The following is a 55,288-nucleotide window of genomic DNA, read 5'->3' on the forward strand; positions in this document are numbered from 1 at the left end:
ACCGGGCACGGGAGACCGCGGGGGACCTGCGCGAGCGGGCGTCCGACGCCGTGGACACCGCGCGGGCGAAGGCGGCCGTCGCCGTCGACACGGCGCGCGAGACCGCATCCGACGCGGCGGAGCGTGCCGCGGAGAAGTCCTCCGACGCCGGCGACGCGGCGAAGCGGGCCGTCAGCGCGGCGAAGGACGCCGCGGCGGACGCCTCGCAGGAGGTCCGCGACCGTGCCTCCGGTGCTGCCTCGGCAGCGACCGACGCCGCGGCCGACGCGGGCGCAGCGGCCTCGGACGCCGCCGACTCCGCAGCGACCGCGACGCAGGACGCGGTGACCGCGACGCAGGACGCAGCGGACGGTGCACGTCGCGAGGGCAGCACCGACGCCGACGAGCCGTCGGTGGAGAGCGCACCCGCCGCGGACGAGCAGGTCGCCGACGCGCTGGACGAGGCGGCCGACCGCATCGAGCACGCCGCGGACGTCGTCCGCGACGAGGCCGACGCCCGCCACGACCAGGCCGCCGCCCACCGCAGCGGCAGCGGCGACGGCGAGGCACAGCGATGACCGCGTGGGCGGGACGCCGGGGCACCACCGCCCGGCGTCCTCGCCCGCGCGGCGTCTGGACCACGTCGGGCATCGGCATCGTGCTGGTGCTCGCCGTGGCCCTCGGCGGGTACCTGCCGCTCGTCGGGTTCCTCGGCGGCGTGACCGCCACCACAGCGGGGCTCGTGCCGTTCCCGTTCGTCCGGATCGCCCTCGTCACCGTGCTCGGCCTGGTGGTGGTCCTCGCCCTGCTGCTCTGGGCGCTGACCCGACGGCACACGGTCACGTCGGTGTTCGCCGTCGTGCTCGCGGTCCTGGTCAGCCTCGCGGTCACGGCCTACCCCGTGGTGACGATCGCCATCGCCTCGGCGGACCGCGCGGGCGACGTGTGGCCGATCGTCACCGAGCTCTGGCAGCGCTTCACCGGCTGACGGTCCGCCCACCCGACCGACGGCCGGTCAGTGTCCGGCGGCGGCCGCCAAGCGGGCCAGGCCCTCGTCGATCGTGATCGTCGGGGACCAGCCGAGGTCGTGGCGCGTCCGTCGCTGGTCGAACCAGTGGGCGGTGGACAGCTGCTCGGCGAGGAACCGCGTCATCGGCGGCTCGTCCGCCCCCGGACGCACACGCCACACCGCCTCGACCACGGACCCGGCTGCACGGGCGACGGCGGCGGGCACGTGCAGCCGCGGTGCAGGGACGCCGGACGCGGTGCAGATGCCCGCCAGGAGCTCCCCCACCGGCCGCGGCTCTCCGTTCGTCACGACGTAGGCGTTGCCGTGCACGGCGTCGTCCGCCGCGTGCTCGAGCGCAGCGACCATCGCCGAGGCCGCGTTGTCGACGTAGAGCGTGTCGATGAGCGCGGCGCCCGAGTCGAGGAGCGGCAGCCGACCGGCACGTGCCCGGTCCACGATGCGTCCGACCAGCTGCGTGTCGCCCGGTCCCCACACCAGGTGCGGGCGGACGGCGACGACCGCGAAGCCCGGCTCGTCGGCCGCCAGCGCGAGGAGCTCCGCGGCGCCCTTCGTCCGCGCGTAGTGCCCGCGGGCGGCCATCGGCTCGGCGGGGTCGGCAGCGGCGCCGGCCAGCGACGACCCGGTGTGCGCCACGGACGGCGACGACACGAAGACGAAGCGCCCCACCCCGGCGGCCCGCGCGGCGTCGAGCAGCGCGCTCGTCCCGGCGATGTTGACCCGCGCGAAGTCGGCCGGGTCCCCGGCGAGCGAAACCTTCGCCGCCAGGTGCACCACGGCGTCGACGCCCTCGACCGCGCGCGCGACCGCAGCGGTGTCCGTCATCGTGCCGAGCGAGTCCTCCACACCGTCGACCTGGGACGGCCGACGCTGGAACGTGCGGACGTCGTACCCGGCGTCCCGGACGGCAGCGGCGGTCGCCCGACCGAGGAAGCCGCTGGCACCGGTGACCAGGACCCTCACGGGCGGGTCATCCGGCCGCCGCCGAGCACCGTCGTCGCCCATCGCGACAGCCGGGCGCGGTCGACCTTCGAGTTGTGCCGGACGTCCGTCGGCAGCACCGGGACGACGAGCACCGCGGCGAGCGGGACCCCGGCGGCGGTGCGGACGGCGGCGGCGAGCTCGGCCGACGCGAGGCCGGGACGCCGGGCCGCGGGGACCGTCTCGACCACGGCGACGACCTGCTGGGTGCCGGACGGTCCGGTGCCCGCGATGCCGGCACGGCCGACGCCGTCGACGCGCTCGACGCGCTGCTCGGGTCCGACGGGTGTCACGACACCGTGCGGGGTCGTCACGACGTGCTGGAGCCGGCCCTCGATCCACAGGCGCCCGTCGGCGTCGAGGTGCCCCACGTCGCCGGTGCGGTGCCCGCGCGGGTCGTCGACCCCGAGCCGCGAGACGCGGTCCGTGCGCCAGAGTCGGTCGTAGTGGTCGCGGACGTGCGGGGCCGCGACGACAACCTCGCCCGTGACGCCGGCCTGCTCCGTGAGGTCTCCGGTCGGTGCGCCGTCGGCGTCGAGCGGCGCGATCCGCACGCGCACACCGACCGCCGGTCGACCGACGCAGATGCCGTCGTCGGGAGCGGAACCCGCCCACCGGACGCCGTCCAGGTCGACGTCCGTCATGAGCAGGCCCTCGGTCATGCCGTAGGGCGTGTGCGCCGCTGCGTTCGGCATGAGGTCGGTGGCCGCCCGGAGGAGCGCGGCGGGCACCGGTGCCCCCGCGGACAGGAACAGACGCACCCGACCGAGGGCATCGCGGTCGCCGGCCGCCAGCGCCGGTGCCGTCGCGACGACGTTCGCCAGCGCTGCGGGTGAGAGGAACACCACGGTCGCGTCCACGGCGGCCACCGCGTCGGCCACCGCCGACGCCGTCAGCGTGCGCGGACGGGTGACGTCCATGTCCGGGGCCACCGACCGGGCACCGAGGGCGGGACCGAGCAGGGCGAACGGCGCGAAGCCGGCGACCAGCCCCGTGCCGACGCCGACGCCGTACTGCGCCGCGAGGACGTCCCGCACCGCGGTGAGCTGCCCGTGCGTGTAGACGACGCCCTTGGCCGGACCGGTCGAGCCCGAGGTGAACAGGACGGCCGCGGGTGCGTCCGTCGACGGTGCAGCGGGCAGGCCTGCTCCGGCTGCGAGTCGTCGGGCGCCACGTCGGGCGACCTCGGTCAGGGTGTGCTCCACGCCGAGGACCGCTCGCGCGGGGGCCGGGAGCGCGACCGTCGCGATGCGTCGACCCGGCCACCCGAGTGCGCGCGCAGCTCCGAGACCGGGCAGCGCCCCGATCACCCAGTCCGGCCGGGCGCCGCGGACGGCACGGGTGAGCCCGCGCAGACCGAGGCCGGCGTCCGCGACGACGACCACGGCACCGATCCGGACGCAGGCGTACAGGACGGCCGTCAGGTCGGCCCCTGGCGTGACGAGCAACGAGACGCGGTCGCCGGGACGCACGCCGAGGTCGGCGAGACCGACGGCGACCTCGCGGACACGGCGGGCGAGCAGCCGCCACGAGACCGTCCGCGGGCCGCCGGGAGCGGCCATCTCGACGAGCGCCGGGCTCGCGTCGTCCGCGAGGTCGTCGAGGGCTGCCCAGAGCGGTCGGTCGGTCGCGGGGCCCTCGGTGGTCGCGCCGGTCGCGTCGCTCGCGTCGGCCGTCCGGGCGTCGGCCGTCCGGGCGTCGGCCTGGAGGCTCGACTCGCCACCGCCGGGCGCGTGCCCGTCCGGCAGGCGGTCGCCGAGCCAGTCGAGCACCGTGCCCGCGACGTCGGCGTCGTCCGGCAGCAGGTGACCGGCACCCTCGAAGCGGTGCACGTCGGCGTGCGGCAACCGGTCGGCCAGGTCGTCGAGGTACCGCTCGAGGAACACCGGGTCACGCGGTCCCCACATGACGAGCGCCGGGACCTCGAGCGCCGCGACACCGGCCGCGATCCGGTCGAGCTCGGTCGCGCTGGGGTGCGCGGCGTCGACGGGGATGTCCGCCACGAACCCGCCGATGCCCCCGCGGCGGGCTGCTCCGCGGTACGGCGCCCGGTAGGCGTCGGCGGTCGGCCGGTCGAGCGTCGGGTGCGCGATGGCGAGCGTCGTCTCGAGGAACGCGGGCGTCAGGACGGTGCCGCGACCGAGCACGCCGGGACGCAGGGCCAGCCGCAGCGGTGCGGGGATCGGGGCGTCGTCGGGCTGGTGCACGGCGGTGTTGCACGTCGCCACGCCCACGACGAGGTCGGGGTGGTCGACCGCCCAGCCGAGCGAGACGACGCCGCCCCAGTCGTGCCCGAGCGTGACGACGGGTCCGGCGAGTCCGAGCTCGTCGGTCAGGGCGCCGAGGTCGCGCACGCGGTCGGCCAGACGGTGCTGGTCGGCGGTGCGCTCCGAGAAGCCCATGTCGAGCTGGTCGACGGCGATCACGCGCCAGGTCGGGCCACCGGCCCGGACGACGCTGAGCGTGCGGGCCGCGACGGACCGCCAGAGGTAGGACCAGGTGGGGTTGCCGTGCACGCAGAGCAGGGTGCCGACCGGGGTGACGCCGAGCGCCTCGAGCTGACCGGCCGTGTCGAGGAGGTGCCAGGTGCGCGCGGGGTGGTGCGTGCCTCCCGGCCGGCCGTCCGGCGACGCGGGGACGGTGACCAGACGGGACCAGGCCGGGTCGAGTCCGGGCAGGGGCGGCGGGAGCGTCGCCGGGGCCGTGCTGGCAGCGACGCGCGGGAGGCCGGACCTCACCAGCGCAGTTCCATCATCGCCGTGTTGATGCCGGAGCCGACGCCGCCCAGGAAGACGCGGTCACCGCGGGTGATGCCGCCGCGGTCGACCTCGTCGGCCAGGGTGATCGGGATCGACGCCGGGCCGACGTTGCCGTAGCGCTGGTAGGTGGTCGGGACCTTCGTGCGCGGGATGCCGATGGCCTCGACGAAGGCGTTCGTGTGCACGTCGGAGACCTGGTGGAGCACGTAGCGGTCCATGTCCTGCCAGTCGAAGTGCGAACGCGCCTCGGTCCAGGCGGCGACGACGAGCTCCATGCCGCCCTTCAGCAGCATCTTCGCGTCGGTGAACATGCCGTCCACGCTGCCGACGCACAGGTCGTACCACTGCGTCGCCGCGCGGGTGACGCCGCCGATGATGCGGTGCCCCTCGGGGTGGACGTCGGACGGGCCGAGCACGGCGGCCGCGGCGCCGGACCCGAGGGTCAGGCTCGCGAACTCGCTCATGAAGTCCTTGCGGTTCCGACCACCCTGGTTCAGGCGGTCGATCGTGTTGAGCTGCACCTGGTCGGCGTCCTCGCCGTCCACGATGAGCGCGTACTTGATCTGCCCGGAGTCGATCATGCCCGCGGCGACGCTCATCGCGTTGACGAAGCCGAGGCACGCGTTCGCGATGTCGAAGTTGATGGCCGACGTCGGCAGCCCGAGCCCGTGGTGCAGGCGGACGGCGACGCTCGGCTCGAGGTGCGGACGGGTCACCGAGGTGTTGATCAGCAGGCCGACGTCCTCCGGGCGGATGCCGGCCTCGGCCATCGCGCGACGGCCGGCGTCGATCGCGGCGTCCTGGAAGGTCTGCCCCTCGCCCCAGTTGCGGCGCTCGGTGACACCGGCGACGCGCTCGAGGAGACCGGTCGGGAGACGGAGCCGACGCAGCGCCCCGCGGAGCTTCGCCTCGATGTCCGCGGAGGTCGTCACACGGTCCGCGACGGTCGTCGCCACCGACAGCAGCGACACGTTCTGGTGCTTCGCCGTGGCGTTGCCGGGGCGCTCCGGTTCGCTGCTCGTCGACTGGTCGACCGGTCGTTCCGTCATGATCGTCACCGACACATACTTCCGCATCCGACCTGGATGTGCGATCCGGGTGCGCTGGGCGGCACCGGTCAGGTGTCCTTCGGCAGCTTGCGGACCTTCGACCGGCGACGCCGACGGTCCGGGATCATCGACCGCATCTCCTCGAGCTTGCCGAAGCAGAGCAGGCGGTCGCTGGCCTGCAGCTCGACGCCGCTGCGGGGGTTCGGGATCACCGAGGCGCCGCGGTGCAGGGTCAGGACCGTGATGTCCCGGTCCCAGAGCCCGGACTCCTTGATGGTCTTGCCGACCAGGTCCGCGTTCGTGTGCACGAGGAGCTCGGCCACGCCGTAGCCGGTCGAGACGCTGAGGCGCTGACGGACGTCGATCTCCGGGAACGCGACCTGGTTGCCGATGAAGTCGATGATCGCGCCGGCGACGTCGAGACCCGTCGCACGCTCGATGCCCTCGAGCCCCGGCGAGGAGTTGACCTCCATGACGAGCGGTCCGTCGTTGCCCTCGAGCATGTCGACGCCCGCGACGCGGAGCCCCATGATCTGCGCCGAGCGCACCGCCGCCTCCTCGTACTCGGGGCTCAGGGTGACCTTCTCGACGGTGCCGCCGCGGTGCACGTTCGAGCGGAACTCGTCGCCGGAGGCACTGCGACGCATCGCAGCGACGACCCGGTCCCCCACGACCAGCGCACGGATGTCCCGGCCCCGGCTCTCGGAGATGAACGCCTGGATGAGCACGTTCTGCTTCGTGGAGTGCAGCGTCTCGACGATCGACTCGGCGACCTTCGCCTCGGGTGCCAGGATCACGCCGATGCCCTGCGTGCCCTCGAGCAGCTTGATGACGACCGGCGCCCCACCGACGCTGTCGATCGCCCCGCGGACGTCGGCACGGCTGTTCACGAACGTGGTCGCGGGCATGCCGATGTGGTGGCGGGACAGGATCTGGTTCGCCCGGAGCTTGTCGCGCGAGTTCGTGATGCCCGTCGCCGTGTTCGGCGTGTAGACGTCCATCTGCTCGAACTGCCGCACCACCGCGGTGCCGTAGTAGGTGATCGAGTTGCCGATCCGCGGGAGCACGGCGTCGTAGTCGCTGAGCAGCTTGCCCCGGTAGAGCAGGTCGGGCTCGTCCCCGGACAGGTCGATGGCGAACCGCAGGGTGTTCAGCACCTTGACCTCGTGGCCGCGATCGACCGCGGCGGCACGCAGACGCTGCGTCGAGTACGCGTGCGGGGCGCGCGACAGGATGGCGAGTTTCATCGGGGTTGCTCCACGGGGTCGAGACGTCGACGGCGACGCTCAATCAAAGCATGCGACAGGATGGGCACATGGCCCGGAACCCGACGATCGCAGGATGGCGTGAGTGGGCTGCCCTGCCCGGGCTGGACCTGCCCTGGATCAAGGTGAAGCTCGACACCGGGGCGCGGAGCTCGGCACTGCACGCGTTCGACCTCGAGGAGCTCCCCGGCGACCGCGTCCGCTTCTCGGTGCACCCGTGGCAGGACACCGACGCCGACGCCGTCACGCACGAGTGCGACGTGCACGACCGACGGATCGTCCGGAGCTCGACGGGGCACACGCAGGAACGCATCGTCGTGCTGACGCCGATCACGCTCGCGGGTCGCACGATCGACGCCGAGGTCACGCTGAGCAACCGCGACCAGATGGGCTTCCGCATGCTCGTCGGCCGCGAGGCGCTGCGCCAGGGCTTCCTGGTCGACCCCGCGCGGTCGTTCATGGCCGGCCGGGCCCCGAAGGAGATCCGGCGGCGCAACCGCGGTCGCGCCTGAGGCGCGGGGCCGCGCGTTCCGCACCACGGCGGACGGGAGGCGCGGGGCGGGTCGGATCCGCGCCTCCCGTCCGCCGCTCGGGTCGCGCTCCGCAGCCCGGATGACGCTCCGTGACGACGCCCGTTCCCCCGCCGAGGTGACGTGCCTACGCTCCACGCACCGGCCCAGTCGCCGGCGTCCCGGACCCGAGGAGACCGACGTGACCGACCAGACCATCGCCCGCCAGGTGGACGACTTCAACCAGGGCTTCACCACCCAGATCGGCCCGGAGCTGTCCGCGGTCTTCGACGGCGAGCAGGCCGACCTGCGCGCCTCGGGGGTGCCCGACGGGGTCGTCGGTGTCGGCGAGACCGCCCCGGACGCGCGACTCGTCACCCCGACCGGCGACGAGACGTCGTTCGCCGCCGTCCGCGGCTCCACGCCGACCGTCGTCGTCTTCTACCGCGGCGCCTGGTGCCCCTACTGCAACATCACGCTGCGCACCTACCAGCAGGAGCTCCTGCCGGCGCTGCGGGAGCGGGGCGTCCAGCTCGTCGCGGTCTCGCCGCAGACGCCGGAGGCCGCCGAGCAGTCGATCGCGAACGGGGAGCTGGAGTTCCCGGTGCTGACCGACCCGGAGAACGTGCTCGCCGGACGCTTCGGCATCGTCACGGAGCCGAGCGCAGCCGCGCGGGCGGCGCACACGCAGCTCGGGTTCGACGTCGCCGACAGCAACGCCGACGACACCGCGGCGATCCCGTTCCCGTCGGTCTTCGTGATCGACGCGGACGGCGTGGTCCGCTCCGCTGACGTGCACGTCGACTACACGACGCGCACCGAGGTCGCGGACGTGCTGACCGCGGTCGACGCCCTGGTGGTCCCCGCGCCCTGACCGGCCGCTCGGCGCGGAGCCGACCGGGGCGGACGGGAGGCGCGGGCCGGGTGACGGACGTCCGTCACCCGGACCGCGCCTCCCGACCGCACCGCGGCGCGGCCGTCAGGGCAGGAGTGCGGACGCGACCGCGCGTGCGGTGGCGGAGTCCGCAGCGGGGTCGCGCAGGCGCATCGCCAGCGCACCCGAGACGACGAGCAGCAGCTGCTCGGCGAGCGCCGGGGCACGGTCGCCGACGAGCGGACGAGCCGTCTCCGTCAGCCGCCGTCGCAGGGTGTCGGTCTCGCGGTCGAGGACGGCGCGCAGGTCCTCCGGGGCATCGACGTACTCGGCAGCGGTGCCGAGGAAGGCGCACCAGCGGGAGCCCGTCGGGGTGGACCGGTACTCGTCGAGCGCGTCGAACACGGCGAGCAGGCGGCCGCGGTCGTCGGTCGCCCGCTCGAGGGCACGGTCCCATGTCGCGACCCAGTCGTCGTGTCGTCGGTCGAGCGCCGCGGCGACCAGGGCCTCCTTGCTCGGGTACCCGCGGTAGAGCGTCGCCGACGACACCCCCGCGCGTTCGAGCACCGCGTCGACGGGGGTCGCCGCGATCCCGCGGGTGAAGAACAGTTCCTCGGCGGCGTCGAGCACCCGTTGCTCGGTCCCTGGACGCATCGCCATGCAGCCAGCCTAGGGTCGCAGAAGTGAAACGATCGTTTTCGTTACCGACCTCCGTCCTGCTCGCGAGCGGGCTGGGGCTCGTCGCTGCGACCTACGGCCTGGTGCGCCTGGCGTTCGGGCTCTTCCTGCCGGACGTCCAGCGCGACCTCGGCTTCGGCGCGGACGTCGGCGGTGCGGTGTCCTCGGGCGCCTCGGTCCTGTACTGCACCGGTGCCGTCGTGGGGTTCCTGCTCGCCGACCGCGCCGCCCGGTGGCTCGTCGTGGTCGCGGCGCTCACCGCAGGCCTCGGCGCGATCACGACGGCGGCGAGCGCGACGACCGTCGTGTTCGGGGTGGCCGCCGTGGTGGCGTCGACCGGGGCCGGGCTGGCGTCGCCAGCGATGGTGCAGCTGGTCGCCGGCCGGCTCGACGGCGCCGCTCGCGACCGGGCCCAGGCGGTGGTGAACTCCGGGACGGGCCCGGGGCTCGTCGCGGCCGGGGTCCTCGCGCTCCTGCTGCTGCCGGACTGGCGCACCGCCTGGGCCGCCGCCGGCGTGGTCACGCTGCTGGTCGGTGCGGTGGTGTTCCTCGCGGCCGGGCGCGGGGCACCGGACGCGCGCTCCGCCCCGGCTCAGAGCTCCGCACTCCGGCACCCCGCGGTCCGGCGCTCCGCGCCCCGGCGCCCCGCGCTCCGCGCGGCGCTCCCGGGACGGTCGTGGTTCGGCGCACAGGTCGTGCCGGTCGTGGTGGCGCTGCTCTTCGGTGCGGGCTCGGCGGCGGTCTGGACCTACGGCCGCTCGGCGCTCGTCGGAGCCGGCGTGCCGAGCGGACTGACGGTCGTCGCCTGGATCGCGCTCGGCGTCGGCGGGGCCTCGGTCGCGGTGACGGCACGGTGGACGAGCGGGCTGCCCGCTGCCCGCCTGTGGCTGCTGACGACGACGCTCGCCGCCGTCGCGGTGCTCACGCTCGGGCTGCTGCCCCACGTCGTCGGGGCCGCACTGGTGGCGTGCGCGCTGTTCGGGTGGGGCTACACCGCGGCGACGGGCGCGCTCATCGCCTGGACGACGGAGATCGACCAGGGCCACGCGGCCGCGGGCACCGCGCTGCTCTTCGTGGTGCTCGTCGCCGGCCAGGCACTCGGGGCAGCGGCGGCCGGCGTGCTGGTCGGGCCCGCGGGCACGGCGACGACCTTCACCGCGGCAGCCGCCGTCGTGGCGGTCGCTGCCACCACACCGCTCGTCGTCGCCCGGCGGGACCTGCGGCCGGCGGCGCCCACCCGGTAGCGTTGCCCGCATGGGGTGGACGAGGGAGGGGTGGGCCCGGTTGCCCGTCGGACCGCGGGAGCACCGGCAGGACGCACTGCTCGCGCTCGTGCTCGGCGTCGGGTTGGCCGTCACGACCACGCTGTACGGCGCCGCGGGCGTCTACGAGGACGACCAGGCGCCGTGGTGGGTGTCGGCGCTCATGGTGGTCGCGAACGCCGCGCCGATCGCGTTCCGCCGCCGCTGGCCGATGACCGTCGCCGTCGTGTCCGCGCTGGCGTTCGCCGCGACACAGCTGCTCCACGTCCCCGAGATCATCCTCGTCAACTTCACCCTCTTCATCGCGCTGTACACGGTCGGGGCGTGGTGCTCGGACCGGATCCGCGCCGAGGTGGTCCGCTGGGTGATCATCGGCGGGATGTTCGCGTGGGTGTTCCTCGCGCTCTCGTTCGGGTGGGCGGTGCCGAACGCGCTGCCGAACGACGACGACGCCCTGATCCCGCCGTACATCGCGTACTCGCTCGTCAACATCCTCATCAACGTGCTGTACTTCGGCGGCGCCTGGTACGCCGGCAACCGCGCGTGGGCAGCCGCGGTGGCCAAGCACGACCTCGCCGAACGCACCGCGGAGCTCGCCGCCGAACGGGAGCGCACGGCTGCCCAGGCGATCACCCTCGAGCGCGTGCGGATCGCCCGCGAGCTGCACGACGTCGTGGCCCACCACGTGTCGCTGATGGGTGTCCAGGCCGGAGCCGCCCGACGCGTGGTCGGCCGCGACCCGGAGCAGGCGACCGCCTCGCTCACGGTGGTCGAGGACAGCGCACGCACCGCGGTCGAGGAACTCCGCCGGATGCTGGGGACCCTGCGCGAGGACGACCCCGGCGCGAGCGCGACCGACACCGCGCCGAGCACGGCCGGGCTCAGTCGGATGCCGGAGCTGGTCGACGCCGTCCGCTCCTCGGGCCGGGACGCCGGGCTCGTCGTGGTCGGTGACGAGCGCTCGGTGCCGCCGACCGTCGGGGCCGTGGCGTTCCGCATCGCGCAGGAGGCCGTGACGAACGTCGTCAAGCACGCCGGCCCCACCGCCCGCGCGGACCTGCGCCTGCGGTACCTCGACGACGGCATCGAGGTCGAGGTCGCCGACGACGGACACGGCGCCGGCGCGGTCCGCGACCCGGGCGGCAGCGGGCTGGGCCACGTCGGCATGCGGGAGCGCGTCGCCGCCGTGGGCGGTCGCATCGAGATCGGGCCCCGCGCCCGGGGAGGGTACCTGGTACGGGCATGGCTGCCGACGACCTGACGATCGTGCTCGCGGACGACCAGGACCTGGTGCGTGCCGGCTTCCGCGTCATCCTGGAGTCCGAGCCGGGCTTCCGCGTGGTCGGCGAGGCCCCGGACGGCGGCGCCGCGGTCGACGCGGTCGTCGCGCTGCGACCCGACGTCGTGTGCCTCGACGTCCAGATGCCCGGCGTCGACGGGCTCGAGGCGGCACGACGCATCGGCGCGCTCCCGGACCCGCCGGCGGTGCTCGTGCTCACCACGTTCGACGACGACGACGCCCTGTTCCAGGCGCTCGAGGCGGGGGCGAGCGGGTTCCTGCTGAAGAACGCCTCCCCCGAACGGCTGATCGACGCCGTCCGCACGGTCGCCGCCGGGGACGCCCTGCTCGCCCCCGACGTCACGCGCCGGGTGATCAGCCGCGCGACCGGCGGGCACGGCCCCACCTGCCCCGCGCACGCCGGCCACACGGCGTCCCCGGTCGACGACGGTGCGGCCGCCATCGCCGCCGCGGGGCTCACCGAACGCGAGGCCGAGGTCCTGCGACTGCTCGCGCGCGGCTGCAGCAACGCCGAGATCGCCCGCGCGCTCTTCGTCGGCGAGGCGACCGTCAAGACGCACGTGTCGAACGTCCTGCAGAAGACCGGCGTGCGCGACCGCATCCAGGCGGTCGTGTGGGCCTTCGAGCACGGCGTCTCCTCCGCGGCCTGACGGACCCCGCTCCCCCGCGCGGTGGAGCCGGGGCGTCGGGAAGTCCCGCCTCCCGCCGGAGGTGGGCAGCGCCTCCCGGACCGTAGCGTCGAGACGTCGGCGAGGACCGCCGGCGGAAGGGGAACGGGCGATGCTCACCATCGAAGGCGTGACGAAGCACTTCGGCGACCGCCGGGTGCTCGACGACGTGGGGTTCTCGGTCGGCAGCGGCCGACTGACCGGGTTCGTCGGCGGCAACGGCGCCGGCAAGACGACCACCATGCGGATCCTGCTCGGCGTGCTGCAGGCCGACACCGGGCGCGTGTCGATCGACGGCGCCGAGGTCGGCCCGACCGACCGCCGCCGCTTCGGCTACATGCCCGAGGAACGCGGGCTCTACCCGAAGATGCCGGTCGCCGAGCAGATCACCTACCTCGCACGCCTGCACGGTGTCGACAAGCGGACCGCGGGGCAGCGGACCACCGCGCTGCTCGAACGACTCGACCTCACGCAGCACGCGAGCGACGCCGTCGAGAAGCTCTCGCTCGGCAACCAGCAGCGCGTGCAGGTCGCCGCGGCACTCGTCCACGACCCCGAGGTCCTGGTGCTCGACGAGCCGTTCTCGGGCCTCGACCCGATGGCCGTCGACACCGTGCTCGGCGTGCTCCGCGAGCAGGCGGCGAAGGGTGTCCCGGTGCTCTTCTCGAGCCACCAGCTCGACGTGGTCGAGCGGCTGTGCGACGACGTCGTCGTGATCGCCGACGGGACGATCCGTGCCGCCGGCTCCCAGGAGGACCTGCGCCGCAGCGCCGGCCCCGCCGCGTGGGAACTGCTCGTCGACGGCGACGTCGCGTGGATCCGCGACGAACCCGGCGTGACCGTGCGCGAGTTCGACGGCGGGTACGCGGTGTTCGAGGCCGACGATCCCACGGCGCAGCGCATCCTGCAGCGCGCCGTCCAGCACGGCACGGTGGGCTCGTTCGCCCCGCGCGTGCCCCGTCTCAGCGAGGTCTTCCGGGAGGTCGTCCGATGACCAGCCACTTCGTCGACGCCGTCCGGCTCGTGACCGTCCGCGAGATCCAGGCCCGCGTCCGCAGCAAGGCCTTCGTGGTCTCCGCCGCGATCCTGGTGCTCGCCGTCGTCGTGTCCGTCGTCATCGCGGGCATCATCGGCAAGGCGACCGCAGACGACACCACGCCCGTCGCGGTGGTCGACGGCGTCTCGCTCCAGTCCACCGACGGCCTCGACGTCACCCCGACCACCACCGTCGCCCAGGCCGAGCGCCTCGTGCGGAGCGGTGACGTGGACGCCGCCGTCGTGCCGTCCGACGACACCCTCGGGTACAGCGTCGTCGGGCTCGAGGACACCCCGACCGACGTCGTCGGTGCCCTCAGCGTCACCCCTGCGGTGGAGCTCCTGCAGCCCGGCACGCTCTCGGCGGGCCTGGTGTCCGCCATCGGCATCCTGTTCGGCGTCGTCTTCTTCACCTCCGCCGTGACCTTCGGGTCGTCGATCGCGCAGAGCGTCGTCGAGGAGAAGTCGACGCGGGTGGTCGAGATCCTGATGGCCGCCATCCCGGCCCGTGCCCTGCTCGCCGGGAAGGTGCTCGGCAGCAGCATCATGGCGTTCGCGCAGATCATCGCCATCGCGATCGCCGGCGCCGTGGCCCTCGCGGTCACCGGGCAGGACAACCTGTTCACGTTGCTCGGCCCCAGCGTGCTGTGGTTCGTCGGCTTCTTCGCCGTCGGCTTCGTGCTCATCGCCGCGCTGTTCGCCGCGTCCGCCGTGCTCGTGTCCCGCCAGGAGGACGTCGGCAGTGTCACGATGCCCGTGATGCTCCTCGTGATGATCCCGTACATCCTCATCGTCTCGGCGGCGGACAACGAGACGATCGTCGGGATCATGTCGTACGTCCCGTTCAGCGCGCCGATCGGGATGCCGATGCGGATCTTCCTCGGGACCGCCGAGTGGTGGGAGCCGATCCTCTCGCTGCTGCTCGTCGCCGCGTCGGTCGTCGTGGTCGTCGCCGTGGGCGCGCGCATCTACGAGAACGCGCTGCTCCGGACCGGCGGACGGGTGAAGCTGACGGAGGCGATCCGCGGCTGACGTCGCCGCACGACGGACGGGAGGCGCGGCGCCGGCTGGCACCGCGCCTCCCGTCCGGAACGCAGCCGCGCCGGGCGCGGGGCGCCCCGCACAACCAGGAGCACGTCGCGCCACGGAACCGCGCGGCGTGACGTGCCTTCCGTTGTGCGGGAGCACGTCACGCCACGCAGGCGTCGCCGACGCGACGGCTGACGCACGGTGCCGGCTGGCACCGTGCCGCCGGGCCCGTCAGAGCTGACCGAAGGCCGCCTGCACGCCCAGGCTCGTCCCCGCGACGAGCACCCACAGCACGATGCCGAGCAGCATCGGCCGGAACCCGGCCCGGCGCAGCGCCGAGAAGTCCGTCGAGACCCCGACGGCCGCCAGCGCCACCGTGATGAGGAACGTCGCCGCCGTCGAGAACCCCGGGGCCGCAGCCGCGGGCAGGACCCCGGTGGTCCGGAGCAGGACCACGACGAGGAAGCCGACCAGGAACCACGGGACCAGCCGCAGCACGCGGACGCCCCCGGCGCGACCCGTACCGTCGACGGCGGCGGGCTGCGTGCGGGCGGTGCGGCGCGCCTCCAGGCCGGCGAGCCCGATCACGATCGGGATGATCATCAGGGTCCGCACGAGCTTGACGACGACGGCGGTGTCCGTCGCCTGACGGCCGTAGACCGTGGCGGTCGCGACGACGGAGGACGTGTCGTTCACGGCGGTCCCGGCGAAGACGCCGAACGCGTGCTGGGACAGGCCGAGCGCGTGGCCGACGAGCGGGAAGACGAAGACCGCGGCGATGTTGCAGAGGAAGATCGTCGACAGGGCGTAGGCGACCTCGGCGCTGGCGGCACCGACCACGGGGGTGACGGCGGCGATGGCCGATGCGCCGCAGATGCCCGTGCCGACCCCGATGAGCGTCCGGAGCGTGCTCGACACCCGGAGCAGCCGACCGATCCCCCACGCCGCGACGAGGCACACCACGAGCGTGGTGAGCATCACGGGGAGGGTCTCGCCGCCGATGCGCAGGACCTCGCCGATCGACAGCTGTGCGCCGAGGAGCACGACCGCTGCCTGCAGGACGCGGCTCGACGCGAACTTCACGCCGGGCTGGAGCCCACCGAGGTCGGCTGCTCCGTCGTCCTGGGCCCGTCGACGCCGGACGAGCCAGCCGACCAGCGCACCGAGCAGGACGGCCGGCACCGGACCGCCGACGACAGGGACCGCGCGGCCGACCAGGGTCGCGGCGACGCCGATCACGACGGCGAGCTCGACACCGGGCAGGGCAGCGACGAGCGCCGGGCGGGACAGGGGCATGCGGACCAGCATCCCACCGTCCGGTGCCCAGGCGGTACGGGCAGGCTGAGGTGGTGGACCATCAGTCGGAGCCGTGGGTGCAGCGACTGCGAGACGGCGTCGTGCCGCCGCTGTGGCCGTTCGTCGCGGGCGCGCTCGGCCTGTTCGCCGTCGCGGTCGGCGTGCTCGTCTTCGAGGCCCGGTTCGTCGACCAGGCGTCGCTCACCGGCCGCGGCTCGGTCGCCGTCCTCCTGCCGCTGCTCGGCGCCGTGGGGTGCGTCGTCGCGCCGATCAGCGCCTGGCGGGACGGACGACGGGACCGACGTGCGCTCCGGCACGCGCACGGCCACGGCCGGGGTCGACCGGCGTTCCACCTCCCGGTCTCCGCCCGCGGGACCATCGCCGGACAGGACCTCCCCGACCCGCGCATCGCGCTCGTCACCGTCGACCGGAGCGGGCTGCTCGGCTGGTCCCCCGTGTCACCCGACCCGGTGGTGACGATCCCCTGGACGCGCGTCGCACGGATCGACCTGGCCACGAAGGACCACCGCGGACGACGGGAGGACTACGGGCTGTGGCTCACGCTGACGGACGGCGGACCGTTCGTCCTCGAACCGCGTTCGGCACTCGGTCGACCGTTCAGCGCGTCCCAGCCCCGGCTCGACGTCCTGCGGGACGTGCTGCGGGCGCTGCGCCCCGGGTCAGGGCCCGGGTCACGGCCCGGGTCACGGCCCGGGTCCGGGTCCGGGTCCGCCGGTCGACGCGGAGCACCGCGCTGAGTGACAGGGCGGCGGGACGTCACCGGGCGGGCGGGACGTCCCCGGACATCTCAACGCGACCGGCAGCGTCGTCCCACGTGTACGTCGCGGTCGCTCGACCGGAGGGGTCGGCGTTGCTGTCCGCACCCTGCGGGTAGCGGTACTCGACGCGGATCGCCCCCGCGGACTCCCGCGTCACCTGCGGGACGAACGGGTACTGCTCCTTCGTCGCCGTCCCCAGGTACGTCCCGTCGTGGAAGAGCAGGATCGCGACCGGCGAGCTCGCGGTGCCGTCGACGACGCTGACGGTCACCGCGGACAGCGCGGCGCAGCCGTCGTAGACCGAGGTGTCGGCGTTCGACGCGTCCCACCGCGCCGACTCGAGGCCGGCGGGCAGCGGGAGGTCGGCGATCGGACCAGCGGCGGCAGCGGCCCCGTCGGACGGTCCGCAGGAGGGTGTCGCGGTCGGCGTCGACGACGGGCCCGGGGTCCCGCTGCCCGTCGTCGACGACGAGGACGACGCCGAGGTCGAGGGCGTGACCGTCCGCGTGACGGTCGCGGTCGGGCCACCGCCGCCCCCGCCGGTGCACCCCGCGAGGGCGAGGGACGCCCCGACGACGATCAGGAGCAGGCCGGCGGGACGGGAGTGACGTGTGGTGCGCATGGGACCACCCTGCCCGCCGCGCTGCCCGGATGTTCATCCCCCGACCGCACCGACGCCTGGAGACCCCACCGCCTGTCGGCGTACCATCCAGGCGGAAGCAAGGGCGGTTCCGAACACCTCCCGAGCACCGACCTCACGGGCCGGTCGAGTCAGACACAGATCAGAGCACGCCGTGACCGAACACCTCATCGAGTACGTCGCCCGCGACCGGACGGGCATCACCACCGTCGTCACCACGACCGGTGTCTTCGACGTCGACACCGTCATCGACCACATCCGCGCCGGGCACGCCGGCTACTACGTCGCCGCCGATTCGTGGAAGCGGACGCCGGTCCGGAGCATGTCGTTCATCGGCGGTTCCTACCTGTTCGCGAACTGGGACGGCTCGAAGCGGAACATGCTCCACGACCTCGCCTTCCGGATGCCGACCCGCGCGGTCGAGGTCGTCCAGCAGCCGCGGCGCTCGTGGCGGCTCACGCGCGCCCTGCGCGGACTGTTCTCACGGGCGGCCTGAACCGCCGGTACCCGGCTGCGGACGGACGGGAGGCTCGGTGCCGGTCGGCACCGAGCCTCCCGTCCCGTCGCGCCCCGCGTCGCGAGCCGCGCGGGTCGTCGTCAGACGTCGCGCTTCTTGACCGCGGCCAGGGCGAGGACGCCGATCGCGACGACCCACGCTGCCAGGACCCCGCCGCCGGCCCAACCGTTCAGCACGACGCCCTCGGGCGCGGGCTGGCCCGCGGACCGCTCGTAGGTGTAGAGCTGGCTGCCGGCCTGGTCGGGCAGGAAGCGGGACACGTCGAGGAGCCACTGCTGGTCCACCAGCCCCGCGAAGAGCTGCAGCACGATCGGCAGGACGAGCAGCACGCCGAGCGCGATCGCGATGCCACCGGCGCTCGACCGGACCAGGAGGCCGATGCCGAAGGCGAGCAGTGCGATCCCCGTGACGTAGACCGACGAACCGAGGATCGGCATGAAGACGGCGGGGTCGGCCAGGTCGGCGTGCACGCCCTTGTCCGCCTGGAACAGCGCGACGAGCACGACCCCGATCCACGTCGCCGCTGCACTGACCACGAAGGTGGCCACGGCGAGGACGACGGCCTTGGCGAGGATCGCGCCGGTGCGCCCGGGGTCGGCCGTGAAGGTCGAGCGCACCTGCCCGGTGCCGTACTCACCCGTGATGATGAGGACACCCAGGACCGCGGCGACCAGCACGGTGAAGCCGACCGACGAGATGCTGAGGTTGACGATCTGGGCGTTCGCGACCGCCTGGGTCACCTCGGCGCCCTCGGGCAGACCGACGATCGGCGCGTAGAGCCCGAGCAGCGCACCGAGCCCGATGGTCAGCGCGACGATGATGGCGTAGCACCACCACGTCGACCGGATGCTGCGGAACTTGATCCACTCGCTGCGGACGAGTCGACCGAACCCGAGTCCGACGCGGTCGGGCATCGCGGTGGCCGTCGCGGCGCTCATCGTGCGACCTCCGCCTGGTACTCGACCTCGTCCTTCGTGAGGGCCATGTACGCCTCCTCGAGGCTCGCACCCATGGGGGTGAGTTCGTGGAGCACCGCGCCGGCACGGGCGGCGATGGTGCCGATCTGCTGTGCGTCGGGACCGACGACCACGAAGGCGCCGTCCTCGCGCGGGGTGATCGACGACGCCGCTGATCCCACGGCATCGAAGAGCTGGTCGGGGTGCGGGGTCCGGACGAGGGTCCGTGCGCCGCCGCCCTGTCCGCTGCCCGCGACGAACTCCGCGATCGGGGCGTCGGCCAGGACCTTGCCGCGGCCGAGCACGACCACGCGGTCGGCCGTCTGCGCCATCTCGCTCATGAGGTGGCTGGAGAGGAAGACCGTGCGTCCCTCGGACGCCAGGTGCCGGGCGAGCTGACGCACCCACACGACGCCGTCCGGGTCGAGGCCGTTGACGGGCTCGTCCAGGATCAGGGTCCTCGGGTCGCCGAGCAGTGCCGCCGCGATGCCGAGCCGCTGCCCCATGCCGAGGGAGAACCCGCCGACGCGCTTCTTCGCGACCGACTCGAGACCGGTGAGTTCGATCACGTGGTGCACGCGGGACTTCGGGATGCCGTGCGTCGCCGCGAGCGAGAGCAGGTGGTTGTACGCGCTGCGCCCGGAGTGGACGGCCTTCGCCTCGAGCAGCGCGCCGACCTGGCGGAGCGGGTCGCGGAAGGACCGGTAGTCCTGGCCGTTCACCCGGACGCGTCCGGACGTGGGCGTGTCGAGGCCCATGATCATCCGCATGGTCGTGGACTTCCCGGCGCCGTTCGGCCCGAGGAAGCCGGTGACGCTGCCGGGACGGACGACGAAGGAGATGTCGTCGACGGCGGTCTTGGCGCCGTAGCGCTTGGACAGATGCTCGATCTCGATCACGTGGTCCACGCTATTTCCGGGACACCGTCGAGCGCGTCCCCCCTGGGGCGGAGACCCGGGGTCATCCCGCAGGAGGACGCCGCGCTGGAAGGACACCCGGACGGCGCACCAATCCGGCTGCGCACCTGCTCCGAAACCCCTGTACGACGACGACGCTGCCCCTGCGCGGTGACCCGGAGACGCCGTCGTGGAACGCATTCGGAAGGACCGCACCATGACCAGCAACGCAGCATCACCCCGTACCGGTTTCGCGTCGACCCTCGTCCAGAAGGGCGCACTGCTCTTCGGCGTCGTCTTCCTCATCGTCGGCATCGCCGGGTTCATCCCGGGCCTGACCATGGACATGGGCACCATGTCCTTCGCCGGCAACAGCTCGATGGCCATGCTCCTCGGCCTGTTCCAGGTGTCGGCCCTGCACAACATCGTCCACCTGCTGTTCGGCATCGTCGGCATCCTCGCCGCCCGCTCCGCCGCGGGGTCGCGCTCGTACCTGCTCATCGGCGGCATCGTCTACGCCGTGCTGTTCGTCTTCGGCCTCTTCGTCGCCGGCATGGCCGGGGCTGCGAACTTCGTCCCGCTGAACAGCGCCGACAACGTCCTGCACGCCTTCCTCGCCGTCGCGATGATCGTCCTCGGCGTGCTCCTGCCCCGCGCCGGACGCACCACCCGCTGACCGACCCCGGTGGACCGCCCGGTGCTGGGCGGTCCACCGGACCAGCGGTGGCCTCCCCGGGGATCAGGGGTCATCGGACGCCCCCGTCGCAGCAGCGGCGGGGGCGTCGTCGTGTCCCCGGGGAACCCGGCGCAGCGCAGACCGCGCGCGCCAGAGGCGCAGCGCCGACCGCGTGCGCGTCAGAGGCGCAGCGCCGACCGCGTGCGCGTCAGAGGCGCAGCGCCGACCGCGGGCGCGTCAGAGGCGCAGCGCGAGGGCGTTCGCGGTCAGGCCGGCAGCCGTCCCGCAGAGCAGCACGGTGTCCCCGCGCCGGAGCCGACCGTCGTCGAGGCACCGCGCGAGCATGAACGGCACCGACGACGAGACCGAGTTCCCGAACGCCGCGACCTCGTCGACGTACTTGTCCGTCGGGATCCCGAGCCGGCGCATCGCGAGCCCGATCGCGCCGCTGGCCTGGTGCGGTACGACCAGGTCGACGTCGTCCAGCCCGAGACCGCTGCGCTCCCAGAACCGCGCGAAGAACCCGGGCAGGACCCGGAGCATCCCGGTCAGGGCGCGCCGGCCGTGCATGTCGAACAGGTAGTCAGCGGGGTCGCCGTCGGCGTACTGCTGCGCCGGGTACCGGGACAGGCCGCCCCGGAGCTCGGTGTCGTGGGCGTGCTCCGGCCAGGTCTGCTGCAGCGCCGACAGCACCCCCTGCGCCCCGTCGCCGCGCGTCAGCACCACCGCGGCCGCAGCGTCGGAGAACAGCTCGGCGGACTCCCGTTGCCCCGGGTCGAGGAAGCGTGACCCGACGTCCCCGGAGACGATGAGCACCCGGTCGTGGTCGCCGTCCTCCAGGTAGCGGGAGGCGATGTCGAGTGCCGTGATGAAGCTCGTGCACGTCGAGTTCACGTCGAACGCGGCCGCTCGGGCGTCGGGCGCGACCCGCTCCGCCACGAGTGCCGCCGTGCAGGGGATCGGCTGCACGCCGGCGGCGCAGGCGGCGATCACGAGGTCGAGGTCGGCGGCGTCGATGCCGGCGTGCGCGACGGCCCGGGACGCTGCCGTGGCGAGCATGTCGAGGTGCGACACGTCGTCGGCGATGCGGTACCGGGTGACGGTGCGGGCACCGCTGCCGTAGGTGACCGTCCGGTCCGGCAGTGCCGTCCCCCACCCGGCGATGGCGCAGTGCTTCATGGTCCCCCTCGGTCCTCGTCGTCGTCGACGAGCAGGTCCACCCCGGTCCGGTGCTCGTCGTGGCTGAACAGCAGTCTGACACCTGCGCGCTCGAGGGCGAGCAGGCGCTCGGCGGTGTCGCGCTGCGATCGGGCGTCGTGGGCGACCGCACGCGGCAGGAGGCGCAGGTCGCGCTCGCGTCCGAGCAGGTCGCGGCTCCAGGCAGCGTCGCCCGCGAGCAGCACACGGTCCTCGACCAGGAGGCCGAGGTGCCCGTCGGCGTGCCCGGGCAGCCGGACGAGCCGCGTGCGACCGTCGCCGAACGGGTCGGCCGTCGACAGACCGACCGCGGCGAGCGGCCCGGTCGGGGCGGGGCCGAAGGCGCTGTCCGGGACGACCTGCAGCCGGTCGACGAGCCCCGCGGGCAGCAGCCCCCGCAGCTGCCCGGCGAGCACCCGCGGGCGGGCGGTGCTCCGGGCCACGCCCTCGGAGACCAGCACCCGCGCGTGCGGCACGGCAGCCAGCCCGCCGACGTGGTCGGGGTGCAGGTGCGACAGGACGACGTGCGTGACGTCGTCCGTGTCGATCGCGTCGGCGAGTGTGCTGCCCGGGGGGACGACGGGCGGGAGCAGGCGTCGGTACAGCCACCCGGCGGCACCCGTGCGCCACGGCAGGGGTGCGTACCCGGTGTCGAACAGCACGGAGCGGTCCGGACCGGACCAGTGGAAGACGTTCGCGGGGAAGACCCGACGGCCACGGGGTGCACCGCGGAGCAGACCGTGCACGTCGTGGGTCGTCCACCCGCAGGCGGCGGCGCGCAGGGTACCGACCGGGCGCTCAGCCACGCGGCTGCCCACCGACGCGCCGGCCGGCGGTCGCGTAGCTCGCGAGTGCCTCGTCGAGCCCGACGACCGGCTGGTAGCCGAGCACCTGCCGGGCCCGGGTCAGGTCGAGGGTCTGCGAGTGCGTGATCGTCGTCACCGTGTACCGGGTGATGGGCGGCTCGGGCTGCCCGGGCAGCACCGTGCACACGGCCTCGAGCACGGTGGCCAGCGCGGACACCGGCCCGGCCGGCAGGTGCAGGTGCCGCGGCTGGACCCCGAGTCCGGTGAGCAGCTGGTCGAGGAGCTCGACGAACGGACGCGGGTCCCCGTTCGTGATGTTGAACGCCAGCCCGGCGGCCCCGGGCACCTCGGCCGCGAGCCGGACGGCGTGCGCGACGTTCTCGACGGCGGTCAGGTCGACGAGTCCGCGTCCGCCGCGCAGGAGGGGCACGCCGACCCGTTCGTGCACACGGAGCAGCCTCGGGACGAGTCCGGTGTCGCCCGCACCGATGATGCCGCGCGGCCGCAGGACGACGATCTCGGGTCCGTCGGGGTCGCCGGTCGCGGCGCGGAGGAGCGCCTCGGCGTGCAGCTTCGAGCGGATGTAGTGGTTCATCGGGCGGCTCGGGTCGACCTGGTCCTCACGGATGTCGAGCCGGTCGCGCGGTGCGGCGTAGATGCCGGGCGACGACACGTGCACGAGCCGCCGCGCCCCGACGCGACGTGCGTACTCGAGCACCCGGGCGGTCCCGGTGACGTTGGCGTGCTCGAAGGCCGACCACGAGCCCCACGGCGAGCTGAGCGCCGCGCAGTGCACGACGACGTCGGCGGGGACGTCCGCGCGGGCGAGGTCGTCGAGGTCGCCGACGTGGACGTCCCCGGCGGGCAGCGCCGATGCCCGCCGACCGGACGCCGTGACGCGGTAGCCGTGCTCGCGCAGGGTCCGCACGACGTGACCGCCGACGAACCCGCTCGCCCCCGTGACCAGCGCGCGCTCCCCGGTGCCTGCTCCCCCCATGCCCCAGATCCTACGAGCCCGGCAGGAGCCGACGGCCCCTAGGCTCGGGGCGTGCGGATCGCGCTGGTCACCGACTACTACCTGCCGACGCTCGGGGGCGTCCAGACGGCGGTGCGCTCCCTGGCCGAGGCCCTCACGGCAGCGGGACACGACGTCACGGTCTTCTGTCCCGACGACCCGGCGGGCCCCGCGCACTCGGCGGGCACGGCGCAGGCACCCGGCACCGCCATCGTGCCGGCCGTCGTCGGTCTGCCCGTCTCCCGCGTGTTCCGCCCCGACGGCTACCCCTTCGCGTGGTCCCCGCGTCGCCTCCGCGCCCTGCTCCGCCGCGAGTTCGCCGCACGCCGGGTCGACGTCGTGCACACCCACTCCGAGATGTTCGCGGCGCTCGGCGGGATCCGGGCCGCGCAGGACCTCGGCATCCCGGTGGTGCACACGATGCACGGCCGCATCGACGTCTACACGCGGAACGTCCTGCCCGTGCCCGCCGTCACGACCGCGCTGCTCGCCTTCCTGCACGCGACGCAGGTCCCCCGCCGGGGCGTCCGTGTCGCGGCCGACACCCCGTACACCCGGACCCGGACGGCGCGGCGGATGTGGCGGGTCATGCTCGCGCAGTCGCGGGCGAGCGACCACGTCGTGGTCCCGTCGCGGCACTTCGCCGACAAGCTCGTCGACCGGGGCGTCCGGACCCCGGTGTCGGTCGTCTCGAACGGCATCGAGCCCGCGGTCCTCGACGCGATCGGACCGGCGACCGTCCGGACCAGGACCGCAGGCGAGCCGCTCCGGGTGCTCTGGGTCGGGCGCCTGTCGCCCGAGAAGCGTCCGGAGGTCCTGGTCGAGGCCGCCCGCTCCTTCCCACCCGGCACCGTGGTCGACGTGCTCGGCGACGGCGTCGCGCGTGCTGCGGTCGCCCGGGCAGCGGCCGGCACCCCGGTCCGGCTGCACGGCTCGACCCCGCACGACGAGGTCCTCGCCGCCATGCGCCGTGCACACGTGCTCGTGTCGAGTTCCTCCGACTTCGACAACCAGCCGATGGTGATGCTCGAGGCCGTCGCCACCGGCCTGCCCGTCGTGCACTGCGACCCGGACCTCGCCGAGGTCGTCCCCGACGGCGGTGGCTTCACGACGCCGACGCCGGACGCCGCGGGGATCGCGTCGGTCGTCCGACGGCTCCACGACGAGCCGGAGCAGCTCGTGCGGGCGAGCGCCGCGCTGGTCGCGGCCCGCGACCGCGTCGAGCAGCGCGTCGACGAGCTGGTGGCGGTCTACGCGAGCGTCCTGCGGCCGTCCCGCACCACGTGACGGACGGGAGGCTCGGTGCCGGCCGACACCGAGCCTCCCGTCCGTCGTGTGGCCGCTCAGACCGTGGCGGACGCACCCTCGAGGGTCGCGGCGAGCGGGTCGAAGTCCTCGGGCAGCGACGCGATCGGCGCCACCGTCGACGCAACCTCGACGAACGCGCGGCGCGCGACGGACTCCTCGACCGCGACCATGGTGTCGAGCACGTGGTAACCGACCTCGCCGGTCGCGACGTGCGCACCGCCCCCGCGGATCGCCCGTGCCATGTCGAGCACGCCGAGGCCGCGGCCGACCGTCGGTTCCTCGTCGGAGAGGGTCTCCCACGCCTGCTCGATCGGGAACGACACGTCCGTGCCGAGCGGTCGTGCGATGCGGATCGGGTGTCCGCCACCGAAGGTGTTCGGGTCCGGGAGCACGATCGTGCCCTCGGTGCCGTTCACCTCGAAGACGCCGTGCCGGAACAGCGGGGTGTCGAACGACAGCAGCGACTGCGCGTTCCCGCCCTGCTCGAAGGACGTGAGCACCGAGAGGTGCGTCGGGACCTCGACCGGGAACTCCTGCCCGGCGTTCGGACCGACCACCAGCTGCCGGGTGCCGCGCGACCGGGACCCCGTCGCCACGACGGACGCGACCGGGCCGAGCAGGTGCACGAGCGCCGTGAAGTAGTACGGGCCCATGTCGAACAGCGGGCCGGCACCCTTCGCGTAGAGGAAGGACGCGTTCGGGTGGAACACGTCCGGTCCCTGCCACTGGAAGCTCGTGACGGCGGTGAGGGGGGTGCCGATCGCGCCGGCCTCGATCGCGCGCTTCGCGGTCTGCCACCCGGTGCCGAGGACGGTGTCCGGTGCGATGCCGAGACGCAGGCCGAGCTCGTCGGCGAGCGCCACGAGTCCGGCGGCGCTCTCGCGGTCGACGCCGATCGGTTTCTCGCTCCAGACGTGCTTGCCGGCGCGGAGTGCCGCCGTGGAGACCTCGACGTGCGTGGCGGGCAGGGTGAGGTTCACGACGATCTCGACGTCGGGGTCGGTGAGGACCTCGTCGCCGGTGCCCGACGCGGGGATGCCCCACTTCGCCGCCGACGCCGCGGCGCGCTCGGTGTCGATGTCGCCGATCCGGACCACCTCGACGTCCGGGAAGGTCGTGAGGTTCGTCAGGTACTGCTCGCTGATCATCCCGGCGCCGATGAAGCCGACGCCGACGCGGCCGGTGCGGGTCATGCGGACACCCCCGTGGTGGCGGTCTCGTCCGACCCGGCGAGCGCGGCCTGCAGCCAGCGGTACGACTGCTCGACCCCGTCGAAGATCTCCCCGTCGAAGCCGTCGAACTCGATCACGGCGTACTCGAGCGCCGGTGCTGCGGCGAGCGCCTCGGCCAGCCGGACGTCGCCCTGGCCGGCCGGGGTCTGGTCGGTCGGCACCTGCGCGGTGGAGATCCCCTCGCGCATCGGGCCGTCCTTGACGTGCACGGCGACGATGCGGTCGCCGAGCTCCTCGACGAAGGGCACGAGGTCGATGCCCGCGGCGGACGCCCAGTACAGGTCGAGCTCGAGCACGACGCGCGGGTCGAGCAGTTCGGCGAGCACCTGGAGCGCGGGCTTCCCGTCGATGCGCGGCCGGAGCTCGTGGTCGTGGTTGTGGTAGCCGACGCGGAGGCCGTGGACGGCGGCTTCCTCGGCGGCGGCGTTCAGCCGGGCGGCGACCCGCTCGACGCCCTCGCGGGTCGTCCAGTGGTCGGGACCGACGAACGGGTCGATGACGATCTCGATGCCGAGCGCCGACGCCTCGGCGAACGTCTCGGCGTGCGACGGGGCGGTCATCACCGTGCCGTCCGGCAGCGGGATCGACTCCTCGACCAGGAAGGCGTGGCCGGTGCGGGCGCTGATGCCGTGCGCGTCGAACGCCGTCCGGAGCTCGGCTGCGCGGCCGACGAAGGCGAACGCCTCGACGGTGTCGAACCCGATGCCGGCCAGGCGGGCGACGCCGCCGTCGAGGTCGGGCGCCAGCGCCTTGTCGACCGTGTAGAGCTGGAGGGAGATGCGGGGTGCCACGGTGGTCACCGGACCTTCTTGATCGGGAGGATGACGAGCGCACCGAGGAGCACGGCGACGCCGGCACCCCAGAGCATGAGCGTGTAGTTCTGGCCGCCGCCGAGGCCCAGCAGGAACAGGCCGACCGCCGGGGCGAGCGACTGCGGCAGGGCGTTGGCGATGTTGATGACACCGAGGTCCTTGCCCGGACGCTCGGGGTCGGGCAGCACGTCGACGACGAGCGCGGTGTCGATCGCTGCGTAGATGCCGAAGGCGAACCCGAGCACGATCTCCGCGAAGTAGAACCCGCCGACGCTGTCGACGTGCGCGAGGATCACCAGGCCGACCGCGGTGAGGGCGGTGGAACCCCAGACGAAGACCTTGCGGCGTCGGACGCGGTCGGACACCCAGCCCGAGACCGCGGCGCTGACGAGCAGGGCGACCGTGTACAGGAGCACACCGAACGCGACGGTGGCGGTGGCCTCGGCCAGGTCCTCGATCCCGATCTGCTCCTGCATGTACAGCACGCGGTACGTCGTGAACATGAACGTGCCGAAGGTGATGAGGAAGCGGCCCCACCAGGCGAGCCCGAAGTCGGGGTGCTTGATCGGGTTCGTCCAGAACGACGCGATCAGGGTGACCCAGCTGAAGGGCTTGGTCGTGGCCGGGAGCTCGTCGCGGGCCACGACCGCGTAGACGAGGATCACGACGATCGCCAGGATGCCCGGCGCGATGAAGAGGACCGGCAGGTTCCCGACCAGGTACACGGCGAGGTAGAGGCCGGCGAGGATCGCGATGTTCTGCGCGAGGGCGATGACGCTCGACGCCTTGCCGCGCTGGAACTCGGGCACGTTGTCCGCGAAGCTCGCGGTCAGGGTGGCGAGGACGGCGTTCGCGGCGACCTGGGCGAGCACCCACGCGATGGTGAGCTGCAGGACGTCCGGCGCGAACGCGAGCCAGGCCAGCGCGACGACGAAGACGACGACGCCACCGACCATCCAGGGCCGACGGCGACCCCAGCGCGTGCGGGTGCGGTCGGAGAGTGCCCCCGCCAGCGGGTTGGCGAGCAGGGCGCCGAGGGCACCGAACGGCAGGACCGACCCGACGATCGTCTCGGGGCTGTCCGGGTTCAGCACCGTCGCCTTGATCGCCATGCCCACGAACACCGGGGTGAGCAGGGCGGCGAAGAGGCCGAACTGGGCCAGGCTGAGTGCCCAGAGGTACTTCGGGCCGACCCGGACGGTGCTGACGTTCTGCGTGAGGCCCTCGACCGAGAACGCACGCGATGCGGCTGCGGGGTCGGTGCTCGTGGCTCCCGCGGCCGCGGTGACCGGCGGGTTCGCGGTACCGGCGAGACCGGACTGCGGTTCTTCCTTCGACGTCGGTGTCGACATGACTCCTCCTCGAGCCATCGGGGGCGGCGTGCCCTCTCGAATACCTAGTGCTGCTAGGTGATCAGGACAGTAACACCGAAAACCTTCCTCCGGAAGCTTTCTTTCCGACATGTGTCGGCGTTGGGCCCGCAACGCGCAACCCCGGCGGTTCCCCGCAACGCCCCACCGCTGCGAGCAGTCGCCGACGTTGCGTTCTGCACTTCTCCGTCGGTCCGCGGAACACCACGGGTCACCCGGACGTTGGCGCACTCGGCACCCGACGGACGGGTGCCGAGAACGAGCACCTGACGAAAGGCACGCACATGACCCAGACGGTCCTCCTCGAGGTCCAGCTGCGAGACGACGTCGCGCAGGACACGATCGACTCCGCGATCCGCGAGACCCTCGCCCAGACGGCGACCTTCGCCGGCAACGAGTCGCTCGAGGTCCTGGTCGACGACTCCGACCCGCTGCACCTCGTCGTGCTCGAGCGGTGGACGACACCCGCCGACCACGACGCCTACGTCGCCTGGCGCGCGACCGACGAGGGTGCCCCGAGGGCCCTCGCGGCGATCGTCGCCGCGCCGCCCGTCACGCGGACGTTCGGCCGGACGCTCGACCTGGGCTGAGCACGCAGGGCCGCGTCCGCGGTCCCGACGGCACCGCACCGCGCGGCGCGGGACCGGGGGGCGACACCGGACGGGAGGCACGGGACGGACCCGCACCGCGCCTCCCGTCCGCCGCTGGTCACGTCGCGGACGCGACCACCCGCTGCTCGGCCGGCTCGCGCCCGACGGTGACCGCCGCCGACGCGCCCCGCACCTCGGCCCGGTACTCCCCCCGGAACCCGCGCACCCGCACCTGTCCGCGCTCGTCCGTGCGGAGCACCGTCGGCCCGGTCCACCACTCGTCCTTCACCAGGCGACGGAGTGCCTCGTACGACGGCTTCGGCGTCCCGTCCTCGCGGACCAGCCCGATCGGCGCGCCGAGCCAGGCGCCCGCGTCGGTGATGCCCCAGGAGGTGACCGCCTCGACCGCGGGATGCCCGACCAGGCTCCGGTGGTGCCGCTCGACCTCGTCCGCCTGTCGGGCCTCACCCTCGGGCGTCGAGGGCCACGAGTCCACCACGTGGTCGTTCAGGTCCACGATGTCCGCGGGCATGAGGTCACCCGACACGAGCGAGGTCTCGGTCAGGTGCAGCGGCAGGCCGTACCGGGCGAAGCGGTCGACCATCGCGAGCATCGTCTCCTCACCCCAGTACCCCTGGTGCATGTGGGTCTGCAGCCCGATGGCGTCGATCTGCACGCCGGCCTCGAGCACGCCCTCGATCAGGCACTCGTACGCGCTCGACAGGTCGAAGTCGTTGAGCAGCAGGGTCGCGTGCGGGTTCGCGGCGCGGGCCTCCTCGAACGCCATCCGGATCGTCGGGATGCGGCCCTTCGCCCGGGCGAGCGGGGTGATGGCGTTGTCGCCGTTGTCGAACACGGGCATGATGACGACCTCGTTGATCGCGTCCCACGTGTCGACCAGCCCGGCGAGGTCGCCGACGTCACGGCGGATGCGCTCCCGCTGCAGCTGCTCGACCTCGTCGAGGGGCAGCCCGAGGAGCCAGTCCGGCTGCACGGTGTGCCAGACGAGCGGGTGCCCCTTGAGCGCGATCCCCCGGTCGCGGAACCACTCCGCGGTGCGCCGGAGTCGAGCGGTGTCCGGGCGCCCGCGCTCCGGCTCGAAGCGACCCCAGTAGAACGGCAGCGTCGCGGTCGTGAAGACGTCGGCGTACAGGTCGGCGAGGCGTTCGAGGCGCTCCCGTCCGGCACCGTCGACCTCGTCGTTCGCCAGCTCCACGAAGTCGAACCCGATGTTGCCGAACCCGAAGGCGTGCCGGGTCTGCTCGACGGCGACCTCGACGTCCGGCAGCGGTGCGCCGTGGTGGTCGACGACCGTCAGGACCGTCTCGCCGGTGCGGTGCGCGACCGACTCGTGCTGGACTCCGTGCTCGACCATGGGCTGCTCCTCCGGCGGCCGCGTCGCCACCGTCGTCCGGTTTTGTTGTGCTGCCGAACATAACTGGTGCTCGGCGGACGCGACAGCCCCGACCCCACCGTCGTCCGGAGACCGCGGTTCCCTGGGGGCCTGGCTGAACGGATCCGTTGCCCCCGGGCGGCTCCGCAAGGCTGCTCCATCGACTGCGGCGGGACAGTCACCGCATGACGACGATCGACGCGGCCGCGGAACGCCCGGCCCGGTGGTGGCACCAGAGCCGGTGGGAGCAGACCACCCTCACCCTGGTGGTGGTGCTCGGCGCGGTGCTCACGAGCTGGAACCTCGGCCGCGGCGGCGACCTGTCCTTCTACGCGAGCGCCGTCCGGTCCATGTCCGAGTCCCTGCCGGCCTTCCTCTCGGGCTCCTTCGACCCGGATGCGACCGTCACGCTCGACAAGCTCGCCGGCTTCGCGGTCCCCCAGGCGATCAGCGTGCACCTCTTCGGCATGTCCGCGGCCGCGATGGGCCTGCCGCAGGTCGTCGAGGGCGCCGTCACCACGCTGGCGGTGTCGGTGGTCGTGCTCCGCTGGCTCGGGGCCCGCGCCGGTCTGGTCGCGGCCGCGCTGACCGCCGCGACCCCGATCTTCGTGTCGATGTTCGGCCACCCGATGGAGGACGGCCTGCTCACCGCTGCGCTCGCCGTCGCCCTCGTGTGGTGGCAACGCGCCGCCCTGACCCGCACCTGGTGGCCGCTGCTGCTCGCGGGACTGTTCGTCGGCATCGGGTTCCAGGCCAAGATGCTGCAGGCGTGGCTGGTCCTGCCGGCGCTGGTGGTCGGCACCCTCGTCGCGACCGCCGGTCCGGGTCCGCGCTGGCGTCGAGCCGCCGGTCACCTCGCCGCCCTGGTGTCGGCGACGCTGGTCGCGAGCCTCGGCTGGTCGGTCGTCGTCGCCCTGCTCCCGACGGCCGACCACCCGTTCGTCGACGGCTCCACCGACGACAGCGTCTTCGCGATGGTCTTCGGCTACAACGGGGTCGACCGGTTCCTGCCGGGCGCCTGGCCGGGCGCCGTCAGTGCGCTGCGGACCGCGGGTGACGCGGCCGCGGACCGGTGGTCGCTCGCGGTCAGCCACGCGGCCGGACACCCGCTCCTGCAGCTGTTCTCACCCCGCTACGCCTCGCAGGTCGGGTGGTCGTGGCCCGCTGCGCTCGCCGGGATCGTGCTCGGCGCGTTCCGCTGGTGGCCGCGACGCACCGTCCGGGAGGCCCGGGTCCCCTCCGCCACGCTGTGCACGCTGGTCGTCTGGCTGGCGACCGCGGTGGTGGTCCTGTCCGTCATGCACCTGCCGCACACCGCCTACGTCGCGGGCATCGGCGTGCAGCTCGCCGCCCTCGCCGCCCTCGGCTGGTGGGGAGCCGCCCGGCTCGCGGACGCGCCGGACCGCCGACTGCGGCTCGTCCCCGCCGGGCTGCTCGTCCTGCAGGGCGCCTGGTGGACCTGGCTCGCACGCACCTCGGCAGAGCCGGCACTGCTCGCGACCGTCGCCGTCGGCACGACCGCCGCCGCCCTCGTCGTGCTCGCCGTCCGGAGCCGTCGGTCCGGGTCGGCGGCGACCGGACGAGCGCCGGGCGGGGCGGGGCGCCGGACCGCGGGGGCCCTGCTCGTCGCCGCGGTCGTGCTCGGGCCCGCGTGCTTCTCCCTGCAGGCGCTCGACGCCGCTCGCGACGGTGACCGGGGCGACGCGTCGGTCGGGGTGCGACAGGACGCTGCGACGTGGGACGCTGCGCGGTCGCAGCGGGCGTCGGCGCCGGGCCGAGGCGGTCCCCGCCGCGTCGGGCAGGCGACCGAGGACGCTCCCTTCACCGTCTCGGCACCGGACCCGTGGGGCGCTGGGCAGGGCCTGCCCACGGCGGACGCCGAACTGGTGCGGGACGCCGAGCGCGCAGGTGGCGGGCAGGACGGCGCCCCGCTGTTCCTCACCGACTCGTGGCGGGTCGCGTCGGACGTGATCGGTGCCACCGGGAAGGAGGTCCTGACCGACGGCGGGTTCTCCGGTCAGGTCGCCGTGTTCTCCGCGGCGCAGATCGAGTCGATGGTGCACTCCGGTCGGGAACGGCTGTTCCTCGTCGCACGGGACGGACGCGCCGCGGACCCGGTGCGCCAGGCCACGACCGCGCTCGGGTGCCGCGTCCTGCACCGGTGGGGCCCCGCGTTGGGCCAGGGACCGTCGCAGTGGGACGCACTCCAGTCCTTCGCGCTCGAGCGCTGCTCCTGACCCCGGGCCGTCCGGCTACGGTGCAGGCATGACCTCCCCGACCGCACCGCACCACGACGCCGTCCTGCTGGCCGGCGGCCGAGCGACGCGCATGTGTGGGATCGACAAGACCGCCCTCGTCGCCGACGGCGTCGCACTGTCCGACCACGCCGTCGCGGCGGCCGCCGGCGCTCGTCGGACCGTGCTCGTCGGGCTGCGGGCGGGACGGGGTGCACCCGCCGGGGTCGTGCACACGCGCGAGGACCCGCCCCTCGGCGGGCCGGTCGCCGCGATCGCCGCCGGACTCGCCGCCGTGGCCGACCCCGCGCCGTGGACGCTCGTGCTCGCGTGCGACCTCGTGCGTCCGGAGCCTGCGGCCGCGCTGCTGCTCGACGCCGCCGGCGCGGCGCCCGACGACGCGGACGGCGTCGTCGCGGTCGACGAGGACGGGCGTCGCCAGCACCTGCTCGCGCTGTACCGCTCGGACGCGCTGCGCGCCGCGGTCCGGGCGCTCGGCGACCCGACCGGCGCGGCGGTGCGACGGCTGACCGACGGCCTCCGGCTCGTCGAGGTCCGGCTGCCCGCCGCACTCTGTGCGGACGTGGACGAACCGGAGGACGCCACGCGGGCCACGGCGGACGCCCGGCTGCTTGACTGACCGCATGACCACTGACGACGTCCTCGCCGCCTGGACCGCCGAGCTCGCCGAGGCGCTCGGCCTCCCCGAGGGCTCTGCGCTCGACCGCGACGTCGTGCTCGACCTCGCCCGTGACGCCGCGCACGGCGTGGCCCGTCCGGCTGCCCCGCTGACCACCTTCCTGGTCGGGTACGCCGCGGGGCTCCGCGGCGGGTCGGAGGCGGACCTGGCCGACGCCGCAGCGACCGCGACACGGCTCGCGCTCGCGCACGGGGACGCCCCGGACACGACCGACGGCCCGGACGGACCCGAGCACACGGGCCGGACCGACGGCACCACCGGGTCCGACGCCCGGTGACGCTGGTCCTGCCGTCCTGGTCAGACGCCCGGCACGAGGCACACCGGCAGGGCGTCCGCCTCGCCGCCGACACCGCCGCCGACCCGGGAGCCGGATCCGTCCGGCTCGACCTGGCGTCGGCGCTCGGCCGGACGCTCGCCGGCGACCTCGCCGCCCGCGGCGACGTCCCCGGGCACGACGGCGCAGCCATGGACGGGTGGGCCGTCGCGGGACCGGGGCCGTGGGTGCTCGGCGCGCCGATCGTCGCCGGAGCGGTCCCGTCCGACGCGCCGCTGACGACCGGGCACGCCCGACCGATCACGACCGGGGCACCCGTCCCGCCCGGCACGGCGGCCGTGGTGCGGTCCGAGGACGCCACCGTCGACGACGACGGCCGGTTGGTCCGCCACACGCCGTCCACCCGACGACACGTCCGGCCGGCGGGCGAGGAGGTCACCCGGGACCAGGTGCTGTTCACCGGCGGCACGGTGCTCACGCCTCCGCGTGCAGCGCTGGCAGCCGCCTCGGGGGTCGACGACGTGCGCGTCGCGCCGGTCCCGACCGCCCGGGTCGCGGTGCTCGGCGACGAGGTCGTCGGTGCCGGGGTCCCACGACCCGGACAGGTCCGCGACGTCTTCTCGCACACCCTGCCCGCGGTGCTCGGGACCTTCGGTGCCGACCCCGTCTCTTCGGACCGCGTGCCGGACGACCCCGACACCACCGCCCGCGTGCTCGACGCCGCTCGCGAGCGCCTCGTCGTGAGCACGGGCGGCACGGCCGGTTCGTCAACCGACCACGTCCGCGGTGCGCTCGCCCGGATCGGGGCCGAGCTGCTCGTCGACCGGGTCGACGTGCGTCCGGGTCGACCGATGCTGCTGGCCCGCCGGGGCCCGACGGTGTTCCTGTGCCTGCCCGGCAACCCGATGGCCGCGATGGTCGGCCTCGTGCTGCTCGGTGGACCGCTCGTCGCCGGACTGCTCGGGCGACCGCTCGAGCCGGTGGGACGGGTGCGGCTCGCGGTCGACGTGCCCAACGACCGGCCGGGCGCGCTGGTGCTCGCGTACCGCGCGACGCCCGAGGGCGCCGTCCCGGCGTCGCACCAGACCTCGGCGATGCTGCGGGGCCTGGCCGACGCGGACGGACTGCTGGTCGTCCCGGCCGGGGGCGGCGTGGCGGGCGAGGACGTGCCTCCCGTCCGGCTGCCGTGGTGCTGACGGGCACACCGGACGGTCCGACGGCAGGCCTGAGGACCGCCACAGGACGGCGTGCGGGAACCGCACCGCCCTGGCGGGTGCCGGGCACGGGTGGTAGACCCGGAGCATGAGCCGGATCACGGCGCGGAAGCGCGTCACTCGCATCACCGTCGCGACGTCCCGGTCGGTGCGCGACGACCTGCTGGCCGTCGAGGAGCCGCTCGAGATCCGCGTCGGCGGGAACTCGCTCGCGATCACCATGCGGACGCCCGGCAACGACGTCGACCTCGCCGCGGGGTTCCTGGTGTCCGAGGGCGTGATCGCCCGGGGTGACGACTTCGCCGCCGCCCGGTACTGCGCCGGGGCGACTGATGAGGGGCTCAACACCTACAACGTGCTCGACGTGACGCTCGCACTCGGCGTCCCCGCGCCGGACCCGAGCCTGGAGCGCGCGTTCTACACGACGAGCTCGTGCGGCCTGTGCGGCAAGGCCAGCATCGACGCCGTGCGGACGACCTCGCAGCACAGCGTCCTGCACGACGACCTCGTGCTCGACCCGGCGCTCCTCGCGACGTTCCCCGACCGGCTGCGCGAGGCCCAGGACGTGTTCGAGAAGACCGGCGGCCTGCACGCCGCAGCACTGTTCGACGGCGCCAGCGGGCGGATGCTCGTGCTCCGCGAGGACGTCGGTCGGCACAACGCCGTCGACAAGGTCGTCGGGTGGGCCGTGAAGGAAGGACGGCTGCCCCTGCGGGGCACGGTCCTCATGGTCTCCGGCCGGGCGAGCTTCGAGCTGACGCAGAAGGCCTCGATGGCCGGGATCCCGGTGCTCGCCGCCGTGTCCGCGCCGTCGTCGCTCGCGGTCGACCTGGCGAAGGAGGTCGGCATCACGATCGTCGGCTTCCTGCGCGGCCAGAGCATGGTCGTCTACAGCCGCCCCGAACGCATCACCGAACCAGCACCAGCCCCTCGAGAGACCGTGAGCGCACCGTGACCGAACAGCCCCCGAAGGACGACGTGACCGACGCCGAGATGACGGTCGGCGAACCGAAGGAGTGGGCCGCAGGCGTCCCCGGCGTCCTGCACTCGATGGCCCCGGCGATCGAGCAGCTGGGCGTGGCCCGCACCGCCAAGCTCATGCTGAACCTGAACCAGAAGGGCGGATTCGACTGCATGAGCTGCGCCTGGCCGGACCCGGACAAGCGCAAGACCGCCGAGTTCTGCGAGAACGGCGCCAAGGCGGTCGTGTGGGAGGCCACCCCGCTGCTCGTGCCGCGCACGTTCTGGTCCGAGCACTCGGTCCACGACCTCGCCGACAAGACCGAGTACTGGCTCGGACAGCAGGGCCGCATCACCGAACCCGTGTGGAAGCCCGCGGGGAAGGACCACTACGAGCCGGTCAGCTGGGAGCGGGCGTTCGGGATCATCGCGGACAAGCTGAACGGGCTCGACTCCCCCGACCAGGCGTCGTTCTACACCTCCGGGCGCACCTCGAACGAGGCGGCCTTCGTCTACCAGCTCTTCGTGCGCGCCTTCGGCACGAACAACCTGCCCGACTGCTCGAACATGTGCCACGAGTCGACGAGCCTCGCGATGGCGGAGGTCGTCGGCATCGGCAAGTCGACCATCGCCTACGACGACTTCGAGGAGACCGAGCTCATCATCGTGATGGGCCAGAACCCCGGCACGAACCACCCCCGAATGCTCACCGCGCTCGAGGACGCCAAGGAGAACGGCGCCGAGATCGTCGCCGTCAACCCGCTCCCCGAGTCGAGCCTGAAGCGCTACAAGAACCCGCAGAAGGTCCGGGGCATCGTCGGCCGCGGGACCGAGATCGCCGACCAGTTCGTGCAGATCCGGCTCGGCGGCGACATGGCCCTGCTGCAGGCGCTCGCGAAGCGCGTCGTGCAGGCCGAGCTCGCCGCCCCCGGCACGGTCGTCGACCACGCCTTCATCGCCGAGCACACCAGCGGGTACGAGGCGTTCGTCGAGCACGTCCTGCGGGTCGACGACGACGAGGTCCTCCGCGCCACCGGCCTGACCACCGAGGAGATCGACGAGCTCGCCGAGCGCTACATGCGCTCCGAGCGGACGATCATCACCTGGGCGATGGGCATCACGCAGCACACCAAGGCCGTCGACACGATCAAGGAGATCATCAACCTCCTGCTCCTCCGCGGGAACATCGGCCGACCCGGCGCCGGCGCCTCGCCGATCCGCGGGCACAGCAACGTGCAGGGCGACCGGACGATGGGCATCTGGGAGCAGATGCCGGACAGCTTCCTCGACGCCCTGGCGGAGGAGTTCCACTTCGAGCCGCCCCGCGAGCACGGGGTCGACGCGCTGAAGGGCATCACGGCCATGCAGCGCGGCGAGATCAAGTTCTGGATGGGGATGGGCGGCAACCTCGTCGCCGCGATCTCCGACAGCCAGCTCGCCGAGGCGGCGTTCCGCGGCACCGAGATGACGGTGCAGGTGTCGACGAAGCTGAACCGGTCGCACGCCGTCGTGGGCGAGGAAGCCCTGATCCTGCCGACGATGGGCCGCACCGAGATCGACGTGCAGGCCGCGGGTCCGCAGTTCGTCTCGGTCGAGGACACCGTGTGCTCCGTGCACGGCAGCCACGGGCAGGTCCCGCCGGTCGCCCCCGGGCTGCTGTCCGAGGTCGCGATCGTCTGCGAGCTCGCGAAGGCCACCCTCGGTGACCGCGTGGCCGTCGACTGGCAGGGCATGCGGGACGACTACGACGTGATCCGCGACCACATCAGCCACGTCGTCCCCGGCTTCGACGACTACTCCCGCCGCGCCGCGAGCAAGGAGGGCTTCGTCCTGCCGAACGGTCCCCGCGACTCCCGGACCTTCGCCACGAAGACCGGCAAGGCGATGATCACCGTGAACGAGCTCGAGCACGTGGAGCGCCCCGAGGGCACCCTGCTGCTGCAGACGCTGCGGTCGCACGACCAGTACAACACGACGATCTACAGCCTGAACGACCGGTACCGCGGCATCAAGAAGGGCCGCCACGTCGTCTTCGTGAACCCGGACGACCTGGTCGAGCTCGGGCTGCAGGACGGCGACCGGGTGGACGTCGCGACGGTGTGGGACGACGACGTCGAGCGCGTGCTGCGCGACTACCGGGTCGTCGCGTACCCGAGTGCTCGCGGGTGTGCGGCGGCGTACTTCCCCGAGGCGAACGTGCTCGTGCCGCTCGACAGCGCGGCGAAGGGCAGCAACACGCCGGTGTCGAAGGCGGTGCCGGTGCGGTTGACACGGGTGGCGGTGCCCGCGGGCGTGTGAGGCACGCGGGCGGCGGCGCGTGACACGCGTCCTGCGACGAGACCGCTGTCGTTCGACAGCCGCGACGTCGCGGAACGCGCGCCGCTGACGGACGGGAGGCACGGTGCCAGCCGGCACCGTGCCTCCCGTCCGTCGCGGTGCCGGGTCAGGGCTCCGGGTGCTCGCCCTGCCAGATCGTGTCGACGGCCTCGAACTCGCGCGGGTAGCACTGGGTGTCGTAGACCTCGATGCTCTCCGACGCGATGCCGTACCGGTACCAGGGCCCGTCGCCGCCCGGTGTCGAGCTCGACAGGCCGTCCGCGGCGTACGTGAGCGGGACGACGGCCATCGGGTGGCCGGCCTGCGCCATGCACGCCTGCAGCCGGTTGAACGCCGTCGTGTACTCCTGCAACGTGACGACCCCGTCGTCGGTCTCGGCGTCCTGCTGCGGCGACGGCTCGGCGATCGTCGCCCGCTGCACCCACGACACCCAGACGGCGTACCGCGCCGACCCGGAGCTCGACAGCGTCACCGACGGGTTTCCGGCGTCGTCCGCCGGGGTCATGCTCCACGGCGTGCGGATGACGTCCTCGGTCGAGGGCAGGCACGGGTCGCCGACGTCCACGCGCGTCCCGTCGACCGCCACCCGGAGGTCCGCCCGGTCCAGGCACGTCCACGACACCGTGATCGCGTCGGCACCGCGCGGTCGGTCGTCCAACGTGATGGTCCGGTCGCCGTGCGTGACGAGGAAGGTCGGGGTCCCGAGCACCGTCGCGTGATTGCTCTCCTCCACCTGGTACCGCGCGGACGTCGCCAGCTGGGTCTCGACGGCGGCGTCCGGGTCGGCTCCGGGCAGCGCGGCCGCGGTCAGCCCGCCGGTCAGCCCACCGCCGACCACGAAGGCTGCGAGCACAGCGAGCACCGCGCCCCGGGTCGGACGGCGACGAGGGACGGGAGCGGTGCCGGGGGTGCCGGACCGGTCGACCTCCGCGAGGAGCGCGTCGCGCATGGCGGTCAGGCGGGGGGAGAAGTCGTCGTTCACAGTGCGCCTCCGAGGGGTTCCGCTGTGGCTGTGTACCGCTTGTGGAGCCGGGCCTTCGCCCGGTGGAGTCGGGACTTGACGGTCCCGGGGGCGACGCCGAGCACCGCCGACGCCTCGCGCTCGCTGAGTCCCTCGAGCACGCAGAGGGTCAGGACGCGCTGGTCGTCGAGCGACAGCCGCCCCATGGCCGCGACCGCACCGCCGTCGCCGAACTGCTCCGCGGGGTCGGGCGCCGGCTCGGGCGCCGGGAACCGGCCGAGGAACGCCCGGTGCCGGTGCGCCGACCGGGTGACGTTGTGCGCGGTGTTCGTCGCCGTGACGAGGAGCCACGGCAGGAGCGAGTCGTCGACGAAGCGGACGTGGTCACGGCGCCGCCAGGCCTCGAGGAAGGTCATCGCGACGACGTCGTCCGCGTCGGCCGGTGCTGCTGCCGGGACGAGGCCGACGGCATGTCGCCGGAGCCTCGCGGCGTGCCGGTCGAAGACCCTGCCGAAGGCCTGCCCGTCCCCCGCGAGGCTCAGGGCCCAGTCGGCCCGGTCCCCCGTGATCTGGTTCATGTCAGGTGGTGTCCGCACCGACGCGATCGGTTCCCGGCTCGGCGTGTCGCGCGCGGGCGCGGCGTGTTCAGCGCTGGTCGGCGGCCTCGCGCGGCTCCGTGATCCGCTCCCCGGTCTGCGGGTCCCAGCCGATGGTCCTCGGTTCCTGCGCACGCGGGCGTCGCTCCCAGCGAGGGAACCACGGGCGTGCCGACGGCAGGTACAGCAGCACGGCAGCGGCGACGACAGCGACCGGCTCGAGCGTGGGCCAGTCCGCGCTCCCGACGGCCACGGCGATCACGACGTTCACCAGGGCGAAGGCACCCATCACCCCGAGCCACACCCGCGCGGTGCCGGAACCACGCCACACGAGCAGGGTCGCCCAGGCGAGCAACGCGCAGATCCCGATGCCGAGCACCCCACCGATCACCGCGATGAGCGGACCACCGGACTCGTCCTGCGCCAGCTGCACCGCTGCCACCGAGACCGTGGTGACCCGTACCAGCAGCACGACCGCCCAGATCGCCAGGGCCGCGGTGACCACCGTCGGTCGTCGCAGCGGTCGGTCGCTGTCCTGCGCGCGGTCGTCCGTCGTCACGGTGCCCCCTCCGGTCGCTCACGGACTCGTCGCCCGCGTACCGCGACGGTAGCGGAGTCGAGACGCCGACGGCAGCCCTAGGAGACGACCCGCTCCGTGTCAGCGCGGCGGCGGAGGCCCTCAGGACCGCGGGGTACCGAGGTCGACCAGGTTCGGCCCGACCGTCGACGACGCCAGGTCGACCCGGGCGAGGGGTGTGCCTCCGCCCGGTCCGAGGACACCGATGCGGATCGCCGTCACCGAGTACGCGCCCGTCCTCGCGTACCGACCGTCACGGGAACCGGGGAGGTCGCGCTGCACGTTGACCTGCACCGACAGCAGCGCGGGGAGCGCCCGGAGCACCGGTGTGACCGCGGCCACGAGCGGCCCCGTCGCCGCTGCCAGGGTGCTGCCCGCGGTGGTGACCTGGGCCAGGAGTCCCCTCGCCACACCCTGGACGACTCCCGGGAGGTCCTCCGTGAGGCCGCTGACGAGCAGGCTGACGAGACCGCCCAGTCCGAGGTCGAGCCCGAGCAGCTTCGACCCGACGGTCACGGTCCCGCTCCCGCCGGCGGCGGTCCCGAGCCCGCTGTCCGTGCGGATGTCCAGTTCGACGACCGGTGTCCCGAGCAGGCCGAGCAGCTGGACGTCGAGCGCGACCTGCAGGCGCAACGCCTCGAGCGTCGAGGTCAGGACCGCCGCGATGCGTTGCGTCCAGGCGTCCAGCATCGCCGTGACCCTGGCCGTGAGCTGGTCCACGAGACCGGCGTCGAGGACGATCTCGGTGTTCGGGGGCAGGCCGTTCAACCCCGAGGACCGACCACCGACGAGCCGTGCGAGGTCGACGTGGACGCTGCCGGACGCGAGGTCGACCGTGACGACGCCGTCGGTCAGCGGCTCCCGGGTGATCGGGGCGATCGCGGTCCCGAGGTCGGCTCCCTGCAGGGTCACGCTGCCGCGCACGGTCCCGACGCGGAGCGTGCCGCCGAGCAACTCCGCGCCGATCTCGGCCCTGACGGCGTTCGCGAGCAGCCCGCCCGGACCGGCGAGCTGGGCCACCGCGCCGTCGAGCGTCCGCACCGTGCTGTCCACCGAGCTCGTGAGCGACGAGACGAGCGGACTGTCGATCCGCAGGTCGAGCCCGGCGATCCCGTAGTCGCGCGTCACCCGCCGCGACCCGTCGGCAGCGGCAGCCGCAACGGGAGCCGTCGTGGTCCCCGTCGCCGCGAGCAACGCAGGTCGGACGGTGGGCGCGTCAGCACCTGCACCGGCCGCGGTGGGACCCGCGGTCCCCCACACCTCGTCCTCGAGCAGGTCGCAGCCGTCGAGCTGCGCCGAGGATCCCACGGCCCCGACCTCGAGCCCGACGTCCGAGACGTTCCGCAGGTCGACGACCCCTGCCAGGGCCTGCCCGAGGTCGAGCGTCGCCGGCTCGGGCAGCGCCTCGGTCGGCGTGGTGTCGGTGACGAGCACGCCCCCGGAGTCACTGACCAGGCCGGAAGCGGCGACCGACCTGCCCGTGGCGACGGACGTCGCGACCTGGTTGACCGCTCCGGCCGATCCTCCGGGCAGTCCGGTGCCGAGGCCGGTCAGGTCGAGTCCGGCGACACTGCCCAGGACGCCGACGTCGAGGGGGTTGCCGTACGCGGCGGTGGTCTCCGTGCGGGTGATCTCGGGCGCGGTCGCCGGGCTGACCGAGACGCCCTGCGTGCCGGTCTTCGTCACGTCGAGCCCGCGCAGGTCCGCGACCGCCCCGAGGTCCTGCCCCGCCACGCTCCCGGCGAGGAACCGGCTCGAGGAGTTCGCCGTGTAGCCGACGTCCTCGCCGCACGAGAACGACGAGGTCCCCAGAGCACCGTCACCGTGCACCCACTCCGAGTCCTGCCACGTCGCGGTCGACGGGGCGGGTCCGGGGACCGTCACCGCTGCGGTCGCCCCGACCACCGCCACGATCCCGACCAGCACGGCGCCACGACCACGGCGCAGCATGCCGAGCACCGCCGGGCGGTGACGGGCACGGTGGCGCGGTCGCTGGCGGGGGCTCGTGCGCGGGATCACCGGGCGCACCCGTCGCTCGACGCCGCTGTCCGCCACACCCGGACCACCACCCCGGCGAGCACGAGCGCCGCCGCGACGAACAGCGGCGCCACGAAGGCCGCACCGGTGGAGGCCAGCGAGGTGGACGACGCCGTCGGCGACACCGGTGGCCCCGCGACCGCGTCGTCCGCGCTCGCGGTCACCCCGAGCCCCACGGTCGCTCGGAGTCCCATGAGCCCGTCGTCGGCCGAGGCTCCCGCGGTGTCGGCGACGGCGAGCTCGACGAGCAGCCAGGTCGCACCGTCGCCGTCGGGATCGGAGACCGGCACACGGAGGGTGTCGGGCTCTCCCGGACCGACCGACAGGACCCGCTGCCCGCCGTCGCAGACCGGCACGGCATCGAGTCCTCGCCAGGGCCGCTCGCACGCCGACACGGCGACCCGGAGGCCGTCCGGGTGCTCGGCGAGCGCTCCGTCCCGACGGAGTTGCACCTCCGTCGCGATCAGCCCTGGTCGGTCGACACTGGTGCGCACCTGCCAGTGGACCGGTCGACCGGGCTGCAGCTCGGGTGCGCGCAGCGGGTACGGCGATGCCTCGAGCACGAGACCGCCCGGTACTCCGGTCTCGGGAACGACGTGCCACCCCGCTGCGACGGCCGCACCGCCGCTGGCGAGCCCGAGGACGGCGCAGATGACCGCTCCGGCCGCGGTGACTCCCGCACGAGCGCCCGCCGTACGACTCATGCTCGCGCTCCGGTGTCGTCGTCCCGAGCGGTCCGTCGTGCTGGCCAGAACGACCACACGACGAGCAGGCCGACCGTCGCCACCGCCAGCCCGCGGGCAACGGGGGTCGAGGACCACTGCAGCACGTGCCCGAGCCCGGGGGCGCTGGCGACGGTGAGCCGGGCCTCGCGGACGACCGAGGGATCACGGTCGATCGTGTCGTTCGCGTCGCCCCGCATCGTCAGCGACCTCGCCTCCGGGTCACCCGGCACCCGATCGACGGCGACCACGCGGTGGGTCACCGGCAGCTCGGATCCCGGTCGCGGGACCGTGACGACCTGCCCCGGTCGCACGTCAGCCGCTGCGATCCGCTCGGACACGACGACCGCCCCGGCGGGGATCGTCGGGCTCATCGACCCGGTGGTCACGACCACGAGCGACAGCCCCGTCGTCGTGGCGACGACCCACCACGCGACGCAGAGGACACCGACGACCCCCGCCACGGCGACGACGACGGCTCGCAGGCGGTGCAGCACGCCGCGACGGCGTGCAGCGGCGGTCGAAACCACTGCCGCGCTGTCCTGCACCGGAACGACCCCGGTCACCTCGAGGTGGCTGCGAACATCCATGCCGGCGCCGCGGTCCGTCCCTGCAGTGCGTCGAGCGCGACCCCGGCGGGCAGCGACGGCGTGGTCGGGAGCGACACCTCGAAGCAGTACGCCTGCTCCGAACCGGCGTCCGCCGCGAGCGCCTGGCTCGCGGCGGCTCCGGTCGACGCAAGGGGCCCGTCGGCGATGACGGTGCCGGTGGTGAAGGCCGTCGCACCGCACGGGACGCCGTCGGCCGTCGTCGCGACGCGGACCTGCAGGGCTTGCCAGAGCAGCTCGCCGGGGTCGGAGGTCGTCACCCCGGTCGCGGTCTCCGCCGCCGCCATCCGCACGTCGCCCGCGATCGAGCCCGCCACCGTCCGGAGTCGGACACCGGCGTACGTCGCGTCGCCCGGCGAGAGCGCGATGCCGTCGAGGCCGAAGGTCATCTCCTGGCCGGGGTTCTCCTCGGCCTGCGTCCACCCGGAGTCGAGCGCCGCGGTGACGTTCTGCTCCACCTCGAAGGTGGAGGTCCCGATCCCCGGCCCTCCGGTCCCGTTCCCGCCGAACACCCACTCGGTGTCCGTCCACGACGCGAGCGTGTACCCGACCCCGCCGACGACGAGGGCGCCGCCGGCGACGAGCGCCGCGGCCCTGGTGCGCCGCGAAGCGGGCGCGCTGGACTGTCCTGACATCGTTGCTCCTGATCCGTGCACGCGGACGCCGGTGGTGGGCCGGTCCGACACGGCGGGAGCTGGTGAGGTCCCCCGTCGGCGGCTGTCCGCTCTTCTGGGGACATGCTGCCGGACCTCCGGCCGGAAGACAAGCCAACCGCGAGGATTGCTCCGGAGACTACGGACGGGAGGCGCGGTGCCCGCTGGCACCGCGCCTCCCGTCCGTCAGCTGGTCGCCGCGCAACGGTCGCGCCCGTTCAGACGGACGCCTCCGTCCCGCGGACCTTCCCCACCACGACGTCGACGATCCCGGCGATGAGCGCCGCCGCGACGAAGACCAGGGAGACCCCGAGCCCGAGCGGCAGGCCCTGCGAGTAGTCGCCCTTCGTGCTCGCCAGCGACGAGTAGAACACGCTGCCGACCGCGGCGATGCCGATCGCCGAGCCGACGCGGGCCCCCACCTGGATGAGACCACCTGCGGACCCGCCCTGCTGGACCGGTACCTCGGAGAGCGTGAGCGTCTGGTTCGGCGAGATGGTGAGACCCGACCCGATGCCGGCGACGAGCAGCGGCAGCACGAGCCACCAGCCGAGGTCCGGGCCGTAGTGTTCCGCGACGACCCAGACGACCGCGCCGAGGCCGATGAGCACCAGCACGGTGCCGACCACGATGAGCTGCCGACCGAAGCGGTGCACGATCCGGCCGCCGACGGTCGACGCGATGCCCGAGCCGATGGCGAACGGCACCGACGCGACGCCCGCGAGCAGCGCGGAGTACTGCAGGCCCGACTGCAGCGCCAGGGTGAGGACGAAGAACAGCGGGGTGAACCCGGCGAAGTAGACCGTGGCGAGACCGACCCCGAGCGAGAACGACCGACGGCGGAACAGCCGCAGGTCGACCACGGGCTCGTGGTCCCGGCCGTAGCGGCGCTCCCAGAGCACGAACAGCACCGCGAACACCACCGCGGCGACGACGAGCCACCACTTGGCGTTGCTCTTCCACTGCTCCGACTGCACGAAGGGCAGCAGCAGCGCGACGACCGCGGCGCCGAGCAGGACGATCCCGACCGGGTCGAAGTCGTGCTTCTGGCCGCGCTCCGCCTTCGGCGTGGTGGGCAGGTAGCGGAAGGCGAGCAGGATCGTGACGAGCCCGACGGGCAGGTTCACGAAGAAGACGAAGCGCCACCCGTTCTCGGTGCCGAACGCCGTGATGAGCAGGCCGCCCACCAGCGGACCGATCGCGGTGGCGATGCCGACGGTCGCGCCGAACAGGCCGAAGGCGGTGCCGCGCTCCTTGCCGCGGAACAGCTGCTGGATCAGCGCGGTGACCTGCGGGGTGAGCAGACCGCCGGCCAGGCCCTGCACCAGGCGGGCGACGACGAGCACGAACCCGTTCGGGGCGAAGCCGCAGAGCGCGCTCGCCACCGTGAAGAGTGCGACACCGACGACGAACATGCGGCGACGGCCGACGGCGTCACCGAGCCGGCCACCGGGCACGAGCAGCAGTCCGAACGCCAGGGCGTACCCGGACAGGATCCACTGGACGGCCTCGGGGGTCGCGCCGCTCAGGCCGCTCGAGATGGACTGGAGTGCGACGTTGACGATCGACACGTCGAGCAGGACGATGCCGCCGCCGAGCAGGCAGATGACGAGTGCCTTCCACCGGTTCGGGTCCGGGGCGTCGTCCTGCTGCTGCGCCGGTCGTCCGCCGGTCGGCTGCTGCTGGTCGGAGTGCTGCTCGGGGTGTTGCTCGGCCTGCGGCCCCGAGGGCTGCTCGGCGCTCGCGGCGTGGTGCGCGGTGTGGTGCGCGACGGTGGGAGCCGCATCGGGCTCGACGGGTCTGCGGTGTTCGGCTGCCATGACGATGCCACGCTAGGCCGGGCCCTCAGGGCGATCCGCAGGCTGTGCGGTTCTTGTCCCCCGATCCGGCCCGCGGACGCCGAGGACACCGCGAACACCTCGGACACCTCGGACGCAGCAGACGCCCCGGACGGGCCGGTGGGGCCGGAGGGTCAGCGCCCCGTGCGCTGCAGGCCGTCCGCCGCCCTCCCCAGGAGCCAGTTGACCGCCCAACCGAGCACGCCGACGACCGGCACCAGGACGATGACGAGCGTCCAGACGATCTTCACCGCGTCGCTCCGGCGTCGGTCGCGCCAGACCTGCACCAGCGCCAGCACGTCCAGGGTCAGCAGCAGCACGAGCACCAGCACGTGGGCACCAGCGAGGTTCTCGAACACGTCGTCCTCCTTCGTCGTCGGAGGTCCCACGCTAGGACGCGCCCCGTGTCGGTCGCGTCCTCCGCGAGGACGACCTCACTCCCCCTGGTCGGCGTCGACCAGACTGGAGCGATGGAGTCGTGCACGTTCTGCAGCATCATCGCCGGCGGGGAACCGGTCACCTGGGTCGAACGCGAGGAGCACGCCGTCGCCTTCGCCCCGCTCCCGGCATCGGCGCTGGCGCCCGGGCACACGCTGGTCGTCCCGGTCGCCCACACCGCGGACCTGCTCAGCGCCGACCCCACCTCGCTCGCAGCCTGCACGGCGCTGGCGCGACGGGTCGGCCTCGCGCTGCGGGGTGCCCTCGGCGCGACCGGGACCGTCCTCCTGCAGGCCTCCGGCACCGACGCCGGGCAGAGCGTGCCGCACCTGCACTTCCACGTGGTGCCCTGCTGGCCGGACGACGGCACGACGCACTGGCCGGAGCCGCCGTCGGCGCACGTGCACGACGGCGATCCGTACGCCGACCTGCGGGCGATGTTCGAGTAGGCGCGGCACCGGATGTCATCCCGGAGGAGCACGTCGGTCCTCCGCTGTGCCGATCCCGCCGTGGGCCGCGGTGCGCTGTGATCGTCCCAGACACGAAAGGCTCGACATGCCCCGCTCCACGATCACCGCTCCCCTCGCCGTCGGCGTGCTCGCCCTCGGTGCCCTGACGCTCACCGGCTGCTCGGCCCTCGGCGACCTCGCCCACGACCGGGTGACCTCCGAGGCCTCGACCCGCGCCGACCTCGACTCCGCACCCGACTGGCTGCCCTCGGACGCCAGCGACATCACCTCGGTCGCAGGCACCGGCGGGAAGGGCTCCGACACGACCCCGACCACGCTGGTCTTCACGAGCACCGACGGTGTCACCGACGACGCCTGCAGCACGACGCCCCGGCAGTCCGCGCCGACGATGGACGTCGACGGTGCGCCGGACGTGTACAAGGCCACCTCGGTGCTGCGGTGCGGCCCGTGGTCGATGACGTCGACGGGTGACCGCTGGGTCGCCTGGACGCCGAACCCGGGCGACGGCGGGTCCTGACGTGCCCCGTCCCCGCGGCCGCCACCGACGCACGAGGACGCGGCGCGCCCGTCCGTTCGGCGAGCACCGCGCCACGGTCGCCGTCGCGGCCCTCTCCGCCGGCCTCGGCGCCCTCGTCGTCACCGGCGCCGAGGCCGCGCACCGGATCGTCGAGCTCGGCGAACGCACCGGGTCGAGCGCAACGGTGGCCGCGATCCTGCCTGTCGTGGCGTGGGTCTTCATCGGGATCGCCCTGTACGTCAGCGCCGTGGTCGCGTCCAACACCTGCGCGACCGTCATCGCCGGCCGCACCCGCTCGCTCGGACTGCAACGTGTCCTCGGTGCCACCGGTCAGCAGCTCCGCTGGCAGGTCACCCGGACCGGGGCGACCTGCGGGATCGTCGGCGCCGCCGTCGGCACCGTCCTCGGCGCGGTCGTCGCGGACGCCGCGCTCGCCGTCACCGCGGCCGCGGACGTGCTCCCGTCGCTCGGCGTCGTCGCCCCGCCGTCCCTGGTCCCGATCGGGCTCCTGGTCGCGGTCATCACGACGGTCGCGTTCCGCATCGGCTCCCGCGCCGTCCTCACCATCTCCCCGCTCCGCGCGCTCGAGGCCGGCGTCGAGGCCGCTCCCGGCACGACCCGTTCCGTCGGCCGCACGGTGACCGCGAGCACGCTCTCCCTGCTCGGCACGGCGGGGCTCGGCGTCGCCGTGGTGCTCGGCGCGACGAGCGTCGACTCCCTGCTGCTCGCGGTGGCCTGCGGTGCCCTGTCGTTCACGGGCGTCGTGGTCGCCGCCCCGGTGCTGCTCCCCGCCGTCCTGCGGATCGCGGCCGCCGCGTCCGCCCGGTCGGTCGTGCCGGCGATGGCCGCACGGAACTCGCTCCGGGCGCCGAAGCGCACCGCCCGCGCGACGGTGGGGCTGCTCATCGCGGTGACGCTCATGGCCACGTTCGCCGTCGGGTTCTCGACCTACGCCAGCATGCTCCAGGGCCAGGCCGCGGACGACCCCGAGTACTACCGCGGCATCCAGGAGCAGTTCGACCAGCTCGCGGTCATGTTCACCGGCCTCGTCGGTGCCGCGGGGGTCATCGCGGCCGCCGGGGTCGTCGCCGTCACGGCCCTGACGACCGCGCAGCGGGGACGTGAGCTCGGACTGCTCCGGGTGGTGGGCGCGACGCGGCAGCAGGTCCGCGCGCTCGTCCTCGCGGAGACGGCGATCACGGTCGCGGTCGCGGTCGTGCTCGGCGGGCTGCTCGGCACCGCGTACGGCTGGGCCGGGGCGTACACCCTGCTCGGCGCGACGAAGGGTGCGGAACTCATCGCGCCCGTCGTGCCGCTCTGGCTCGTGGTCGTCGTGGTGGTCGGCGCTGCGGGCACCGGGCTCGCCGCTGCGCTCGGCCCGGCGGCACGAGCCGTGCGGGCGGCCCCGGTGACCGCGCTCCGGTACGAGTAGCGCCCGACGGGGCCGGGGGGTGTCGCGGGGTCAGCCGGCCGCCCGACGCACGAGCTCCCGGAGCCGCTGCTCGACCTCGTCGGTCCACTCGACGACGGCGAACGAGGTCGCCCACATCGCGCCGTCGTCGAGCGTGGCGTCCTCCTGGAACCCGACGGTCGCGTAGCGCGCACCGAACTTCGAGGCCGGCTGCACGAAGGTGACGACCTTGCCGTCCCGCGCGTACGACGGGAACCCGTACCAGGTCTTCGGATCGAGCTCCGGAGCGACCTCGGTCACGAGCACGTGGTAGCGCGCGGCCAGGACCTGGTCGAAGCCCTCGAGTGCCTCGATCGCGGCCGTGCACGCCTCGCGCTCGGCCTCGCGCTTCGCGGCGCCCTTCAGCCCGCGCGTCGCCTTCCGTTCCGCTGCTGCCTGCTGCATCGCGGCTCGCTCCGCGTCGCTGAACACCTCGGCCATGCCCGTCTCCCTCACCGATCCGCCCGGTCCGCGACCGGTGCTGACGGCATCCTGGCACCGCCGGTGCGGACCGCGCGACCCGGCGGACGGGAGGCACGGTGCGGGTCGACCACGAGCCTCCCGTCCGTCCCGGCGCACGCCCGTTGCCCACGGACGACAGGAGCGCGCCGGTCCGAGGACCGACGCGCTCCTGTCTGCGCTGGGCTGGGTGTCAGCGGGTGGTGCGTCCGGCGCGGGGCAGGAGCACGCCGAGGACGATCATCGCGACGGCGAGGAAGGCGTGCAGGACGTTGTCGGCGCTGTTCAGCGGGACGAAGTTCGCAGCCCCGGCCATGCCGGCGACGAAGAGGCCGAAGACGAACAGCACGGCGTAGACGATGCCGCCGATGAGCAGGTACGAGCGCGAGCCCGCGGCCGAACGGGCGGCGAGCAGGCCGACGATGCCGAACAGCAGGTGCACGATGTTGTGGAGCACCGACACCTGGAACAGGCCGAGGAGCATGGCCATCGAGCTGTTGCCCGCGAAGGACAGCGTGCCCATGTCCATCGTGAGTCCGGGGATGAAGCCGGCGATGCCGACGATGAGGAAGACGATCCCGAAGAGCAGTGCGCCCTTCTGGACGAGGGTCGAACCGGTACGGGGGGTTGCTGCGCTGGACATGTGGTCTCTCCTTGTGTGCGAGGACCGGGTCGTGGTTCCGGTCGGGGACGTGACGCGTGTCACGCTCGGTTGCCTTTCACGGTAGACATGCAGCCTGCTCTCGGTTTCCCCCCGTCCGGGGGCACGCGCCGAACGGACAGGACCCGTCGTACGGTGGGAGGGTGCGGGAACTCGACTGGGACGGCTACCGGAACGTGCGGGACCTCGGCGGGCTCCCCACCCCGTCGTCCCCGACCGGTGCGACGCAGCGCGGCCGGATCGCACGCGGTCCGCGCCGCGAACTGCTCACGGACCGGGGCTGGCAGGACGCACGCGTGTGGGGGCTCCGGTCGGTGGTCGACCTGCGGTGCGCCGACGAGGTGGGGCGTCGCGAGGGCGATCCCCTCGTCGCTCCGGACGCCCTCACCGACATCACCGTCGTCGCGGCCCCGACCGAGGACCAGGACGACCCGGAGTTCCGCGAGGTGTGCTTCCCGATCCTCGACTCCCCCGAGTACTGGCGGCACAACTGGCGGATCCTGCCCGACCTGGTGCTCGGTGCGCTGCGGGCGATCGCGGACGCGCCGTCCGGGGTGCTCGTGCATTGCAGTGCGGGGCGCGACCGGACGGGCATGATCAGCACGCTGCTGCTCGCGAACGCCGGCGTCCCGCCGACGGCCGTCGCCGAGGACCACGCGGCTTCCGTCCGCGCGATGGCCGGCACCGGGACCCACGCTCCGGGTGACCGCCAGGCGACCTGGGATGCCGACCAGGTGACCGAGTGGCTCGCCACCGTCACACCGATCGTCGAGGACGTCGCCGCCGACGTCGACGCGGCGTTCGCCGCCGTCGGTGCCGACGACGACCTGCGCGCACGGTTGCGCGCCCGACTCACCATGCCCTGACCACGCGGGAGCCGTCGGACGGGAGGCACGCTGCCGGCCCGCACCGCGCCTCCCGTCCGTCAGCTGCGCCCCGCCGTCGACTGCTCAGGTCGGTCGTGCGGTCACGGTCCGGGGACGGTGACGCGGACGGCGCTGATCCGCCCGGCGCGCGTGCGCGCCGTGGTGTCCGGGTCGTAGCTGTCGGCGGTGGCGAGGTAGAGGGTGCGACCGTCCTCGCCGCCGAGCGCGCAGTCGATCGCGCACAGGCCGGGGGCGTCGATGCGGTCGGTGACCTCGCCGCCCTCGACGACGCGGAGGAACTCCCCCGTGTCCACCGAGCAGACCCAGATCGCGCCCTCGGCATCGACCGTGCTGCCGTCCGGCGTGACGCCCTCGGGCAGCGTCGCCCACTCGCGGCGGCCGGTGAGCGACCCGTCCGGCTCGATGTCGAACGCGGTCAGTCGACCACCCCAGGTCTCGCTGACCACCAGGGTCCGCGTGCCGGGGAGCACGTTCGCGCTGTTCGGGAACACCAGGCCGTCGGCGGCGAGCCGGGCGGAGCCGTCCTGGTCGACGACGTAGAGCGGTCCCGGGCGGAGTTCTTCACCGCCGTACAGGTCGTAGCCGAACGCGCCGACGTACGTCCGGCCGGTCGCCTCGTCGACGACCAGGTCGTTGAGGAGCGACGGTTCGGTCGACGACAGGTCGGCGAACGGCTCGTTCGAGCCGTCGGGACGCACGACCTGGATCGTCCGGGCGTTCATGGCACTGACGATCAGCCGGCCGTCGGCGAGCCACCCGAGGCCGGACGACTGGCCGTCGATGGTCGTCTCGAGGCGCGGTCGCGCGTCCGCCGCACCGGGGTCGACCGAGAAGACCTCGCCCGTGTGCATGTCGGAGTACCAGAGCCGGCCGTCGTGCCAGCGGTTGCCCTCGGGGAAACGGATGCCGGAGACGACCTCGGTCGCGGAGTCGATGGTGGTGTGCACCCGTCCAACCTGCCACTCCGGACTGGCGGTCACCTGGCGCTCGTGGCCGGGGTCCAGCCGAGCTCGGGGCCGAGCCGACCGGCCATGTCCTCGATGATCTGCGCGTAGTCGTCGGGTGCGAACGAGAACGGCAGCGCGAAGGCCACCTCCGTCGCCACCTGGTACCCGGCGTCGGCGCGGAGTCGATCGGCGATCTCGGCCGAGCTCCCGACCAGGTCGGCGGCGAACAGCAGCTTCCCCGGCCCCTGCGGCACCCCGACCCGACCGGCCCGGGACCCGGCGTACGCCCGGTAGCGCTCGACCTGCTCCGGCGTCGCCGAGTCGGTCGGGATGACCACGAGGCCCTGCGAGACCCGCGCCGCAGCAGGGTCCGGGTGCGCGTCGAGGTAGGCGTCGACCTGCGCGCGCTGGTTCGCGGCGAAGTCCGTGCCGACCTCGCTCCGGGTCACGCTCGAGGTGAGCAGGTGGAAGCCGTGCTCGGCCGCCCACACCGCGGACCGCGTGCTGCCGGTGCCGTACCAGATCCGGTCGGCGAGACCCGGGCTCTGCGGTTGGACGGTCGTGGCGAACTCCTCGATCCCCCGGCGCTCCACGGTCGCCGTGACGGGGTCGCCACGCACGAGGTCCCGGAAGCGCAGGAGTCGGTCGTTGCCGAGGTCCTCGTGCTCGGCGGTGTCCGGGTGGATCGCGTCACGGTAGAGGTCGTAGTGCATGGGCGTCCCCACGGAGAAGCCGGGCTGCAGCCGACCGCCGAGCAGCACGTCCACCGTGCCGAGGTCCTCGGCGAGGCGGAACGGGTTCTCGGCGCCGATCGGGGTGACCGCGGTGCCGAGGGCGATCCGCGAGGTGCGCTGCGAGGCTGCGGCAGTGATCGCCACGGGCGACGAGATGCCGTGCTGCAGGTGGCGGTGCCGGAGCCAGGCACTGTCGAAACCGAGGGCCTCGGCTCGCTCGATCACGCGGAGCGTCTCCTCGTGGCCGTCGGCCGGGCGCACGGGGTCGAACGAGCCGATGGTCAGGAAGCCGAGGCGCTCGAGGGGCCGGTCGTCGGAGGGCATGCTCCGATCGTCGCAGACCGGGGCGCGGGGCGTCGGTGGTCCCGACGTATCCTGGCTGCATGAGCATGGAAGGCGCTGCCTGGAGCTCGCTGTACAAGATCTCGTCCGCGAAGGACGCCGGGCGGGGCTTCTCCCGCGAGTCGCTCCGACGGATCATGACGTTCGCCGTGCCCTACAAGGTGCAGCTCGTGGTGTTCATCGCGCTGTCCGTCGTGGGGGCGTTCCTCGCGGTCGCGACGCCGGTGCTCGCTGGCCAGGTCGTCGACGTCATCGCGGCCCGCGGCGCCGTGTCGACGATCGTCTGGTTGGCCCTGGTCATCGCGCTCGTGGCCGTCGCCGACGCCGCGTCGTCGCTGCTCACCCGCTGGTACTCGGCGCGGATCGGCGAGGGCGTCATCCTCGACCTCCGCACCGCGGTGTTCAACCACGTGCAGAAGATGCCGATCGCGTTCTTCACCCGGACCCGGACCGGCGCGCTGGTCAGTCGGCTGAACAACGACGTGATCGGCGCGCAGCAGGCCTTCAGCGGGACGCTCTCCGGCGTCGTCACGAACTCCGTGGCACTCGTGCTGACGCTCGTCGTCATGCTCAGCACCTCGTGGCTGGTGACGGTCATCGCCGTCGTCATGCTCCCGGTGTTCCTCGTCCCCGCACGCCGGATGGGCAGCCGCCTCGCCGCGCTCCGCCGCGAGGCCGCCGACCACAACTCCGCGATGAGCACGCAGATGACCGAGCGGTTCTCCGCACCCGGCGCGACGCTCGTCAAGCTGTTCGGGCGCCCCGACGAAGAGGCCGAGGAGTTCCGCGTCCGCGCCGCCCGCGTGCGGGACATCGGCGTCCGCACCGCGATGCTGCAGTTCGTCTTCGTGACCGCGCTCATGCTCGTCTCGGCGCTCGCGCTCGCACTCGTGTACGGGCTCGGCGGCACGCTCGCCCTCGGTGGCCAGCTGAACACCGGCGACGTCGTCACCCTCGCACTCCTGCTCACCCGCCTCTACGCACCGCTCACCAGCCTGGCGAACGCGCGCGTCGAGATCATGAGCGCCGTCGTGAGCTTCGAGCGCGTCTTCGAGGTGCTCGACCTCCGGCCGCTCATCCAGGAGAAGCCCGACGCCGTCACCCTGCCCGACGGTCCCGTCGCGGTCGAGTTCGACGACGTCCGCTTCGCCTACCCGTCCGCCGACAAGGTCTCCCTCGCCTCGCTGGAGGAGGTCTCCACGCTCGACACCCGCGGCGGTGACGAGGTCCTGCACGGTGTCTCGTTCCGGATCGAGCCCGGGCAGACCGTCGCCCTGGTCGGGTCCTCCGGCGCGGGCAAGTCCACGATCGCGCAGCTGCTCTCCCGCCTGTACGACGTCGACAGCGGCGCCGTCCGACTCGCCGGCACGGACGTCCGCGACGTCACCTTCGCGTCGTTGCGGCACACGATGGGCATGGTCACCCAGGACGGGCACCTGTTCCACGAGACGATCGGCGCCAACCTGCGCCTCGCCCGCCCCGAGGCCACCGACGACGAGGTGTGGGACGCCGTGCGACGCGCACGCCTCGAGCCGCTGATCCGGTCGCTGCCCGACCAGCTCGACACCATGGTCGGCGAGCGGGGCTACCGACTGTCCGGCGGCGAGCGCCAGCGCATGACGATCGCCCGGCTCCTGCTCGCGCAGCCCCGCGTCGTGATCCTCGACGAGGCGACCGCCGCGCTCGACTCGACGTCCGAGGCCGCCGTGCAGGCCGCCCTGAGCGAGGCGCTCGACGGTCGCACGGCGATGGTCATCGCGCACCGGCTGTCAACCATCCGGAGCGCGGACCTCATCCTGGTCATCGAGGACGGCTCCGTCGTCGAGCGCGGCACGCACGAGGAACTCCTCGCCGCGGGCGGCCGGTACGAGGAGCTGCACCGGACCCAGTTCGCCGTCCAGGCGGACCAGGCGCCGGACCCCGCTCCGCTCCCGGAGACCAGCGTCCGCTAGCACCTCCCGTCGCGGCACCTCCACCTGCACGACACCTCAGCCGATCCGCCGGACCTCGGGAGCGACATCGGAGCACCGTGGGCAGCACCGGACCCACAGGAGGAACCATGCTGCTCGAGGGCAAGACCATCGTCGTCACCGGCGGGAACAGCGGGATCGGTGAGCAGATCTGCCTCGCCGCCGCAGCGGAGGGCGCGAACATCGTCATCGACTACGTCGCCCACCCCAAGGCGACCGACTCGCTCATCGCCCGGATCGAGCAGGCCGGCGGCCACGCGGTCGGGGTCGACGCCGACATCACCAGCGCCGCGGACCTGCACCGCATGGTGCAGAAGGCCGTCGACGCCTTCGGCTCGCTCGACGTCCTCGTCAACAACGCCGGGATCGAGGACCGGAAGTCCCTGCTCGAGGAGACCGAGGAGGGCTACGACAAGGTCATGGCCGTCAACATGAAGAGCGCGTTCTTCGGTACGCAGGCCGCGGCGAAGCAGTTCATCGCACAGGGCAACGGCGGGCTCGTGCTCAACATCTCGAGCGTGCACGAGGACTGGCCGATGCCCGGCAACCTGGCCTACTGCGTGTCGAAGGGCGGCATGCGGATGCTCGCCCGGAGCGGCGGCGTGGAGCTCGGGCCGCACGGGGTCCGGATCGTGAACATCGCTCCCGGTGCGGTCGACACCCCGATCAACACGGCGACGACCTCCGATCCCGACAAGCTGGAGCAGCTCGACGACGCGATCCCGCTCGGGCGCCCGGCGAAGCCGCACGAGATCGCCGAGGTCGTCGTGTTCCTGGCGTCGGGCAAGGCCGCGTACATGACGA

At 73.6% G+C, this 55,288-nt stretch carries 54 protein-coding genes and 1 pseudogene (1 of these 55 cut by a window edge); 26 read left to right on the forward strand and 29 right to left on the reverse strand.

Annotated elements, in window-relative coordinates:
* Together ACH0A8_RS09315 and ACH0A8_RS09320 are read left to right on the forward strand one after the other, a co-directional pair.
* Positions 1 to 557 (forward strand): annotated as a pseudogene (locus tag ACH0A8_RS09315) (hypothetical protein); the annotation flags it as partial.
* Positions 554 to 967 (forward strand): MFS transporter permease, encoded by a 414-nt coding sequence (locus tag ACH0A8_RS09320; RefSeq protein WP_251155789.1) that lies wholly within the window; start codon positions 554 to 556, stop codon positions 965 to 967. The pseudogene ACH0A8_RS09315 and the gene ACH0A8_RS09320, both read left to right, overlap by 4 nt.
* A gap of 27 nt (positions 968 to 994) precedes the next feature.
* Here ACH0A8_RS09320 and ACH0A8_RS09325 read toward each other — a convergent pair whose 3' ends face one another.
* The 4 genes from ACH0A8_RS09325 to rimK form a co-directional block, all read right to left on the reverse strand.
* Positions 995 to 1,969, reverse strand: a complete 975-nt coding sequence (locus ACH0A8_RS09325) for an NAD-dependent epimerase/dehydratase family protein (protein WP_400430448.1) — start codon at positions 1,967 to 1,969, stop codon at positions 995 to 997.
* Positions 1,966 to 4,725, reverse strand: coding sequence for an alpha/beta fold hydrolase (locus ACH0A8_RS09330; protein ID WP_406907049.1), 2,760 nt, complete (start codon positions 4,723 to 4,725; stop codon positions 1,966 to 1,968). Before ACH0A8_RS09330 ends, ACH0A8_RS09325 begins: the two co-directional genes overlap by 4 nt.
* A complete protein-coding gene (locus tag ACH0A8_RS09335; protein ID WP_066658652.1) occupies positions 4,722 to 5,795 on the reverse strand; it encodes a 3-oxoacyl-ACP synthase III in 1,074 nt (357 codons plus the stop codon). The genes ACH0A8_RS09330 and ACH0A8_RS09335 overlap by 4 nt, the downstream gene beginning before the upstream one ends.
* A gap of 68 nt (positions 5,796 to 5,863) precedes the next feature.
* Complete coding sequence (gene rimK / locus ACH0A8_RS09340; protein WP_406907050.1) at positions 5,864 to 7,042, reverse strand: 30S ribosomal protein S6--L-glutamate ligase; 1,179 nt, start codon at positions 7,040 to 7,042, stop codon at positions 5,864 to 5,866.
* A 68-nt stretch (positions 7,043 to 7,110) separates the two neighbouring features.
* On the opposite strand from rimK, the gene ACH0A8_RS09345 reads away from it, so the two are divergent.
* The gene (locus tag ACH0A8_RS09345) at positions 7,111 to 7,572 is read left to right on the forward strand and encodes a RimK/LysX family protein (RefSeq protein ID WP_066656091.1); all 462 of its coding nucleotides are present in this window, start codon (positions 7,111 to 7,113) and stop codon (positions 7,570 to 7,572) included.
* A 199-nt stretch (positions 7,573 to 7,771) separates the two neighbouring features.
* A complete protein-coding gene (locus ACH0A8_RS09350) occupies positions 7,772 to 8,443 on the forward strand; it encodes a peroxiredoxin-like family protein (RefSeq protein ID WP_406907051.1) in 672 nt (223 codons plus the stop codon).
* Between the two features lie 105 nt (positions 8,444 to 8,548).
* Here ACH0A8_RS09350 and ACH0A8_RS09355 read toward each other — a convergent pair whose 3' ends face one another.
* The gene (locus tag ACH0A8_RS09355) at positions 8,549 to 9,103 is read right to left on the reverse strand and encodes a TetR/AcrR family transcriptional regulator (RefSeq protein ID WP_066656095.1); all 555 of its coding nucleotides are present in this window, start codon (positions 9,101 to 9,103) and stop codon (positions 8,549 to 8,551) included.
* 23 nt (positions 9,104 to 9,126) lie between these two features.
* Here ACH0A8_RS09355 and ACH0A8_RS09360 point away from each other — a divergent pair, with 23 nt between their 5' ends.
* The 5 genes from ACH0A8_RS09360 to ACH0A8_RS09380 all read left to right on the forward strand — a co-directional run bounded on the left by ACH0A8_RS09360 (position 9,127) and on the right by ACH0A8_RS09380 (position 14,418).
* The gene (locus ACH0A8_RS09360) at positions 9,127 to 10,365 is read left to right on the forward strand and encodes an MFS transporter (protein WP_406907052.1); all 1,239 of its coding nucleotides are present in this window, start codon (positions 9,127 to 9,129) and stop codon (positions 10,363 to 10,365) included.
* Positions 10,366 to 10,375: 10 nt separating this feature from the next.
* On the forward strand, positions 10,376 to 11,644 hold the full coding sequence (locus ACH0A8_RS09365; RefSeq protein WP_406907053.1) for a sensor histidine kinase: 1,269 nt from the start codon (positions 10,376 to 10,378) through the stop codon (positions 11,642 to 11,644).
* Complete coding sequence (locus ACH0A8_RS09370; RefSeq protein ID WP_406907054.1) at positions 11,626 to 12,333, forward strand: response regulator; 708 nt, start codon at positions 11,626 to 11,628, stop codon at positions 12,331 to 12,333. The genes ACH0A8_RS09365 and ACH0A8_RS09370 overlap by 19 nt, the downstream gene beginning before the upstream one ends.
* A 130-nt stretch (positions 12,334 to 12,463) precedes the next feature.
* The gene (locus tag ACH0A8_RS09375; RefSeq protein WP_406907055.1) at positions 12,464 to 13,345 is read left to right on the forward strand and encodes an ABC transporter ATP-binding protein; all 882 of its coding nucleotides are present in this window, start codon (positions 12,464 to 12,466) and stop codon (positions 13,343 to 13,345) included.
* Complete coding sequence (locus ACH0A8_RS09380; RefSeq protein WP_209685828.1) at positions 13,342 to 14,418, forward strand: ABC transporter permease; 1,077 nt, start codon at positions 13,342 to 13,344, stop codon at positions 14,416 to 14,418. Before ACH0A8_RS09375 ends, ACH0A8_RS09380 begins: the two co-directional genes overlap by 4 nt.
* Before the next feature lie 228 nt (positions 14,419 to 14,646).
* On the opposite strand, the gene ACH0A8_RS09385 is transcribed toward ACH0A8_RS09380, so the two are convergent.
* Positions 14,647 to 15,711 (reverse strand): YeiH family protein, encoded by a 1,065-nt coding sequence (locus tag ACH0A8_RS09385; RefSeq protein ID WP_406907056.1) that lies wholly within the window; start codon positions 15,709 to 15,711, stop codon positions 14,647 to 14,649.
* Between the two features lie 77 nt (positions 15,712 to 15,788).
* Here ACH0A8_RS09385 and ACH0A8_RS09390 point away from each other — a divergent pair, with 77 nt between their 5' ends.
* Positions 15,789 to 16,469 (forward strand): hypothetical protein, encoded by a 681-nt coding sequence (locus ACH0A8_RS09390; RefSeq protein WP_406907057.1) that lies wholly within the window; start codon positions 15,789 to 15,791, stop codon positions 16,467 to 16,469.
* Between the two features lie 19 nt (positions 16,470 to 16,488).
* Here ACH0A8_RS09390 and ACH0A8_RS09395 read toward each other — a convergent pair whose 3' ends face one another.
* Complete coding sequence (locus ACH0A8_RS09395; protein WP_251155782.1) at positions 16,489 to 17,112, reverse strand: LppP/LprE family lipoprotein; 624 nt, start codon at positions 17,110 to 17,112, stop codon at positions 16,489 to 16,491.
* 172 nt (positions 17,113 to 17,284) lie between these two features.
* On the opposite strand from ACH0A8_RS09395, the gene ACH0A8_RS09400 reads away from it, so the two are divergent.
* On the forward strand, positions 17,285 to 17,626 hold the full coding sequence (locus ACH0A8_RS09400; protein WP_066656115.1) for a hypothetical protein: 342 nt from the start codon (positions 17,285 to 17,287) through the stop codon (positions 17,624 to 17,626).
* A gap of 101 nt (positions 17,627 to 17,727) precedes the next feature.
* Here ACH0A8_RS09400 and ACH0A8_RS09405 read toward each other — a convergent pair whose 3' ends face one another.
* Both ACH0A8_RS09405 and ACH0A8_RS09410 read right to left on the reverse strand, forming a co-directional pair.
* Positions 17,728 to 18,585, reverse strand: a complete 858-nt coding sequence (locus ACH0A8_RS09405; RefSeq protein WP_066656118.1) for an ABC transporter permease subunit — start codon at positions 18,583 to 18,585, stop codon at positions 17,728 to 17,730.
* Entirely contained in the window at positions 18,582 to 19,502 is a 921-nt protein-coding gene (locus tag ACH0A8_RS09410; RefSeq protein ID WP_209685835.1) for an ABC transporter ATP-binding protein, read from the reverse strand. The genes ACH0A8_RS09405 and ACH0A8_RS09410 overlap by 4 nt, the downstream gene beginning before the upstream one ends.
* 214 nt (positions 19,503 to 19,716) lie before the next feature.
* Here ACH0A8_RS09410 and ACH0A8_RS09415 point away from each other — a divergent pair, with 214 nt between their 5' ends.
* Positions 19,717 to 20,175 carry a DUF4383 domain-containing protein gene (locus ACH0A8_RS09415; RefSeq protein WP_326496845.1) on the forward strand — a complete coding sequence of 153 codons (459 nt, stop codon included), beginning with the start codon at positions 19,717 to 19,719 and terminating at the stop codon, positions 20,173 to 20,175.
* A 237-nt stretch (positions 20,176 to 20,412) separates the two neighbouring features.
* Here the strand turns inward: ACH0A8_RS09415 and ACH0A8_RS09420 are convergent, their stop codons facing one another.
* Genes ACH0A8_RS09420 through ACH0A8_RS09430 form a run of 3 tightly spaced genes read right to left on the reverse strand, consistent with a single transcriptional unit; the run spans position 20,413 to position 23,175 of the window.
* On the reverse strand, positions 20,413 to 21,354 hold the full coding sequence (locus tag ACH0A8_RS09420; RefSeq protein WP_406907058.1) for a 3-oxoacyl-[acyl-carrier-protein] synthase III C-terminal domain-containing protein: 942 nt from the start codon (positions 21,352 to 21,354) through the stop codon (positions 20,413 to 20,415).
* Entirely contained in the window at positions 21,351 to 22,178 is an 828-nt protein-coding gene (locus tag ACH0A8_RS09425; RefSeq protein ID WP_406907059.1) for an MBL fold metallo-hydrolase, read from the reverse strand. Before ACH0A8_RS09425 ends, ACH0A8_RS09420 begins: the two co-directional genes overlap by 4 nt.
* Complete coding sequence (locus ACH0A8_RS09430) at positions 22,171 to 23,175, reverse strand: NAD-dependent epimerase/dehydratase family protein (protein ID WP_406907060.1); 1,005 nt, start codon at positions 23,173 to 23,175, stop codon at positions 22,171 to 22,173. Before ACH0A8_RS09430 ends, ACH0A8_RS09425 begins: the two co-directional genes overlap by 8 nt.
* Positions 23,176 to 23,226: 51 nt before the next feature.
* Here ACH0A8_RS09430 and ACH0A8_RS09435 point away from each other — a divergent pair, with 51 nt between their 5' ends.
* The gene (locus ACH0A8_RS09435) at positions 23,227 to 24,480 is read left to right on the forward strand and encodes a glycosyltransferase (protein ID WP_406907061.1); all 1,254 of its coding nucleotides are present in this window, start codon (positions 23,227 to 23,229) and stop codon (positions 24,478 to 24,480) included.
* Between the two features lie 56 nt (positions 24,481 to 24,536).
* On the opposite strand, the gene ACH0A8_RS09440 is transcribed toward ACH0A8_RS09435, so the two are convergent.
* The 3 genes from ACH0A8_RS09440 to ACH0A8_RS09450 are packed head-to-tail and all read right to left on the reverse strand — an operon-like array spanning position 24,537 to position 27,897.
* On the reverse strand, positions 24,537 to 25,694 hold the full coding sequence (locus tag ACH0A8_RS09440) for a Gfo/Idh/MocA family oxidoreductase (RefSeq protein ID WP_311206640.1): 1,158 nt from the start codon (positions 25,692 to 25,694) through the stop codon (positions 24,537 to 24,539).
* A complete protein-coding gene (locus ACH0A8_RS09445) occupies positions 25,691 to 26,533 on the reverse strand; it encodes a sugar phosphate isomerase/epimerase (protein ID WP_235426371.1) in 843 nt (280 codons plus the stop codon). The genes ACH0A8_RS09440 and ACH0A8_RS09445 overlap by 4 nt, the downstream gene beginning before the upstream one ends.
* Complete coding sequence (locus tag ACH0A8_RS09450) at positions 26,530 to 27,897, reverse strand: MFS transporter (protein WP_066656135.1); 1,368 nt, start codon at positions 27,895 to 27,897, stop codon at positions 26,530 to 26,532. The genes ACH0A8_RS09445 and ACH0A8_RS09450 overlap by 4 nt, the downstream gene beginning before the upstream one ends.
* 302 nt (positions 27,898 to 28,199) lie before the next feature.
* On the opposite strand from ACH0A8_RS09450, the gene ACH0A8_RS09455 reads away from it, so the two are divergent.
* Positions 28,200 to 28,505 (forward strand): putative quinol monooxygenase, encoded by a 306-nt coding sequence (locus tag ACH0A8_RS09455; RefSeq protein ID WP_066656138.1) that lies wholly within the window; start codon positions 28,200 to 28,202, stop codon positions 28,503 to 28,505.
* 118 nt (positions 28,506 to 28,623) lie between these two features.
* Here ACH0A8_RS09455 and ACH0A8_RS09460 read toward each other — a convergent pair whose 3' ends face one another.
* Positions 28,624 to 29,880, reverse strand: a complete 1,257-nt coding sequence (locus ACH0A8_RS09460; protein WP_406907062.1) for an endo-1,4-beta-xylanase — start codon at positions 29,878 to 29,880, stop codon at positions 28,624 to 28,626.
* Between the two features lie 203 nt (positions 29,881 to 30,083).
* Here ACH0A8_RS09460 and ACH0A8_RS09465 point away from each other — a divergent pair, with 203 nt between their 5' ends.
* The 6 genes from ACH0A8_RS09465 to ACH0A8_RS09490 all read left to right on the forward strand — a co-directional run bounded on the left by ACH0A8_RS09465 (position 30,084) and on the right by ACH0A8_RS09490 (position 37,578).
* On the forward strand, positions 30,084 to 32,135 hold the full coding sequence (locus ACH0A8_RS09465) for a glycosyltransferase family 39 protein (RefSeq protein WP_066656144.1): 2,052 nt from the start codon (positions 30,084 to 30,086) through the stop codon (positions 32,133 to 32,135).
* Between the two features lie 28 nt (positions 32,136 to 32,163).
* Complete coding sequence (locus ACH0A8_RS09470; RefSeq protein WP_066656149.1) at positions 32,164 to 32,772, forward strand: molybdenum cofactor guanylyltransferase; 609 nt, start codon at positions 32,164 to 32,166, stop codon at positions 32,770 to 32,772.
* A 4-nt stretch (positions 32,773 to 32,776) separates the two neighbouring features.
* Positions 32,777 to 33,109, forward strand: coding sequence for a DUF6457 domain-containing protein (locus ACH0A8_RS09475; RefSeq protein WP_066656152.1), 333 nt, complete (start codon positions 32,777 to 32,779; stop codon positions 33,107 to 33,109).
* The gene (locus ACH0A8_RS09480; protein ID WP_406907063.1) at positions 33,106 to 34,302 is read left to right on the forward strand and encodes a molybdopterin molybdotransferase MoeA; all 1,197 of its coding nucleotides are present in this window, start codon (positions 33,106 to 33,108) and stop codon (positions 34,300 to 34,302) included. Before ACH0A8_RS09475 ends, ACH0A8_RS09480 begins: the two co-directional genes overlap by 4 nt.
* Before the next feature lie 106 nt (positions 34,303 to 34,408).
* A complete protein-coding gene (fdhD, locus tag ACH0A8_RS09485) occupies positions 34,409 to 35,275 on the forward strand; it encodes a formate dehydrogenase accessory sulfurtransferase FdhD (RefSeq protein ID WP_066656158.1) in 867 nt (288 codons plus the stop codon).
* A gap of 38 nt (positions 35,276 to 35,313) precedes the next feature.
* The gene (locus ACH0A8_RS09490) at positions 35,314 to 37,578 is read left to right on the forward strand and encodes an FdhF/YdeP family oxidoreductase (RefSeq protein WP_209685966.1); all 2,265 of its coding nucleotides are present in this window, start codon (positions 35,314 to 35,316) and stop codon (positions 37,576 to 37,578) included.
* A 145-nt stretch (positions 37,579 to 37,723) separates the two neighbouring features.
* Here ACH0A8_RS09490 and ACH0A8_RS09495 read toward each other — a convergent pair whose 3' ends face one another.
* From ACH0A8_RS09495 to ACH0A8_RS09535, 9 genes are all read right to left on the reverse strand, one after another.
* The gene (locus ACH0A8_RS09495) at positions 37,724 to 38,599 is read right to left on the reverse strand and encodes a hypothetical protein (RefSeq protein ID WP_406907064.1); all 876 of its coding nucleotides are present in this window, start codon (positions 38,597 to 38,599) and stop codon (positions 37,724 to 37,726) included.
* Complete coding sequence (locus ACH0A8_RS09500) at positions 38,596 to 39,156, reverse strand: RNA polymerase sigma factor (RefSeq protein ID WP_066656163.1); 561 nt, start codon at positions 39,154 to 39,156, stop codon at positions 38,596 to 38,598. Before ACH0A8_RS09500 ends, ACH0A8_RS09495 begins: the two co-directional genes overlap by 4 nt.
* Positions 39,157 to 39,223: 67 nt before the next feature.
* Entirely contained in the window at positions 39,224 to 39,733 is a 510-nt protein-coding gene (locus ACH0A8_RS09505) for a hypothetical protein (protein WP_406907065.1), read from the reverse strand.
* A gap of 120 nt (positions 39,734 to 39,853) precedes the next feature.
* On the reverse strand, positions 39,854 to 41,770 hold the full coding sequence (locus ACH0A8_RS09510; protein WP_144411366.1) for a choice-of-anchor G family protein: 1,917 nt from the start codon (positions 41,768 to 41,770) through the stop codon (positions 39,854 to 39,856).
* The gene (locus tag ACH0A8_RS09515) at positions 41,767 to 42,492 is read right to left on the reverse strand and encodes a hypothetical protein (protein WP_066656170.1); all 726 of its coding nucleotides are present in this window, start codon (positions 42,490 to 42,492) and stop codon (positions 41,767 to 41,769) included. Before ACH0A8_RS09515 ends, ACH0A8_RS09510 begins: the two co-directional genes overlap by 4 nt.
* Entirely contained in the window at positions 42,489 to 43,040 is a 552-nt protein-coding gene (locus tag ACH0A8_RS09520) for a signal peptidase I (RefSeq protein ID WP_200884110.1), read from the reverse strand. Before ACH0A8_RS09520 ends, ACH0A8_RS09515 begins: the two co-directional genes overlap by 4 nt.
* A 32-nt stretch (positions 43,041 to 43,072) precedes the next feature.
* Entirely contained in the window at positions 43,073 to 43,753 is a 681-nt protein-coding gene (locus ACH0A8_RS09525; protein ID WP_209685865.1) for an acyl-CoA dehydrogenase, read from the reverse strand.
* 236 nt (positions 43,754 to 43,989) lie between these two features.
* Positions 43,990 to 45,591, reverse strand: coding sequence for an MFS transporter (locus tag ACH0A8_RS09530; RefSeq protein WP_251155737.1), 1,602 nt, complete (start codon positions 45,589 to 45,591; stop codon positions 43,990 to 43,992).
* A gap of 152 nt (positions 45,592 to 45,743) precedes the next feature.
* The gene (locus ACH0A8_RS09535) at positions 45,744 to 45,968 is read right to left on the reverse strand and encodes a PLDc N-terminal domain-containing protein (protein ID WP_066658679.1); all 225 of its coding nucleotides are present in this window, start codon (positions 45,966 to 45,968) and stop codon (positions 45,744 to 45,746) included.
* 111 nt (positions 45,969 to 46,079) lie between these two features.
* Between ACH0A8_RS09535 and ACH0A8_RS09540 the strand changes: the two genes are divergently transcribed.
* The 3 genes from ACH0A8_RS09540 to ACH0A8_RS09550 all read left to right on the forward strand — a co-directional run bounded on the left by ACH0A8_RS09540 (position 46,080) and on the right by ACH0A8_RS09550 (position 48,466).
* Entirely contained in the window at positions 46,080 to 46,496 is a 417-nt protein-coding gene (locus tag ACH0A8_RS09540; RefSeq protein WP_209685867.1) for an HIT family protein, read from the forward strand.
* A 106-nt stretch (positions 46,497 to 46,602) separates the two neighbouring features.
* On the forward strand, positions 46,603 to 47,034 hold the full coding sequence (locus ACH0A8_RS09545) for a hypothetical protein (protein ID WP_251155735.1): 432 nt from the start codon (positions 46,603 to 46,605) through the stop codon (positions 47,032 to 47,034).
* Between the two features lies 1 nt (position 47,035).
* Positions 47,036 to 48,466 carry an FtsX-like permease family protein gene (locus ACH0A8_RS09550; protein ID WP_066656181.1) on the forward strand — a complete coding sequence of 477 codons (1,431 nt, stop codon included), beginning with the start codon at positions 47,036 to 47,038 and terminating at the stop codon, positions 48,464 to 48,466.
* A 30-nt stretch (positions 48,467 to 48,496) separates the two neighbouring features.
* Here the strand turns inward: ACH0A8_RS09550 and ACH0A8_RS09555 are convergent, their stop codons facing one another.
* On the reverse strand, positions 48,497 to 48,925 hold the full coding sequence (locus ACH0A8_RS09555) for a hypothetical protein (protein WP_066656185.1): 429 nt from the start codon (positions 48,923 to 48,925) through the stop codon (positions 48,497 to 48,499).
* Positions 48,926 to 49,136: 211 nt separating this feature from the next.
* A complete protein-coding gene (locus ACH0A8_RS09560; RefSeq protein ID WP_066656188.1) occupies positions 49,137 to 49,586 on the reverse strand; it encodes a DUF4383 domain-containing protein in 450 nt (149 codons plus the stop codon).
* A gap of 161 nt (positions 49,587 to 49,747) precedes the next feature.
* Here ACH0A8_RS09560 and ACH0A8_RS09565 point away from each other — a divergent pair, with 161 nt between their 5' ends.
* Positions 49,748 to 50,470, forward strand: a complete 723-nt coding sequence (locus ACH0A8_RS09565; RefSeq protein WP_209685873.1) for a tyrosine-protein phosphatase — start codon at positions 49,748 to 49,750, stop codon at positions 50,468 to 50,470.
* 101 nt (positions 50,471 to 50,571) lie between these two features.
* Here the strand turns inward: ACH0A8_RS09565 and ACH0A8_RS09570 are convergent, their stop codons facing one another.
* Together ACH0A8_RS09570 and ACH0A8_RS09575 are read right to left on the reverse strand one after the other, a co-directional pair.
* Positions 50,572 to 51,438 carry an SMP-30/gluconolactonase/LRE family protein gene (locus tag ACH0A8_RS09570; RefSeq protein WP_251160730.1) on the reverse strand — a complete coding sequence of 289 codons (867 nt, stop codon included), beginning with the start codon at positions 51,436 to 51,438 and terminating at the stop codon, positions 50,572 to 50,574.
* Positions 51,439 to 51,467: 29 nt separating this feature from the next.
* Positions 51,468 to 52,496, reverse strand: a complete 1,029-nt coding sequence (locus ACH0A8_RS09575) for an LLM class flavin-dependent oxidoreductase (RefSeq protein ID WP_400430254.1) — start codon at positions 52,494 to 52,496, stop codon at positions 51,468 to 51,470.
* 59 nt (positions 52,497 to 52,555) lie between these two features.
* On the opposite strand from ACH0A8_RS09575, the gene ACH0A8_RS09580 reads away from it, so the two are divergent.
* Entirely contained in the window at positions 52,556 to 54,466 is a 1,911-nt protein-coding gene (locus ACH0A8_RS09580; RefSeq protein WP_251155730.1) for an ABC transporter ATP-binding protein, read from the forward strand.
* Between the two features lie 107 nt (positions 54,467 to 54,573).
* Positions 54,574 to 55,288 carry the 5' portion of an SDR family NAD(P)-dependent oxidoreductase gene (locus ACH0A8_RS09585; protein ID WP_251160732.1) on the forward strand. It continues 53 nt past the right edge of the window, so 715 of the gene's 768 nt are visible here — the first part of the coding sequence; its start codon is at positions 54,574 to 54,576; its stop codon lies beyond the right edge, outside the window.

Source organism: Curtobacterium sp. 179-B 9B NHS, from assembly GCF_045370965.1.
Lineage (GTDB): Bacteria > Actinomycetota > Actinomycetes > Actinomycetales > Microbacteriaceae > Curtobacterium.

What these genes read in the sequence shown, in the direction of transcription:
- ACH0A8_RS09320 (WP_251155789.1), top strand. Translation starts at nt 554, where the DNA reads ATGACCGCGTGGGCGGGACGCCGGGGCACCACCGCCCGGCGTCCTCGC.
- ACH0A8_RS09335 (WP_066658652.1), bottom strand. Translation starts at nt 5,795, where the DNA reads ATGACGGAACGACCGGTCGACCAGTCGACGAGCAGCGAACCGGAGCGC.
- rimK (WP_406907050.1), bottom strand. Translation starts at nt 7,042, where the DNA reads ATGAAACTCGCCATCCTGTCGCGCGCCCCGCACGCGTACTCGACGCAG.
- ACH0A8_RS09345 (WP_066656091.1), top strand. Translation starts at nt 7,111, where the DNA reads ATGGCCCGGAACCCGACGATCGCAGGATGGCGTGAGTGGGCTGCCCTG.
- ACH0A8_RS09355 (WP_066656095.1), bottom strand. Translation starts at nt 9,103, where the DNA reads ATGGCGATGCGTCCAGGGACCGAGCAACGGGTGCTCGACGCCGCCGAG.
- ACH0A8_RS09365 (WP_406907053.1), top strand. Translation starts at nt 10,376, where the DNA reads ATGGGGTGGACGAGGGAGGGGTGGGCCCGGTTGCCCGTCGGACCGCGG.
- ACH0A8_RS09370 (WP_406907054.1), top strand. Translation starts at nt 11,626, where the DNA reads ATGGCTGCCGACGACCTGACGATCGTGCTCGCGGACGACCAGGACCTG.
- ACH0A8_RS09375 (WP_406907055.1), top strand. Translation starts at nt 12,464, where the DNA reads ATGCTCACCATCGAAGGCGTGACGAAGCACTTCGGCGACCGCCGGGTG.
- ACH0A8_RS09380 (WP_209685828.1), top strand. Translation starts at nt 13,342, where the DNA reads ATGACCAGCCACTTCGTCGACGCCGTCCGGCTCGTGACCGTCCGCGAG.
- ACH0A8_RS09385 (WP_406907056.1), bottom strand. Translation starts at nt 15,711, where the DNA reads ATGCCCCTGTCCCGCCCGGCGCTCGTCGCTGCCCTGCCCGGTGTCGAG.
- ACH0A8_RS09395 (WP_251155782.1), bottom strand. Translation starts at nt 17,112, where the DNA reads ATGCGCACCACACGTCACTCCCGTCCCGCCGGCCTGCTCCTGATCGTC.
- ACH0A8_RS09405 (WP_066656118.1), bottom strand. Translation starts at nt 18,585, where the DNA reads ATGAGCGCCGCGACGGCCACCGCGATGCCCGACCGCGTCGGACTCGGG.
- ACH0A8_RS09415 (WP_326496845.1), top strand. Translation starts at nt 19,717, where the DNA reads ATGACCAGCAACGCAGCATCACCCCGTACCGGTTTCGCGTCGACCCTC.
- ACH0A8_RS09420 (WP_406907058.1), bottom strand. Translation starts at nt 21,354, where the DNA reads ATGAAGCACTGCGCCATCGCCGGGTGGGGGACGGCACTGCCGGACCGG.
- ACH0A8_RS09430 (WP_406907060.1), bottom strand. Translation starts at nt 23,175, where the DNA reads ATGGGGGGAGCAGGCACCGGGGAGCGCGCGCTGGTCACGGGGGCGAGC.
- ACH0A8_RS09440 (WP_311206640.1), bottom strand. Translation starts at nt 25,694, where the DNA reads ATGACCCGCACCGGCCGCGTCGGCGTCGGCTTCATCGGCGCCGGGATG.
- ACH0A8_RS09450 (WP_066656135.1), bottom strand. Translation starts at nt 27,897, where the DNA reads ATGTCGACACCGACGTCGAAGGAAGAACCGCAGTCCGGTCTCGCCGGT.
- ACH0A8_RS09455 (WP_066656138.1), top strand. Translation starts at nt 28,200, where the DNA reads ATGACCCAGACGGTCCTCCTCGAGGTCCAGCTGCGAGACGACGTCGCG.
- ACH0A8_RS09460 (WP_406907062.1), bottom strand. Translation starts at nt 29,880, where the DNA reads ATGGTCGAGCACGGAGTCCAGCACGAGTCGGTCGCGCACCGCACCGGC.
- ACH0A8_RS09465 (WP_066656144.1), top strand. Translation starts at nt 30,084, where the DNA reads ATGACGACGATCGACGCGGCCGCGGAACGCCCGGCCCGGTGGTGGCAC.
- ACH0A8_RS09470 (WP_066656149.1), top strand. Translation starts at nt 32,164, where the DNA reads ATGACCTCCCCGACCGCACCGCACCACGACGCCGTCCTGCTGGCCGGC.
- ACH0A8_RS09475 (WP_066656152.1), top strand. Translation starts at nt 32,777, where the DNA reads ATGACCACTGACGACGTCCTCGCCGCCTGGACCGCCGAGCTCGCCGAG.
- fdhD (WP_066656158.1), top strand. Translation starts at nt 34,409, where the DNA reads ATGAGCCGGATCACGGCGCGGAAGCGCGTCACTCGCATCACCGTCGCG.
- ACH0A8_RS09490 (WP_209685966.1), top strand. Translation starts at nt 35,314, where the DNA reads ATGACGGTCGGCGAACCGAAGGAGTGGGCCGCAGGCGTCCCCGGCGTC.
- ACH0A8_RS09500 (WP_066656163.1), bottom strand. Translation starts at nt 39,156, where the DNA reads ATGAACCAGATCACGGGGGACCGGGCCGACTGGGCCCTGAGCCTCGCG.
- ACH0A8_RS09515 (WP_066656170.1), bottom strand. Translation starts at nt 42,492, where the DNA reads ATGAGTCGTACGGCGGGCGCTCGTGCGGGAGTCACCGCGGCCGGAGCG.
- ACH0A8_RS09525 (WP_209685865.1), bottom strand. Translation starts at nt 43,753, where the DNA reads ATGTCAGGACAGTCCAGCGCGCCCGCTTCGCGGCGCACCAGGGCCGCG.
- ACH0A8_RS09530 (WP_251155737.1), bottom strand. Translation starts at nt 45,591, where the DNA reads ATGGCAGCCGAACACCGCAGACCCGTCGAGCCCGATGCGGCTCCCACC.
- ACH0A8_RS09540 (WP_209685867.1), top strand. Translation starts at nt 46,080, where the DNA reads ATGGAGTCGTGCACGTTCTGCAGCATCATCGCCGGCGGGGAACCGGTC.
- ACH0A8_RS09545 (WP_251155735.1), top strand. Translation starts at nt 46,603, where the DNA reads ATGCCCCGCTCCACGATCACCGCTCCCCTCGCCGTCGGCGTGCTCGCC.
- ACH0A8_RS09555 (WP_066656185.1), bottom strand. Translation starts at nt 48,925, where the DNA reads ATGGCCGAGGTGTTCAGCGACGCGGAGCGAGCCGCGATGCAGCAGGCA.
- ACH0A8_RS09560 (WP_066656188.1), bottom strand. Translation starts at nt 49,586, where the DNA reads ATGTCCAGCGCAGCAACCCCCCGTACCGGTTCGACCCTCGTCCAGAAG.
- ACH0A8_RS09575 (WP_400430254.1), bottom strand. Translation starts at nt 52,496, where the DNA reads ATGCCCTCCGACGACCGGCCCCTCGAGCGCCTCGGCTTCCTGACCATC.
- ACH0A8_RS09580 (WP_251155730.1), top strand. Translation starts at nt 52,556, where the DNA reads ATGAGCATGGAAGGCGCTGCCTGGAGCTCGCTGTACAAGATCTCGTCC.